Below are 56412 nucleotides of genomic sequence, written 5' to 3'. Positions count from 1 at the left end.
GAGCAGAACTATCTGGTTGCCACTTTACTGTAAATAAACCTTCCACAGTAAGGGCATTTGGTTTTTCCGGGTTCAAGGTTTTTGAGGAGCTCCTTAAACTCGGCCGGCGAGAATGTCATTCCGCACCCTTCACAGGCTCCAGAGGAGATGTCGGCAAACACAAGGCCGTTGAACTTCTCTTTCAGCTCCTCAAATCGGCGGAGCTCCTCTTCAGGTATTCCTTCTTTAAGGTCTTCAATATCTCTGCTCACTTTTTCTATCTTCTTCTCAAGCTTTTCAACTTCTGCTTCCAGGTCTTCAATCTCGCTCCTTACAGACTCAACCTGGGGTGCAAGCTCTTCTTTCAGTTTCCTGTAGGCGTCTGCAAGGGTTTCCACTTCAGCTTCAACTTTTGTTATCTCTTGTTTTGTCTTTATTATGTCGTCTTCGTTTTTGGCGATCTGCCGAAGTATCTGTTTAAACTCGCTTCTGCTTTTAACTCTCTCCTTCTGGGCTTTCAGCTCCTCTATTCTCTCCTGCTTGTAGAGGATAAAGTCTTTCAGATCTTTAAGTTCCTTTTTCTTCTCCTCAAGTTTCCTGTGTGCCGACTCAAGTTTTGTCTCAAGTTCCTTCAGGAGTTTCTCTTTGGTCTCCTTTTCCTTAAGGAGCTCCTTCAGTTTCGTTTTGAGCCTTAAGAGCTCAATCTCTCTATTCTGAACTTCTAACAGTTTCTCGTTCAACATGTCAGGCCACCTCAAAGGGGGAGTTTTCAGACAGGAGAATAAAATCTACCTGCGGGAAAGCACTTTCAAGTAGTTTTTTAAGCTTCTTGTAGAAAATTCTCTCAGTTCCAAAGTGTCCCATGTCAAAAACTGTAAGGCCAAGGTCTTTTGCCTTCATTGCGTCGTGGTACTTAACATCTCCAGTGATGTAAAGGTCAGCTCTGTCAGCGACCAAGTCTATGAAAGAGGCTCCGCTGCCGGAACAGATGGCTACACGCTCAACTAAAGACTCTGGAGAGTAATTGACAGCCCTGAAAACATCTTTCGGTAAGAACTCTTTGAGTTTTGAGAGGAGCTCCCTCTGCGAACACTTTTCCGGCAGAACTCCTACGGCACCGTAAGGAGGCTTCACAGTAATAGGTTCAACGCTCTGAAGGTTTAGAAATTCACAGATTAAGGCAGTTGGTCCAAAAGGCGAAACGTCAAGGTTTGTGTGGAGTGCGTAGAGGGAAATGGAGTTCTTTACCAGCTCTAAGAGGAGGTTCTGAGGGTAGCGGTCTGGAGAAAAAACTTTCAGACCGGAAATTGTTAGGGGATGGTGGGTTATCAGGAGGTCAATTCCTCTCTTCTTAGCTTCAACTACAACTTCACGGGAAACAGATAGAGCAAAGCCAACCCTACCAACTTCCTGTTCACTCCAGCCTAACTGAAGGCCTGAGTTATCCCAGCTATCCTGCTGTTCAGGTGGGATCAGGGATTCAAGGAAAGCCGTTATTTCACTTAGCTTAGCCATATCTTCTCTCCTTAAGGTGGTAGAATTCTACAAAATTGAAAGGAGAAGTAAATAATGGCCTATAAAGATTTAAGAGAGTTTATCCAGAAACTGAAACAGGAAGGGGAACTTAAAGAGATTGACTACCCCGTAAGCTCTTACCTTGAGATCACAGAGATTGCAGATAGAACGGTTAAAGCCGGAGGACCAGCCCTTCTGTTTAAGAACGTTGACGGCAGGGAAATTCCGGTTGCAATAAACCTATTTGCCAGTTATAAAAGGATGGTTCTTGCCCTTGAAGACGACCCTGACTCAATAGGGAAAAGGGCAGCAAAACTCTTAAAGCCTGAAAAGCCGTCGGGTTTTATTGATAAGCTGAAAAAGCTGGTTGAGCTGAAAAAGATTGCAGATATTTTCCCCAGAGAGGTAAAGAGAGAAAAAGCTCCCTGCAAAGAAGTAATAGTGAAAGAGCCAGACCTCTCAAAGTTTCCAATACTCTTTTGCTGGCCTAAAGACGGCGGGAGGTTCATAACCCTGCCGCTGGTTTTCACCAAAGACCCGGAAACCGGCGAGAGAAACTGCGGAATGTACAGGCTCCACGTCTACTCAAAGAACACAACGGGAATGCACTGGCACTGGCACAAGGTTGGAGCAAAACACTTCTGGAAAGCAAAGAGAATGGGAATAAAGAGGTTTCCCGTTGCCGTTGCCATAGGCTCCGACCCGGCAGTTATCTACTCGGCAACGGCTCCTCTTCCCGAGGACGTTGATGAGATGGTTTTTGCCGGGTTTATAAGGGGAAAGGCCGTTGAAATGGTTAAGTGCGAAACTGTTGATCTTGAGGTTCCTGCAAACGCAGAGATAGTTTTAGAAGGCTACGTTGATACAGAAGAGTTCCGTTTTGAAGGGCCCTTTGGAGACCACACAGGTTACTACTCACTGCCCGACTTCTACCCTGTTTTCCACATTACCTGCATAACTCACAGGAGAGACCCCATCTACCCGGCAACGATAGTTGGCAAACCGCCAATGGAAGACTGCTACATAGGAAAGGCAACTGAAAGGATATTCCTGCCGCTTCTCAAAACTCAGCTTCCAGAAATTGTTGATATGTGCCTTCCCATTGAAGGGGTCTTCCACAACTTTGCCTTTATCTCTATAGATAAGCGCTACCCCGGACACGCCAAAAAGGTCATTTCTGCCCTCTGGGGAATGGGTCAGATGAGCTTCACGAAGAACATTGTAATTTTTGATAAGGATACAAACGTCCACGATATAGGAGAGGTTTTGTGGAGGTGGGGAAACAACGTTGATCCTAAAAGGGATGTAATCTTTACGGAAGGTCCCGTTGACGCCCTTGACCACACTTCACCCCTGCCCTTTTACGGAAGCAAAATGGGTATTGACGCAACTAAGAAGTGGAAGAGTGAAGGTTTTACAAGGGATTGGCCGCCGGACATTGAGATGGATCCTGAGGTTAAGAAAAGGGTGGACAGGATATGGGAGAGATTGGGACTACCCTCTCCGCCGGAAAAGAAGAATCCATGGAGCTGGGGAGTTTAAATATTGACAAACTTAATAAAGTTTCCATATAATAATGGATGGCCAAGAATAATGAATAAATCTCTGACTTTATTAAAACGGGGGCGGTTGCCCCCATTTCTTAAGAGAGCTCCGAAAGGTCTATCTCATCGGAAACGCAACAGTACCTCTTTCCTCCCAATCTTCCAATCAAACCTTTCTGGGTTTTAAGGAGCTCCGGGCTGTAGTGAACAGCAACTACCTCTCCTATAAAGACATCCATAGGGGTTGCCCCTAACTGTAAATGCTCCCTGAGAACGCACTCAAGAGCTGCAGGGACGTTTTTCACCTTAGGCGGTTTTAAAAGTTTAGAAGGTTCAAGTTCAACGTTAAGCTCCTCCGCCTCGCTCACTTCCGGGGGAAAATCTTTACCGGAGAGGTGCATCTTCTCAAGGAACTCCTCTGAAACAACGTTAACCACGAACTCTTCTGTTTCAAGGATATTTCTGGCCGTATCCTTCAAGGTGCCGTCTTTCCTCTTACCAACAGAAACAAACAAAAGTGGCGGTTTTGTTGTTATAGCGTTAAAGAAAGAGAAAGGGGCAAGGTTAACCTTACCCACCTTTGAAACTGTTGTTATCCAGGCTATAGGCCTTGGAACAACTGTGTTGAATATGAGCTTACTAACAAGCTGTTGTGGAGCCTCTGAAACAACCACCGTCTCCACTAAGCAACCTCCTCTTTTTTAAGAACTTTAACCCTGAAGGTTAAAGGAACGCCGGCAAGTGGGTGGTTGTGATCTATGGTTACGGTTTCGTCGTTAAAGTCCACAACCCTAACCAAAAAGGTCTGTCCTTCTGGCGTTGTTCCCTGAAGTGTTTGGCCTCTCTGGAGCTCTATTCCCTGAAACATATGGCGGGGAAGGGTCTCAACAAGCTCTTCTCTCCTCTCTCCGTAGGCCTCTGAAGGTTGAAGTGTAAAGGTCTTCTCCTCCCCCTCTTCCATCTGAGACACTTCCTTTTCAAAGCCGGGGATAACCTCGTTCTGGCCTGTGGTGAAGGAGAAAGGCTCTCTTCCTTCTGTAGAGTCAATTACTGTTCCATCGGGAGCAGTGAGGGTGTACTCAACTGTGTAGCGATACTTTTTCATAGTCTCTCCTTTAAGCTGTTTAAAGAACCACTATACTACAGATTCGCCGAGTAGAAAACTTCCATTGCCGCTTTAACGGAGTCTCCAAATTTGAACTTGCTGTAGCCCAACTCTTTCAGTGCAAGCTCTGTAACTTCAAGGCCGGTTAGAACATCAAACTGGTCTACGTAGCCCATATGGGAGAGGCGGAAGATTTTGCCCTTCAGGTGTTCCTGACCGCCGGCTATGGTTATCCCGTACCTCTCCCTGGCTATCTTCACAACATCCTGACCGTTAATGCCTTCAGGTGCAAGGACTGCCGTTACGCCATTTGCCGGGCTGTATGAGAGGAGCTCCAACCCCATCGCCTTCACTCCAGCCCTTGTAGCCTCTGCAAGGATAGCATGACGCTTTGCAACGTTTTCAATACCTTCTTTAAGAATCATTTTTAGCGCTTCATTAAGGGCAACAACAAGGTTCGTGGCCGTTGTGTAGGCCGTTTGCCCTTTTTTCTGTTGCTTTATCTCTTTTTTCAGGTTGAAGTAGTAGGTTCTGGGTTTTTCAACAAGTCTGTTAACCGCCTTTTCGTTGAGGGTTATGACGGCAAGCCCGGGTGGGGTCATGAGGGCTTTCTGAGAACCTGTAATTGCAACGTCTATTCCCCACTCATCTGTGGGAATGTCATAGACGCCATAAGCGGTTATTCCGTCGGCCACTAAAAGAACGTCAGGGAAGTTCCTGAGAATTTTTCCTATCTCCTTAACGTCGTGAACGGTTCCCGTAGAAGTTTCGCATATCTGGATGAGAACTCCCTTAACGCCAGGGTTTTCAGAAAGAGCTCTCTCAACTTCTGCAGGGTCAACAGCCCTTCCCCATTCAACGTTTACAACTATCGGGTTTACGCCGTGGGTTCTACACAGTTCCTCCCACCTCTGACCAAACTTTCCGCCAACAACAACTACAGCGCTGTCTCCCGGGTTAAAGAGGTTAGCAACGGCAGCCTCCATTGCTCCTGTTCCAGAAGAAGTAAGTATAAGAACTTCTCCCTCTGTCCTCATGATTTTCCCAAGAAGCTTCCTGGTCTCAAGGAAAATCTCTTTAAACTCAGGAGACCTGTGGTAGAGGGTAGGACGGGAAAGGGCTTCAAGAACCCTCTCTGGAACCATCGTTGGCCCGGGGGTGAGAAGTCTTCTCTTTATAGGCTTCAAGGCAACCTCCTAACCGAGAACTTTTAGGAATTTCATAATTATCGTCTTTTCACCATAGTTGGCGAAGAAGGCGGTAACCTTTGCGCTCTCTCCAGAGCCTTCAACCCTCTTAACAACTCCTTTACCAAACTTCTTGTGAAAAACAATTTTAGGGGCTTTATCCCTTACAGGCTCTTCTGCAGGTTTTGGAGAGGAACCGTTTAACCGACCTTCCCTTTCTGAACGCCTCTCAACCTCTCTTATCAGGTGGGATGGAATCTCAGAGACAAATCTTGAAGGTTTCATGGGTCTGTAACTACCAAAGAGGCGTCGCCTCTTTGAGTAAGAGAGGAACAGCTGTTTCTTAGCTCTCGTTATAGCAACGTAGAAGAGGCGCCTTTCTTCTTCAATCTCACTGCTGGTTTCTGAGGATTTCACGTGGGGAAAAGTTCCCTCTTCAAGACCGGTTACGAAAACCACGGGGAATTCAAGGCCTTTTGAGGCATGAACGGTCATAAGGGTAACTCTGTCGCTCTCTTCAAGTTCATCCTGATCAGAAGAGAGGGTTAGAGTGGAGATAAACTCTAAGTAGAGCTCTTCTCCCTTGAGAGAACTCCTCTCTGAAAACTCCTGAAGGGTGTTGCCAAGCTCTTCCACGTTCTCAAGCCTCTGCTCGCAGTCGTCAGGAAACTCCTTTTTAATGAACTCTTTATATCCGGTTGAAACGGTTATAAACTTTACAAAGTCATAGGGTGGGAGCTCCCCCAATTTCTCCTTCAGTGTTAAAAGGGTGGTGCGGAGCTCCTCAACAGCCCTCCTCTGCTTTTCCATTCTGAGCTGCTCTTTTAACTCTAAAAGAGCCCTGTTCCAGTTTCTCTCTCTTTCCACAATTTTTCTCAACTTCTCTTCAACAGCACTGCCAAGCCCTCTCTTAGGTGTGTTTAAAATCCTGAAGAGAGAAATGACATCTGAATCTGAAACGACAAGCCTTAAGTAGGCCAGTATATCTTTTACCTCTTTTCTCTCGTAGAACTTAACACCTCCTACAATCTGGTAGGGGATACCTTCTCTTCTGAGAGCATCTTCAAAAACTCGGGAAAGGGCATTGGTTCTGTAGAAAACGGCAATATCTGAAGGTTTCAATCCTCTGTTAATAAGTTTTTTAACGGTTTTAGCAACAAAAATGGCCTCTTCAAGGTCGGTTTCTGCCCTGAAAAGACCTATGGGATGTCCGTTGGGATTGTCTGTATAGAGTCGTTTACCCTTCCTAAGTCTGTTGTTTTCAATTACAGCGTTTGCCGCCTCAAGAATGGTCTTAGAGCATCTGTAGTTCTTCTCAAGCTTTATGACTTTTGCATTTTTAAAATCCCTTTCAAAGGAAAGAATATTGTCTATGTTTGCCCCCCTCCAGGTATAAATACACTGATCTTCATCTCCTACAACACAGATGTTTCCCCTATCTTCTGTTAAAGACTTTGCAATTTCATACTGAATTCTGTTTGTGTCCTGATACTCATCTATCAAAACGTACTGGAAGAAACGGGAGTAGTAATCTTTAAGATCCTTCTGAAGAAGGAGTTCCCTTCCGTAGACCAGAAGGTCATCAAAATCAAAGGCGTTTAGTTCTTTGAGTTTTCTGTTGTAGAGGTCGTAAACCGGTTTCAGTTTCTCGTAGTAAACTTCTGCAGATTCTAAAGAGAACATACCGTTCTTTACGTTGCTTATAACCGAAGAAATCGCTGAAGGGCTGTACTGTTCCGGGTCAAGGTTTAGCTCTTTTAGAACCTCTTTTATGAGCCGTCTCTTATCTTCCGTATCAAGAATAACAAAATTGGGACTGTAGCCAATCCGCCCTGCGTGAGCCCTTAAGAGTTTAACGCAGAATGAATGGAAAGTTGAAACGGCTACAGGAACCTCTTTTCCTAAAAGGGTCTCAATCCTTTCTCTCATTTCACGAGCAGCCTTGTTTGTAAAAGTAATTGCTAAAATTCTCTCTGGAGGAAAGGAGAGCTCCTTCACCATGTAGGCTATTTTGTAGGTTATAACCCTGGTCTTTCCCGAGCCAGCACCGGCCAGTATGAGAAGGGGAGATTCAAAGTAGAGAACAGCCTCTTTCTGTTGTTCGTTGAGCTTTGAAAGGAGCTCCTTCATGGTGTCTCCTGGGGTAAAAATTTCACCCAATTATACAGTTAAAGCTTAGTGTAATAGAAAAGAAGAATTGAGGGTTAAAGTAAAAAAAATTAATCCATTAGAATAGAAGCTTTGTTAGAATAGGCAACAAATAAAAGAGCTATACAAAAACTATGAGGGGGCTTAAAATGGAAAAAGTGATAACGATCAGCATTTGTCAACAGGACACTTCCCTTAAAGAAATTATAACTCGGCTGATTAGAATAGGCGACCACAAACTCCAAACAAATTACTTCCACCTTAGCAGCAGTTTAAGTGAAAATCCCATAGTAGACGTTTATGCAGTGAGTAAACATCTTCTTCAGTCTATAGTTATAGACGGAATAAAGAGAAAACCAATATTAGTTGTAGAAGATGAGGAAAACAACCTTCAACTTGACAGAGAAAACGTATTTACAATCTGCAGAAACCAGAGATCAATTGAATCTTTCCTCAAGGCACTGGTTAAAAGCCTTGAGAATATTAAACTTTTACTTCCTAAAGGGAGAACGGTCAAACTGACATTCACACTTCCCGAATCAAAGTTAGAACTCTTTGAGGAGAACAGTATAAAAGTTAAAGAGCAGCTATCTTATAGGGGAGCTCTGGTCTTAAAGAAACTCTTCAGCAGGCCTGGAAAGGTAGTTGAGTTTAAAAACTTCCTCAACTTGGGAATAAAAGAAGAAAGCCTGCCGGTCTACATATCTACGCTCAGAAAGACATTAAAAAGGGTTAGTCCGGAACTTGAGATTAAAAGCCACAGATCAAAGGGGTATTCTTTAAACTACGGTTTATAAACGATGGTTGATATGGCGTGTTTATAGGCCAGTATGTTTCCCCGGTAATTTTTAAGTTTTAAGCAAAATCTATCAAAACCCTTTAACTTACCCTCTACTTTACTTCCATTCCTGAAGTAGACTACAATCCTCTTTCCCAGGGCGGAGCGGAGCTCCCTGCTCTGGACTCCTCTCATAGTTGAACAGGCAATAATCTTATAACCTAAGTTAACCTTCTCTTCAATTTCCCTCTGCTGTTCCTCCGTAAGGACAGGGGGCAGTAAAGAGGAGATCATAGTAGCAGGTCTAACAATAATCTCGTCACCAACTTCCTCGTAGACAACATCCCCAGAAGATTTCAGAATTTGAAGAAGAGGTTTTATCTGCTCGGATTTAACAGAGAGCTCCTCAGCAAGCTCCTCAACACTTCCTCTGAACTCTCCCTGCTCCTCAAGGAGTTCTATTAGGGCAATTTGAGCTTCTTCTAAAGTCCTGTACCTTTTCATTTCTGTTCCACGTCAAAGAGAATTGTGGCAACGGCGTGCTTATAAACCAAAGACTTTCCCTTTGGAGCAGTCATGGCCAACGTGAAGTTATCAAAATCTAAAAGTTTGCCCTCAAGTCGTGTTCCACTTATGAGGAAAACTGTTACGTCCTTTCCCAACAAAGAGGTCAGAACTGTATCCTGAAGTGATTTTTTCTTCTCCTTTTTCTCCTTCTTCTCTTCACTCTTCTGAACCTCTTTCTCTTCCCCCATTTTCTCCTCCTCAGTAGCCGGAATTTCTTTCTCTTCCGGCTTTTTCTCACAAAGCCTTATAAGGAGACCTTTACCCCTCTTTGTCTCAGACTTTAAAAAACCTTCCTCTTCAAGTTCCTTTAAAACTTTCTTTATAAGGTAAGGGGAAGCTCCGGTTAATCCGGAGAGTTCCTCTAAAGTTCCACTATACTCACCAAACTCGCTAAGGTACTCCTTTAACCAAATTTTAACTTTTTCTGTCTTTGATTGAGAAGACATCTTTCCTCCGGAATCTGTTTTAAAAGATTCACTGTTTCAGACCAGGCAGTATTTCTTCCTCAAGGGTTCTGGTATTAAACTTTCCTTCTCTAAACTGCTCAGTTTCTAAAAGCTTAAGGTGGAAAGGAATTGTCGTTTTAAGTTTCCCTTCTATAAGGAACTCTAAAAGGGCTCTTTTTCCTCTCTCTATAGCTTCTTCCCTATTCTCTCCCCAGACTATGAGCTTGCCAAGGAGAGAGTCGTAATAAACGGGAACTGAATATCCCTCGTAAATGTAAGTATCTATCCTTACTCCAAAGCCACCCGGTAGAAGGAGTTTCTCTATCTTTCCCGGAACGGGCTTAAAGTTTTCAGTGTAATCTTCACATGTTATTCTAAATTCTATGGCGTGGCCGTTCAGCTTGATTTGATCTAAGTCAAGCTTCTCTCCGGCAGCAGCTTTCAGTTGAAGAGCTATAAGGTCCTTCCCTGTAACCATTTCTGTAACGGGATGTTCAACCTGTATCCGAGTATTCATCTCAATAAAGTAAAAGTTCTTTTCTTTATCAACCAAGAACTCTACAGTTCCAGCACCCTCGTAGTTTATATATTCGGCAAGCCTTTTAGCTGCTTTAGAGAGCTCTCCTCTCAGTTTTTCATCAACAAAAGGAGAGGGGGCTTCTTCAACAACTTTCTGGTGTCTTCTCTGGAGGGAACACTCCCTCTCACCAAAGGTGTAAACGTTACCGTGGCCATCGGCAATTAACTGTATTTCAACGTGGCGAGGTTCCTCTATAAACTTTTCAACGTAAACCTCCCCGTTCCCAAAAGCTGCTTCTGCCTCAGCCATTGCAGTAGCTATGAGTGTTTCCGCCTCATTGAGAGAGGTAATGAGCCTCATCCCCCTTCCACCGCCACCGTGAGCAGCTTTTACAAGGACCGGTGGACCTATCCTTTCAACTTCCCTCAGTGCTTCCTGAACGCTACGGCAAACTCCACTTCCCGGAACAACGGGAACACCTGCCTCTTGGGCCACTTTCCTCGCCTTTGCCTTATCCCCCATTAGGATCATTGTTTCAGGAGAAGGTCCTATAAACTTTATGCCGCAGGCGTTACATATCTCTGCAAAGCCGGGGTTCTCTGAAAGAAAGCCGTAACCGGGATGGATAGCATCAGCTCCAGAAAGCTCAGCTGCGGCAATAACCGCCGGTATGTTCAAGTAACTCTGTTGAGGTTGAGGCCCACCTATACAGACAGATTCATCTGCAAGGTAAACGTGGAGCGATTCCCGGTCTGCCGTTGAATAGACAGCAACCGTTTTAATACCTAACTCCCTGCAGCTCCTTATTATCCTTACGGCTATTTCTCCTCTGTTGGCAATAAGAACTTTCCTGAACATCCAAAATCCTATTTAGGTTCTATGTAGAAGAGCGGCTGGCCATACTCAACAGGGTGGCCGTTCTCAACCAGGATTTTCCTGACAATTCCAGAAACTTCCGACTCAATCTCGTTCATCACTTTGAGGGCTTCAATTATACATAGGGTCTGACCTTTTTCAACGTAGTCTCCCTCTTTTACAAAAGGCTCTGCTCCAGGAGCAGGGGCTCTGTAGAAGGTCCCTACCATCGGGGATTCAACAACGTAATAGTTCTCCTCAGGCTGTGCTTTCTCCTCAGCAGGGGAGGGTTCAGGGGTTAAAGGACTCTCTGAGGGAATAGGAACCGAAGCTCCTTCCCTCTTAAACTTTACTTTTATTTTTAACCCTTCGGTCTCTAACTCAAGTTCTTCCACCGAGGAGTTTTCAAGGCTCTTAAGGAGCTCCCTAACCTTTTCAATATCGGCCAACTGTTCCTCCTACTTAATATTTACCCTTTCTATGTACTCTCCGGTTTCTGGGTTCACTCTAACCATATCTCCAATGTTTATGAACATAGGAACCTGAACAACCGCTCCCGTCTCAAGGGTTGCGGGTTTTGTAACGTTGGAAACCGTGTCTCCCTTAAAGCCCGGTTCTGTATCTACAACCTGAAGAACGATGCTCTTCGGAAGTTTAACCGAGATTGCCTCATCCTTGTAGAACTGAACCATTACAGGAGTGTTTTCCTTTAAGAATTTTGCCCTTTCACCGAGGGCTGTAGCAGGAACTCCTACCTGTTCGTAGGTTTTTGAGTCCATAAAGTAGTAGTAGTCACCGTCGTTGTAGATATACTCCATTTCCCTCTCTTCAAAGTCGGCAAGCTGGAGCTTTTCGCCCACTTTGTAGGTCTTTTCAACAACATTTCCAGTTTTCAGGTTTTTCAGTTTTATCCTTGCAAAGGCCTGTCCTTTTCCCGGTTTAACGTGCTGGTAGTCTATGATTTCGTAGGGAGCTCCCTCTATCTCCAACTTCATCCCTTTTGCAATTTGGTTCACATCTATAGAAGCCACTTTTAGACCTCCTGGAAAGGTTTTGGGAAAATTATAACAGCAAACCAAAATTTAACCGGAGGAGTTTTGAAAAAGTTTTTTCTGATTACCCTGCCTCTCCTCTTTTCATTTTCTACCTGTGGCCACAGGGGAGCTCCGCTACCTCCACTTCCCAAAGAACCTTCAACTCCGGAAATTACCACCCTCTTTCAGGATTTTAACAGACCTATCATCAGCTGGAAAAGAGTAAAAACCTATAGAGATGGAAGAAAACTACCCAACCCGAAACGGGTTAGATACCTTGTTAACGTAAACTTCGGTAAAGAAAAAGTTAAAACGGAGAAAAATTACTTTCTTGACAAACCGATAAAAGCGGGAGAAAAAAGGTGTTATTCCGTTTCAGCCATTTACGAGGGAAGGGGGAGCTCCCCTTCAGAACCGGTCTGTATAGTAGGGAAACAACCGCTCCACAAAGTTCCCAAAGTTCAAGTTAAAGGTGCAGACAGTAGGGTTATAATCAAAGTTTCAAATCCCGAATTTACAGTTGAAGTATTCAGAAACCAGAAATTCCCGTTCTTAAAACCCTACGCAGAATTCAAAGGAAAAAAGTTTATAGATAACAGAGTAAATAATGGAAAGACTTACGTTTACCGGTTCCGCTTTTCAAAGGGTAAACTGAAAGGGAAGTTAACAGAACCGATACCGGCTACACCAGAGGATAGAGTTCCACCTCTCCCGCCTTTCCACGCCTATCTAATAGAAGGAAAAATCTGCACTGCCGTTTGGGACCCATCACCTTCTAAAGACGTTATCTACTACGTCGTAAAAGCAGGAAACAGAACTTTCATGACTTCTGGAATATACTTAACACTGCCAGAATGCCCCAAAAAGGTGGAAATAAGGGCTGTTGACAAAAGCGGAAACAGATCAAAACCGGTGGAAGCGGAGGTGGTAAAGTGAAGAAAGTTGCCGTAATTATGGGAAGCAGATCCGACATGCCGGTAATGGAAAACTGCACAAAAACCTTAGAAGAATTTGGAATCCCTTACGACGTTAAAGTCCTTTCTGCCCACAGAACAATTGATGAAGTTATCTCTTTCTGTGAAAGAGCAGAAGAAGAGTACGACGTGATCATCGCTGCCGCAGGATACGCCGCTCACCTTGGTGGAGTTATAGCAGCAAAAACTACCCTTCCTGTAATTGGAGTTCCTCTTGACGCTTCCCCTTTAAAAGGCATTGACTCTCTTCTCTCAATAGTCCAAATGCCCGGAGGAGTCCCCGTTGCAACTGTAACAATCGGAAAGGCAGGAGCAAAGAACGCAGCCGTTCTGGCAGCAGAGATAATGGCGATTAAGTACACAGAGTTGCGCCAAAAACTAAAAGAGTACAGAAAAGAGATGAAGAAAAAGGTTTTAGAGGGTTAACGATGAAAGTTTATCCGCTCTGCCTCCCTTGCTTCCTGAACCAAGTAAGGAAAGCTGCTGAAGTTGCAGGACTTAGCAGAGAAAAGACAATAGAAATTGAAAGAGAAGCTGCAAAGTTCATATACAAAGACCTTCAGCCGGAGAAATCCCCCGGCCACAACGCGACTTACATTCACAGAATATTCAAGAAACTGTCTGGGGTAGAAGATCCATACAAAGTTCTGAAGGATAAATACAACTCAATAGCCCTTAAGCTTGAACCTCAGCTCAGGAAAGAGATTTACGAAAAAGCTGAAGATAGGCTTGCAGTTGCCATAAAACTTGCAGCTCTTGGAAACGTGATTGACTTTGCCGTTCCAAACGTTTTTGATCTTGAAGAAGAGATAAAGAACTTCTTTAAAACCCCCTTTGCCTATTTTGACGAAGCAATTTTAGAGCGGTTTTTAGTTCCCGGGAAAACGGTCCTCTACGTTGCAGACAACGCCGGGGAAATAGTTTTTGACAAGTTCTTAATAAGAGAGCTAAAAGAGAGAGGAATGAAAGTTATTCTGGCCGTTAGAGGAGGTCCTATTCTCAACGATGCAACCGTTGAGGACGCAGTAAAAACTGGAGCAAACGAGATTGCAGACGAACTGATAACAACAGGAAAGGACTACATAGGTGTTGACTTTGAGTTTGCATCGGATGAGTTTAAAAAAGCCTGGGAAAGGGCATTTTTCGTTATATCAAAAGGTCAGGCAAACTTTGAAACGTTAGACGGAGTAGACGATAAGGACATCTTTTTTATACTGAAAGCAAAGTGTGAACCTGTTGCAAGGGAGCTCCACTGCAACGTCGGAGATCTAATCTTCCTCTACAACAAGCACCTCCTTGAGATAAAAGAGGAAGATGGAGAGGATTAAGAAAGAACTGTCTAACGCCCCATTGGTGGCAGAGTTTATAAAGGAAGAAAAGCTTGTCTGTTCTCCTACAGATACCCTTTACGGGCTTATTGGGAGCTCCCTCTCCAAGGCCGTTTTTACAGAAATCTACAGGCTTAAAAGGAGAAATCCTGAAAAGCCGCTGATAGTTATCTTTAACTCACTTGATAGGGCAGAGGAGTTAGGAGTTCTTTTTCCTGAAGGAACAAAAGAAAAACTCAACAGAATTTTCCCGGAAAGGTTGACAGTTGTGCTTCCCCTGAAAGAGAACTCTCCACTAAAGGAGATAACGGGAAGAGGGAATATTGCCATAAGAGTTCCAAAAGATGAATTCTTATTAAAGGTTATAGAACTCTCCCATCCACTCTTTGCTCCCAGCGCAAACCCTGAGGGTGGAAAACCGGCAGAGAACTGCTCCGACTGTTACAACTACTTTAAAAACAGGGTATCCCTCTGTGTAGAGGGAAAAACCTACGGTAGACCTTCCACACTCGTCTCTCTGCTGAGGGGAAAACCGGAACTCTTAAGGAAAGGGGCTTTTCCCTTTGAAAAACTGTTGGAGGTATTCAGTGAAAAAGATTAAGGTCGTTTTTATGGGAACTCCAGAGTTCGCAGTTCCTCCACTAAAAAAACTGATTGAAGAGGGCTACGATGTAAAACTGGTTGTCACCCAGCCCGACAGACCTGCAGGCAGGGGAAAGAAATTGACACCACCCCCTGTAAAAGTAGTTGCTGAAAAGGCAGGAATTCCGGTTTACCAGCCGGAAAATGTCAAGGAGAACGAGGAGCTTAAGAGAAAACTCTCTGAAATAAACCCCGACGTAATAGTTGTTGCCGCCTACGGTAAGATCCTCCCCAAGTGGCTTTTAGACCTTCCAAAGTATGGAACCATAAACATTCATGCCTCGCTCCTACCCAAGTACAGAGGAGCTTCCCCCATCCAATGGGCACTCCTTAATGGAGAGAAAGAGACCGGCGTAACGGTAATGAAAGTAATTCCCAAGCTTGACGCCGGAGACATAATAAGCCAGAGAAAAGTGAAGATAGAGAAAGAGGACAATGCCCAAACCCTCCACGACAAACTATCAAAGGTAGGAGCGGAGCTCCTTTCTGAAACGCTCCCCCTTTATATTTCAGGAAAATTAAAGCCCGTTCCCCAGAAAGAGGAGGAAGCTACCTACTGCCCCCAGATAAGTAAAGAGATGGGGAGAATTGACTGGAACGAGAGCGCAGAAAGGATATTCAACAAAATAAGAGCCTTTACCCCATGGCCTTCCGCATATACAACGTTCAGAGGGAAAAGATTGAAGATTTTGAAGGCTGAACCTGTTAAAGGTATAGGAAAGCCGGGAGAGGTGGTAAAGGCAGATAGAGAGCTAATAGTTGCAACAGGAAGTGGAGCCCTGAAAATTGAAAGGCTCAAACCTGAAGGGAAAAAAGAAATATCGGGAGAGGAGTTCATAAGAGGCTACAGGGTAAAGGTGGGAGACTTTTTCGGATTTGAGGAATAAATTAAGCATATACAAATAGTTTGCTCTTAAAACAAGTATGCAGAGGTAAAAAATGGATCTTGAAAGGAGAGTTGAGGAATTTAAGAGAAAGGCAAGGGCTCTTGGACTTAAGGTAACTCCCCAAAGGCTTGCCGTTTATAAGGCCATTGCCCAAAGGCACGACCACCCTTCAGCAGAAGAACTTTTTGAGGAGCTGAAGGACAAAATAGAGGGAATTTCACTCACCACAGTTTACAGAACCCTCTCAAGCCTTGAATCTGTAGGTCTCGTTCAGAGGGTTCCAACTTTGAAGGACAAGGTCAGGTACGACGCAAGGGTTGAACCCCACAGCCACTTTGTCTGTCTGAAGTGCGGAAAGATATACGACCTTGACACAATCCCTAAGGTAAATAGAAAAGAGGTAGAATCTGTAGGGGAACCTGTAAGCTGTACAGCTATCTGCTACGGAATCTGCAAAGAGTGTAAAGGTGAAGAAGTATAAACTGTTAATGGACCCTGTTTACGAAGAATTTATACTGGTAGAAAGGAGAGCTCCCGTTGACAAAGTTTTAAGGAGCTCCCCACTACAACGTCTCAGGTACATTCGTCAGTTGGGTCCCTGTTACCTGGTCTACCCCGGAGCCGAACATACCCGGTTTCAACACTCCTTAGGGGTATACTGGTTAGTTGAAAAGGCCTTTAATTACTTGAAATTAAACGGTTATACATTTACGGACGATGAAACACTACCTGTAAAGCTTGCAGCCCTGACCCACGATTTAGGCCACTCTCCCTTTTCCCACGCCCTTGAAGGTTATATCCTTCCCTTTAACCACGAGGAACTTACACAAAAAGCCCTTGACATAGTGGAAGCAGAAACGGGAATTGACAGAGAGCTGATTTCAGAGACAAAGAAAATTTTGAGGAAAGAGACTGAACAGCCCTTTAAGTACCAGTTAGTCTCAAGCCAGTTAGACTGTGACAGGTTAGACTACCTGAAAAGAGACGCCTTCTACACGGGAGTCTCTTTTGGAAGGATAGATACGAATCGGATCCTCATTTCCGCCCAAGTTGAAAGCGGAGAGCTGGTATGGAGCTCCAAAGGTTTTAATGCCCTTGAATCCTATGTAATGTCAAGGTATCAGATGTACTGGACGGTCTACTTCCACAAGGTAAATCTCTCCGCTCAAGTTCTTCTCCAAAAAATTGTAAAAAGAATGAGGGAGCTCCTCTTAAACGGAGAAGAACTGCCGATAGATCCGAGCCTGAAAAACTGCCTTAAGAATAACAGCATAGAGGAATTTTTCAGACTTACAGACGGCCATATCATCTGTTCCATATACAACCTACAGAACGCTAAAGACAGAGTAATTTCCGACCTTTCAAAACGGTTTGTCAGAAGAGAACTGTTCCGAACGGTTGAAGTCAAACCCTCTGACCTTTTAGAGCTCAAAGAAAAAGTTGAAAAAGCAGGATTTCCTACAGAGTTCTACTTTGAGGTTGTAGAACCCTCAAAGGTTGCATACTCTTACTACTCTCCACACGGAGATGAAGTAATAAAAGTAAAAGTTGGAGAAAAAATAGAGGAGCTCTCCAACGTTGCTCCAACAGATGCAATAAAATCCCTTTCAAGGGAAGTTTCAAAAACTTATGCAGTCGTTCCTCCTGAAGTTTTACAGTAAAAAATCCAGAATCAAAAAGTTCCTCAAGAATTAGAATATTTTAAGGTAACCTCCCCTACATTTCCCTGCAGTTGTATGACATTAGATTCTTTTTTTTGTGAAGATTTAGCAGATTGATGAAAAGAAATCAGGAAAAATGCAGATAATATGGAATTAAGATGTGCAAGAAAGGCCCAAACATATTCTCCTTTAAGTTCCTCTAAGCTCCTTCTATACTCCTGCCAGTAAAAATACGGTGTTAAAAGTTCTTTAAATTCTTCCTTTACTCCCTGCGGCGGTTCTATGCTTTTTAAAGCTCTATCAATTTCATCAAGTTTTATATGCTTAAGCGTATCTATGACTGCTCTAAAGTATTCAGGGCGGGGAATCTCATTAAATAACTCAATACCAGCATTTTTAACAGCTATGGAAAGGATGAACATCCCTACAAGTTTCCCTTCAGGAGCCTGATTTTCCTTTATCAGCCTGTATCCGAGAACGTTATAGTTGTTCACATGGCACTCTACTATTCTTGAAAATCTGTACGGGTCTGTATGCATAAGACAAAAAAGCCCCTTTCCAAATTCAGGGTCTTTGTAATCTTCATCTTCAATAAGTAAAGCATCTGGGAAAAATACAGCTATCTGTTTTAAATCCGGTTCAATATTGCTCAGCTTTACCATTTCAACAAAGGCTTTAGTATCCTCAAAAGGATTTATCTTATCCATAACTCAGCCACTCCGTTGAGCCCAAAAAACATCACGTCATTCATTCCAGAACGCCCAAGTATCTGGTCAATCTCTTTATCTAACCTGTCTATTGCCTGCTTTATCCTGTCCCACTTGAGCTGAGTGCAGTAGTCTTCAGTTACTGCCCCCTTCCTGTCAATCTCGGCCGCCCTCACGCACTCCCTGTACGCCTCAAGGAGCTCTGGAGCTCCAAGCCTGTAAAGAGCAGTCTGTATCCTGTCCTCTTCAGGAACGTAAGGATTGAGCCCAAAAACCTTTTTAACCATCAAAGCAAGCTCTTCATACTCCTTCGCCTTCTGCCTTGCTGCGCTGTAATACCTGTCAAAATTTAACTCTACCTCACGCTTCGCCCCCGCTATCTTCGCATCTGTATCCGTAAACGTCGTCCACTTGTTGGGAGCTGCGGTCTTTTTGGTCGTATCGGAAGTTTTAGAAGCCTCCGTGTTCTGTTGAGTGGGGTGGGGGTCTTGCTCTTTTTGTTTATCAATAAGAGGCATAATTAATCCTCCTTTCTTTTAAAGAAAATTCTATGCTTTTATTTTCCTATGGCATATTCTTAATAGGAAATTTATATTCCGTAAGAATAACTTACTTTCGGTTGATGTTGATACATATAGTCCCAAGTTACATGACTTGTTCCATTGAAGTATTCTGAGGGAGCTATATGTTGATTAGGTTCCCAGAGATAATCAAGTGCCCAATGGAGTTCTTTAAAAAGTTCATCGTAGTTGTTTTTTGTTGTTACATTATATTTAATCAAATCTTCTGCCAGCTCTCTAAAAAAATTATTTTTTACTATGTAATAAGTTTTTCCCTGAAGTCCATCCCAGAGATTTCCAAATAAACCAAGCCTTGCATGAGTCATTTTGTCCTTTGGGTCATATTTATTTAACCACTTGATATAGATTCTTTTAAGTTCCGTATACAACTCATCACTTTTTGGTAATTCTTCTTCCACAATTTTCCTAAACTCTTCATAATCTAATAACTCTGGATGTTTTTCCGACATATTCTTGAGAGCTTCCATCCAACTATTATCAATTCCTATTCCTGTTAAAATCCCTCTTACTAACACGAAAAACGCATTAGGCCCGTACTTCACGAACGTGTTAGCAACGGTATCTGCGCACCACTGAGCCAATCTCTCAAGGAGAGTAGGGTTTGCGTAGTTCCTGTCGTCAAACTGAGGATAGACTTTCTCAATAGGCTCCTTGTATGCTCTCCAGAACTTTAGGAACCAGTCATACATCTCTTCTCTTATCTTTTTAACATCGTAGGCTATCTCAAGGGCTCGTTTAGCATAGTCAAGTTTCAGGTAAAAGTCCTGCCTTACTTCGTAGTCAAGCTTGACTCCTTCTCTGTTTTCCCACGCCCCTGCTGGCCACCTTCCTTCTTCAAAGTATTCTGCAAGAGCTTCAGGGTTTTTTACGAACTCGTTCCACATCCACACCTGCGGCCCTGACCAGATGTGCCTGAAGTTCGTGTAAGGATTGTGGTAAACCTTTCCGTTTATCTCAACTCCGCTGAGGCTGTATTCGTTCACGTCGGCCATTTCCCTATCCTCCTGCCTTGAAAAGTCGGCTCTATTTAAATTCTATATCCGTTTTTGAGAAAATTGCAAGTTTTTTGAGAAAATTTTTGTTCCTAAAAGGAAAGTTATGGTGAAAGAGAACGATTTTCAGAGTTGTTTTCAAGGCTATCAAGTTTTTCAAAAAAGTAGTCCAACAGGAGTTTCTTGAAGTATTCCTTAATTTCTTCCCATCTTTCTTCAACTTCGGGATAAGAGTTTGACTTTTCTGCTTCTTCAAAGTAAACAAGCCTTTTTATGAAAGAGAAAGGAACAAAAATACGGTCGTATTTCTTTCGGCACAGAGAGATTACGTTTTCAAGGTTCCATCTTTTTCTTTGAAGCAGGAATTGGAAGTCGTAAAAATCTTCCTTTTTCCCTCCTTGAAGTATGGCTACTGCTTTCATAGCCATTATGTCCTCATCAGAAGCAAGGAGTAATGGAGAAAATCTTTTATCAAGGGGTCTGATGAGGCTGTAGGGGTAGTAAGAAAAAGTGAACTTAACTCCGTTAATTTTAAATGAGGTCGTATCTTTCGGGTTGATAGTTTCTATGTTTACCTCAAAACCCCTCTTTTCTGCTTCTTTGAACGCTTGGTCTAATTTTCCACGGAACCCCTGCGGGATTTTAGGGGCAAAGAAGTTAAACTCTCCTGAATGCCTGTGGCTATACTTTAATGAAATTGCCGTTCCGCCGGCAAGGTAAAACCCCTCAGTAAGGCCAGATTTGACAACGAAGTCTAAAGTTTTCTTTTGCAAGTCTGTCATATTCTTCATCGCTTATTCCTAAAATCACTTTCCAGAAAGACCTGTTTACCCTATCAAGCAAATGCAAGTTTCCTCTGTAGAGCTCCCTGAGTTTTTCTTTCCCGTAATCTCTGTAAACTTCCACAGGGTCGTCCCAGTTCATCCGCCTAATTATAAGAATGTCCCTGCTCCTTTCCCCATCCCAGCTGTATTTGAGCTCTTTCTCCAGAATGCTCTGCTTTTCCATTTTTCCCTCTGTCTGAGGTTCTCCGATTTTAAATATATACACGCACGCAGATACACACTGAACACGTTGGAAACATGTTTAATAACAGAAATAGAAAAAAGTCCTTTAATTGCCGTATAGGAAAAACCAGATAGATTTTGAGAGGGGAAAATTTTTCAGGAGTGTAGAATGGACAGAAAAATGCACTACATTACAGGCCTTGAGGCTCTCAACTATCACGGAGCTGACTGGCACTCTTTTGCGTTTAACTTTAATAGGGAATATCCGTCTCTTATTCGGGATTGGTGCGGAGATTACGGGATAAAAAAAGAAAAGGATGAGGAAGTTGCCAATCCCGTAAGGGCTTTTCTTGACTACCTGCTCTATGAAATCAAGTTTGAAAAGAGGGTTCCCATCAAAAGAGTAAGTGATTTAGCCTTTTCAGACGAAGAAGAAAGAGAAATTTTGGAGCAGGTTGAGAAAAAACTTAAAAACTTCCTAAAAGGAAAAGATAGGGAAATTCTTGAGAAGTGGATTAGATACAATAGCGGAGGAGATTATGAATTTACAAATATTAGACTCCTTAAAAGAAAAGCTTGGAGAGAGAGAAGAAAAAAAACTAAATTTAATCTTAAAGATTTTAGAGAAAATGTCCGAAAAACCTTTGATCTTTAAAGGCGGAACGGCTTTAATATTGTTCTACGGCCTTGACAGAATATCTGAGGATTTGGATTTTGACTGCACGTATCCAATTAATATCAAGGGAATTGTAAAAAGCCTTGAATGTCTTGGAAGCGTTTTTGTTAAAAAGGACACTAATACTGTTAAAAGAATTGTTCTTACCGATAAATCTGGTGTAAACAAAGTTAAAATAGAAATTTCTCTGAGAAACAACTATGTGCCCAAATATCCCTTAGAGAAAGTTCAAGGTAATTTAAAGATATACAACATAAACGATTTGTTTTTACAAAAGCTTAAGGCTTTTACGGAAAGAACAACGGCAAGGGATTTATACGATATTGCTTTCATATCAAGTACTTATTATTCGCAACTGGATTATAAACTAAAACTCAAGTTATTTGAACTGCTTGAGTCAGAAGATAGAATTTATGACCTTATTCCCGAATACGAAGAAGTGTTTAAATCAAGCTCAATTTTTGATGAAGTAAGTTTGCTTACATCTGTTACAAGACTAATGGAGTTCTTTAAGAAAGTTAAAAGGGACTTTAAAGAATAATCAAGAGAGAAGTCACAGAAAGCAGAATTAAAATATTCTACTCCACTTTAAAGGAAATTATTTTTCATCACGAGTTCCATCCTCTTTTATAAGAATCTACAAGCTTTTTCACACATTCTATTTCTCTTGAGGAAATTTCTTTTAGTGAAAGTATAGAACTTAGAAAACACACTTCAAAAGCAGAGGGTTCTCCAATATGGGCAAGAACAAAAAGCCTCTTTTTATAGAAGTCTATAAAAGTTTCAAGATGATTCTTCATCTTAATCCAAAACACAGGACTTGTATTTTTAATCAGTTCCTCAATAGAAATATCTCTTAAATATGAAATAGCCTTTAGAAACAGAATAGGTGCTACCTTTTTCTTATACCAGTTAATATTTGTAAAGAACAGTAATGCAAGTTTCTGTTTGTTGGAAAGTTTGAGTTTCTCTAACGTAAAAAGCGTTGCTACAGGAGAAATTTCAAAGTTAACTCCCGCATCTCTCATAAGATCAAGAAACAGTTTGGAAAGAATATATTTATTAGAAGATATAATCCTATTGTATAGTTCTTCAATCTCCCTTAAGTGGTTGTATGGCTCTCTGAAAATTTTTAAAAAAACTTTTCTCTCATTTTCAGAAAGAATGAAGTCATCGTTCTCAAGTTTTTCAATTACTTTATCAAATAAATCTGAAACTTCTCCTTTATCTAAAGCTTCAATTTCAGCTACTAGTCGGAGAGGTTGGATTATTCTTAAAGGTATAAATTTCCTCCACCTGTAAGTTACCGCTGTTCTAATATCCTTAATTCCAAAGATCGTCTCATCTTTAAAAAAAACAATGCTTGGACTATTAATGGCTAATATAACACAATGATCTAATTTATCTTCTTTATCTTCTATGAATTTATTTCTCTCATACACCATAATATCTGTTCTAAAAGGACAATTTTCCAATACAATCTGCAACGGACTTAAAGTAACCATAACTCTTTCCTCAATTAGTTTATATTATAAATCTCCTCTTCTTCATCTTCTTACATTCAAATGAATAAAGAGGAATAGCTATCTTCATTTCTTCACTTAAGATTACAGGTATCTTCATAATTTTCCTTTTCCCTTGAAGAAACTCTACAACCATTAAGTTTCCAACTTTGAAATCCTCATAATTTGACGAAAAAAGAACGAGTTGTTTAGCTAATTTTTCTTTATCGGGGGGGAGCTCCTCCCCCCTCCTGAACGCTTCTACTAACTGTTTCATCTCTTCCGGATCAAGATCGTCAAGATCTATATCAAAGTTTTCTTCCAGCAATTCGTAGCGCTTATCCATTAATATCTCTCCTAAATCCTAAGATTTAAATTTCAAAAAGCATATCTTCAGGAAACTCATCTTCAACTATATTAACCCTCTTCAAAATCCGTTTAAGAGTCTTTTTTTCAAAATTCCTCTTTAACCATCTGCTCGTGGTTTTATCTATCGCTTTTATAACTCCCTTTTCTATTAAATACTCCAAAACTGTTTTTCCTTTTGAATCTCTCTTTCTCAGATGCGTTCCAATAACAGAATTTAAGATGTGCTCTCGTTCTAATTTACCCTCTTGTTCCCTCAACATTTTCTCATAATAAGAAACAAGTTCTTTAATCAAACTATCGTTTATATGTTCTTTTACTTTCAACTCGGATATCCTCTTAGAATTAGAGGATGAAATAGCTTCACAATTCATATTAGACCTGGTGAAGAGAATTTCTTCACAAGGCGGTTCAAAGGAAACAGCCCACCTAACAAAATTTCCATCCACAACTATCGGAAAAGAGCTGCCGCTTCTTAATTCTCTATTAATCGCTCTATTCACCTTAGAAACTATCTCCTTTAATCTCCGAGCTCCAAGATATTCCCTTCCGTTCAATTCTTCACAAATTCTGGCAATCTCTATGGCAGCGGTCGGTTCAACAACTACCAGCTTATCCTTCACTACTTCCGGAATATCAAATTTCTGAAGATTGGCAATCTTAAGATAATCTTCAAATTCAAGTTCTTTGATTCTTACTTTAACATTAAGCCTACCTTTAAGCTCAGGGATAAACTCATCGGGAGAATGTTCAGAGAAAGCCCCTGCAAGAATGAAAGTAATGTGTGAAGTGTCAATTTGAGCTCTACCATAATCACCATTTTCCGACGTCACAACAGCACCTTCAATCATAGTAAGCATAAAATTTTGAAGCGGACGGTAAAAAGAAACTCCATCATTTCTTTCTTTAATCAGTATTTTATCAATCTCATCAATAAATATTATACCAAACGGTTTTTCCCTAAACTTTTTAAAGTCAATACTATCTGGTTTTAACGTTTTAAAACTTTCCTTTATCTCATTCAAAACATAAATGGCATCTTTTATTGCATTTTTAATCTCTGCTCCCGTGCCGTATTTTGAGAATATTTCCTCTATAACTTCTTCCTGTTCAAGAAAAACTGTAGCTGATAAAAACTCCAGTGCTATTTTATATCTCAAAGGTGGAATATCTAAGGATTTTAAAACTTCAACGGTTTTTTTATGGAAAAAGAACCTGTTTCCGTATTCATTTATCCTTTTACAGTGCTCTTCTGTTAAAACCTCTTTAAAATCAACAGTTGCAATTTCTTGAGGGTCTCTTCCATGATAACCCGTCAGAGTATAATCGGCTATTGTAACTTTAACAAAAGGAACTTTTAAAACTATGCTTAATTTTCTTGACATTTCTGTTTTACCACTTCCCGTTGGCCCCATCAACAATATGTTATTAACCTTCTCCGACCTTCCAGAAGCATATGCTTCAAAGTTTTCACATACAGCCAAAATTACAGACTCAATAGCTGACTCCTGACCTATAATTAATCTGCTCAACTTTTTGGTTAAAATTTCACTCGCAAAAGCAAGCATAACCACCTCCTACTCTTAGAATTAAGCCCTTAAAGAAGAAGCATTTAAATATTTCAAAAGTTTTCCTTTAAGGATTTTTCTTCCATCTACCATTAGTTTTTCTAAGTTTTCCTCTCTAAGAAACTTCCTGAAAGTTTCATCAACAACAAGTTCCCCCACAACGTTCCTCAAAATATTTATGTTTAAAGTCTTCTTAGCAGGATTGTTATTTGATGGGAAAGTTTTAAACTCCGCCATCAGCAGTTTAAAGAAGTTTTCTATCTCCTTAGCTGAAAATTCTTCTGGATTGAGACGAATTATTGCCATATCCGGCTTTGCAATGAAGATTTCCCGGTCTGTTTCAGGAGTCTTTTCACATATGAAAGCAACATTGAAGTTGGTTTTCCTCTTTATAGTAATGAGAATGTCATTTCTCCGAATGGCTGGAGAATCTAAGAGCTGTTTCTTACTTACTCCATTCCATATTAACTTTTTTTCATCTTCATCTACTACTTTATCTCCCCTCTTAAGGTCTTCTAAGGTAACATAGGAAGCTTTAAGCTGGTTCATTCCAACTTTTCTCATTGGTATATCAGGAGGAAAAACAGTTTTTGGAGGAACTTTTCTTGAAAGCGGCGAGTCTATGATCCGAAAAAGCTTTAGAGTCTCACCGGGAAATGGAAAAGTTTTAGTAAAGGTCAGCAAACCCCTATATAAATCACTTCCCCTTAAATGAAAGGATTTTAAATTTCCTGCATCAGGGTTTTTTAACAGCTTTCTAAAAATTTCTCCACTTACTAAAAGCAGATTTATTCCATTATCTAAGTAAAAAACTGTTGACGCCGCTTCTATTATTTTCAACTCTTCTATTTCAGGTGTGCACTCAGGAGATATAACCAGAATGCCAAATTGAATTTTTGTTTCTTTTAATAAAAGGATAAAAGTTTTTAAGGAAAGCAGATCTATCTTCTGTAAATCTCTTAAAAGAGATTCAGATGGATAGTTATTACTTTCTAAAAATTGGGTTAAAACTTTGCAGATAATTCCTGATGCAGCTAACGGAACAAATAGTATTTCATTTGGTTTAAATTCCAGCGATATATATTTAGACCAAAGAAGCTCTAATGCCTCCTCTATTTTAATCGCATAAGTTTCTTCGCTATCTGAATAGAGTTCAGGAAGAATTATTAGCGGATAATTATCAGATCTCCAAATAATTTTCGATAAACCTTTAATTATTGACAAAGATATTTCTTCTTGTTCTGCCGATTCTAAACAACTTTCCAAAATTTCCTTAATTTCTTCTACTGAGATATTACCAGAAATGCTTTTTAGCTTTGCTGATAAACATCCTTCTAAAACAGCTCTAACCTTTCCTTTTAAACAAACATATTTAGCTTTTTCTAATGAACATTTTTCTAAAATCTTTTCTACATCTTCCACTGAGCAGTTTTTAGAAACATCCTCAACTATTCGTGATAAGCATTCCTCAAAAATATTCTTCACTTTTTCTAATGAGCATATCTTCAAGGTATTTTTAACTTCTTCTACTGTTCGCTCATAGTCTGAAATCAGATCCTTTTTCATTTCTCCTCCTGTATTAACTTCTAACCTCATAATACACCGGATACTTTTTAAACAAAACCGTTGAAAACTCAACAGTTAACTGCTGAAAATTTAAGAACCCCCAAAGTTGTTAATTTACTTAGGACTTATAAAAACCATAAGAAAAACAACCGTTGAATTTTTAACGGTAGTTTCAGCTTAGAACCTTGATTTATTCTTTCGATACCCATCGTGCCCTCAACACTTTGCACCTTCCCCGTTCCCAGCCGTAGGGCTGGGAAATCTTTATCAAGTTTGAAATCCCCTTAGTCTATAATTCTCCTTCAGTAAAACCGTAAACTAAACAGCAATTTCTGGAGGTTTAGAAGTGTCAAAGTTTAAGGTTTTGATAACAGAACACATAGCAGATGCAGGAATAGAGCTCCTCAGGAAACAGCCGGACGTTGAGCTCACCTACGACCCAGAGCTCTTCAGGAACTTTGAGAAGATACTTGAAATTATCCCCGAGTATGACGCCCTCATCACAAGGAGCGGGACGCCGGTTACGGAGGAGCTCCTTGAGAGGGGAAAGAAGCTGAAGGTTGTTGGAAGGGCTGGTGTTGGAGTTGACAACATAGACCTTGAAGCAGCGTCCAGAAGGGGAATTTTGGTTGTTAACGCACCTACCGGGAACACCTTAGCTGCAACTGAACACACGATGGGAATGATGATAGCTGCTGCAAGGCTCATCCCCTACGCCCACAAATCCTTAAAGGAAGAGAGGAAGTGGGAGAGGAAGAAGTTTATGGGGGTTGAGCTTGCGGGGAAAACCCTCGGAATAATCGGTTTCGGCCGTATCGGTTCAAGGGTTGGAATAAGGGCTAAGGCTTTTGATATGAAAGTTATCGCCTACGACCCCTACATAAAGAGGGAAAAGGCCGAAAGGCTTGGGGTTGAGCTTGTTGATGAACTTGACGAACTCTTGAGGCGTTCAGACATCATAACTGTCCACACTCCCCTTACAGACGAGACAAGGAACATGATCACAAAAAGAGAAATTGAGAAAATGAAGGACGGCGTGATCCTTCTAAACATCGCAAGGGGAGGAATAATAAACGAAAAAGACCTATACGAAGCCCTTGTAAGCGGGAAAGTGAGAGCTGCAGCCGTTGACGTTTTCACGAAAGAACCTGCAACAGAGAACATTCTTTTAGATGCCCCAAACATCGTTGTTACTCCCCACATAGGGGCAAACACCTACGAGTCTCAGACGAACGTTGCTGTGATAATTGCCAATCAGGTTCTTGCGGCACTGAGGGGAGAGGAAGTTGAGTTTGCCGTTAACGCTCCCTTTGAAGATACGGCTGCCGCTAAAGTTTTAAAGCCATTTATGGAGCTTGCAGAAAAGCTTGGACTTTTTGCCGTTCAGGTTGCCTGCTCAAGGGCAAAAGAGCTGGTTTTAGAGTTCAGAGGAGACCTTGGAGAGGATACAAAACCTTTAACAACTGCCTTTTTAAAGGGATTCCTCCAGAAGGTTGTTGACATTCCTGTAAACCTGATAAACGCTCCGTTCCTTGCTAAAGAGAAAGGGATTTCTATAACAGAAGTTAAGAGGTCTGAAGGAGTTAACTTTAAGAAACTTATAAGGGTTGTCTGCAGAGGAAGGGACGGAGAGGAGTTTACTGTGGCCGGAACGGTTATGGACGATACCTTCCCCAAAATTGTTGAGATTAACGGGTTCCTCTTTGACCTGACCCCTGAAGGGAAACTCCTCCTCATAAGGAACTTTGACGTTCCGGGAGTTATCGGGAAGCTGGGCTCAATCTTGGGTAAGTACAGCGTGAACATTGCGGGCTTCCAGCTTGGAAGAACTGAGAAGGGGAAAGAGGCCAAGGGAGTAATCCTTGTTGACGACGACGTTCCAGAGGAAGCTCTCAAAGAGATTAACGAAATTCCAGAGATTTTAGAGGTTAAGCAGATAAACCTTTAGAGAAGAAGGGGTTGAGAGGGTTTTCCTATTGCCTCAAGGCCCCTCTCTGTTATCTTCCTTCCCCTTGGGGTTCTGACTAGAAATCCCATCTCTATCAGGTAGGGCTCGTGGACATTTTCTATGGTCTCTACGTCTTCCTTTAGAACTGTTGCAAGGGTGTTGAGGCCTACGGGGCCCCCTTTGAACTTCTCCGCAATTGTCTCAAGGATTTTCCTGTCAAGCCTGTCAAGTCCGTAGGAGTCTATTCCCAGCTCTTTCAGGACTCTCTCGGCTTTCTCTCTGTCAACGGTTTCCCAGCCGTGGACAACGGCGTAGTCCCTTACCCTTTTAAGGATCTGGATGAGGATTCTCGGGGTTCCCCTTCCGCAACGGGCAAGGAGCTCCAGCCCCTCTTCATCTATTTTCAGCTCTAATTTCCTGCTTACGGCTTCAGCAACTTTTATCAGCTCGGGAACTGAGTAGAGCTCTAACCTGCAAACCAGCCCGAAGCGGGAACGGAGCGGGGGAGTCAGAAGGTTGAGCCTCGTTGTTGCCCCTATAAGGGTGAAGGGAGGAAGTTCTATGGTTACGGCTGTTGCCCGGGAGCTCCCTGTAACAACGTCAACCTTGAAATCCTCCATTGCAGAGTAGAGGGTTTCCTCAACTGCCCTGTTGAGTCTGTGGATCTCGTCTATAAAGAGAACGTCCCCCTCGTTGAGGCTCATCAAAAGGCCCAACAGGTCTCCTTTCCTCTCAATTGTTGGAGCGGCAACAACCTTTATCTCAGCTCCCATTTCGTTTGCTATTATGTGGGAAAGGGTGGTCTTTCCAGTTCCCGGCGGGCCGTAGAAGAGGACGTGGTCTAAAGGCTCTCCCCTCTTCTTTGCAGACTCAACTGCAACCTTTAAGAGCCTTTTGACCTGCTCCTGACCTAAGAACTCATCAAAACTTTTTGGTCTCTCTATCAAAACCTGCTCCCTGAAAGGCGTTTAAGTACCAACTTCACAGCCTCGTTAATACTCAGCCCATCTAAATTTATGCCTTTCAGGGCTCTGTTTATCTCACTCTTTTTGTAGCCTAAAGAGGTTAAAACCTCGTAGAGTTCCGCTGGAACCCGCTTTATCCTCTCCTCTTCCAATTTGGGACGGAGCTCCGAAACTATCCTCTCTGAAAGTTTCTTCCCAAGCCCTGGAACTCTGGACAGGGATTCCACGTCTCCATCAGAGATCGCCCTTTTAAACTCTTCCGGTTCCATGTGAGACAGAATAGAAAGGGCTACTTTACTTCCAACCTTTGGAACCTTTACCAGTTCTCTAAAAAGATCCCTCTCCTCTTCGCTTCTGAAGCCGTAAAGAGCCGGCGCCCCTTCAGGGGGAACTATAAGCTCAGTGAAGAGCTCAACCTCATCCCCTTCTTTAACTTCATCCAAAAAAGAGACTGGAACAAAAACCCTAAACCCCACAAATCCACACAGGAGTGAAAGGGCGTTTCCGTACTTTTTAAAAACCTTACCCTTCAGGAAATCAACCATCAGTAGAACCTTAAAGAGTTAATGTTTCCCCTGACGGTGAAGTTGAATTTCTGACCGGCAAATTTTCCGCTCTTCATACTCACTGAGAAGACAAGGTTAACATAGGAGTTCATATGGTTTTGGGGATTGTAACTTATACTTCCCTTTACAGCTAATTCAGCATCTTTACCTTTAAGTTCTCCTCTAATCTTCACGTAATCTTTTGGATTAACACTATACTTAATCTTCCCATCCCCCAAGTTAAGTTCCTTAAAGGAAAAAAGGCCGAAGTTGACATCTTTCAGGTTAACGTTAGAAAGCTCAAACTCCCCTTTTCCTCCCGTCAGGTGTTTTTCATTAAAGGTTAAGTTCCCAGCACCCTCAACGGTTCCATTTAGATCTGCCTGTTCCAGATTTAAAGGGCAAAGAGAAAGCTTAAGATCCTCCAACTTAAAGGTTAAATTTTTAACAGGATAGCTAAAAACGGCGTTCAAATGGCCACCGCAGAGCTCGGAGCTAACCTTAAACTTGCTGAAAGAGACGGGTGAAATTGAAACGTTCTTCAGCGTAACGTTACCGTAGGGGAGCTCCCCTATAATAAGCTTTGGCGGAAAGTGGTGGAAAGAGACCTTTGCAGGGTGAAGCCCTTTCTCAAACAGGATTTCCTTAGCAATTCTGTCAAAAGGAAAAGTAAGGTAGAGAGAAAAGAGGAAAGAAACGAGGAAAATGAGAACGAGAAGGAGAGCTCTCTTAACTTTCACTGCTCCTCCTGTAGAAGAAGAGGGTAACTTTTCCTGAAACCAAGCCGTTTTCGTCGTAGTCTGTTACAGTTATCCCGTCAGCTTTAAAGTAGTAAGAACCCCTTTCAAGAACCGAAATGAGCCGTGCTACTCTGTTTATCTCTGCCTCTTTAAAAGTTACAGTAACAATGTCCCTTTCGTATCCGTTCTTTACCTCTCCCGGCATAACCTTAACGTTCTTTATGTTAAGCCCAACCATTCTCCCAACCGACTGGATATAGGAAGAGACGTCAAGTTTCTCTCCCCTTTTCAGTTTCTCTTCAACGGGCTCTATCTCCCTTTTCAGACAGATAAACTCCTTTATCTCAGGCTCAAGCTTTACAAACTTCTCTCTGACAATCTCTTTCTTCCTATCGTAGCTTCCCTTTAAAGTCTCCAAAGGAACGATAACTGCAAAAGTGTAGAGTATGAGAACCAAAAGGGGAATACCAATTAGAACAACCCTCTTTTCCCTTTCTGAAAGGGAAGAGAAGTAATTAAGGAATACCTCCTTAAGATTGTTTATCTCCACTTCCTACCTCTGCTCTGATTGTAAAGCTAATCCTTCCACCTGTACTTTTCGTTGAGGAGATAGCAACCTTTTTAAAATAGCGCCTGAGGTTATCAACAAACGCTTTTAGAGAGCTGTCTTTATCTGCCCTTCCCTTTACCGTAAAGGAACCTGAGGAGAGGGTTCCCTCAACGGCGAGAACTTTTACCCCCTTCACAACAGAGTTTGAGATGCCGTTTATGTAGTAAAGGAGAGGGGGCTCGTTTATCTTAAGGAAGTCGGCAAGATCCCTATAGCTGTTCAGTTTTTCTGGAATCTGTATCTCTGGAGCGATGAGCTCCCCACCAGCAATTTTTGAGAGCTCTTTTTTAAAGGCTTTCTTTTCCAAATAGTAATCTCTCTTAACAGACAGGTAGTTGAAGAAAAGTCCCCCGGTTATAGCTAAAAGGGAAAGCCCAACCGCTCCTCCTACGAAGAGAAGCCTCTTTTTCTCTTTTAAAAAGTCTTGAGAGAGGAAAGAGAAACTCTTGAAGAAGGCTTTACAGGGGCTTTTCCTGAAGTTGTAGAGACCGTAAGCGTTAAAGTAGAGGGGAGTTTCTCTACCAAAAAGTTCTAATTCGGGAACTGTAAAGGAAACTACTTTTGAGAGTTCTTTTTTAAATTCTTCAGAGAGTGCCCCTCCACCTGTAAGGAAAACCGTTCCTTGAACCACTTCCTCTATTAGGGAAAAGAGTTCACCGCTATTCAGGTGGTAAGCGTAACCTCCCCTCAGTACTTCTAATCTCTCAACTTTTCCATCTTTTACGATAGCTACTGCAACTTTTTTACTTCCCGCATCTATCAGAGTAAAGGTTTCTGAAAGGGTGAGAGCTGCTGAAATACCACCCAAAACATCAACTGTTACCTGGGATTTTGACAATATCTCTTCGGGGAGCTCCCTTAACCTCTCCCTCTTCTCAACAAAAATGAGGAAGTTGCACCCTCTTTCCAACTTCTCGGTCTGACAGAAAGCTACAGAGAGCTCCTCCGGTTCAACAGAAAGGTCTGTTGCAACGTCGTTCAGTATGAGCTTTTTCAGTTTACTCCCTGAACATATAGGATAGAAGGAACTTTTAACCAGCAGCTGGGAAGATGATATTCCGACTGTAAAACTCCTGCCTTCAGGAATTCCCGTTCCAAAGTTTTTTCCGTCAAACCACTTGACGGTGGAGCTCCCCCAGTCAACACCTATCATTCAACGACCTTCCACTCTAAAATTCTGTTCCTGGTGGTGTAAGCAACCAAACTTACCGTAGAGCTCCCGTAGGAAGCTGTTACAGTTATCCTGAAGTAGTTGCACCTGTTGGTTATAAGTGGCAGTATCTCGTAGTAGAGCTCCTGGTCTATCCCAGGGAGCTCCCTAAGTGCCTCAAGCTTCTTTATAGGTCGCGCTTCAATTATACTATTGGCAGCCTCGTCGCTCATTCTGTCTGAAAGGGCTACTAAAACCTTTTTCGGAGCAGAGTTTACGTTTACCTTCCCGTTTCCGTAAACTGTGATGTAAGGTTCAATTTTCTTAAACGTTTTCTCATCTATTCCTTTAACATAGAGAAGTTCCCCTAAACTCTTCATAGGCCTGTTTGACGGCCTGTAGCCCATAGATTCGTAGTAGTCCTTTTCAGCTCCGAAAGGAGAAGGAATATCATCACCGTCAATCCAGTCTTTTATGGCATCCACAACTTCCGGTTTTCCCAAATCCTCAAAGAGCCTTTTCCCTATTCTGTAGTATAGGGGAAGTGTCAGTTTGTTAACGTTAAACTTTCCACACTCGTCATTTATCCTTATGGAAATAAAGATTCCCCTGTAGTTGTAGGCTATAGGCTCTGCCCAGTCGTCTCCCTTACCGTCAAATCCGTTGTTGTCCTGCCTCAGGTATTTGAGGGCTATTTTCACGGCTGAAACAGCGGCATGGTAGGCTGTGGTGTAGTCTTTCAGCCCTTCCGTTTTCTGATAGGTTGTGTTTGAGAGGTAAAAAACCGAAAAGAGGAAGGCAGCAACTGCTGCCATTATGGAAAGAACTAAAAAGAGGACGATTCCCTTACGCTTTTGAGAAGAATTCAACGATGTTCTCCTCGTTTGGAGACGTTATCACTCCCTTTTCGGTGATTATTCCAGTTATGTTCTCGTGGGGTGTTACGTCAAAAGCGGGGTTTTTCACTTTTGCGCCGTAGGGAGCAATTCGGCAGTCTTTACAGTGGCAGTAGAGGACTTCCTCTGGGTTCCTCTCCTCTATCGGAATTTCAACACCGCTTGAGATGGAAAGGTCAAAGGTTGAGGTTGGAGCAGCTATATAAAAAGGAATTCCGTGCTCTTTCGCAAGAACAGAGAGGGAGTAGGTTCCTATTTTGTTTGCCGTGTCTCCGTTCCTTGCAATTCTATCTGCTCCAACGATTATGCAGGTTATTTCACCTAAAGACATGAACCAGCCGGCCATGTTGTCAGTTATCAGGTAGTAGGGAATTCCCTCCTGCTGGAGCTCCCACGCAGTAAGCCTTGCCCCCTGAAGGTAGGGGCGGGTTTCGTCAACGTAAACGGTTATCTCCTTTCCCATCTCAACGGCGGCTCTAACAACTCCTAAAGCTGTTCCATACCCTGCTGTTGCAAGGGCTCCCGTGTTGCAGTGGGTAAGAATGACCTCACGGGAGGAGAGGAGCTCCGCACCGTAAAACCCTATCTTCCTGTTGGTCTCAACGTCCTGCCTCTCTATGTTTACAGCTTCTGTCTCAAGGGCTGCAACTATGTCATCTATCGTCTGGCCGGCCTCAACTATCTTCCTCATCCTCTTTAGAGCCCAGAAGAGGTTAACTGCCGTTGGCCTTGTTGCCGCCAGCCTATTTATTATCAGCTCAAGCTTTGCCTTAAAGTCAACGTAGCTGTTTACCTTTTCCTTCAGCTCCTTTGCTCCCAGAACAACGCCGTATGCGGCAACAACGCCGATGGCGGGAGCTCCCCTAACAACCATATCCTCAATCGCCCTTGCAACGCACTCGTAGGTTCTGCACTCAACCCACTCCTCCTTTAAGGGGAGCTTTCTCTGGTCTAAAAGCAGAAGGCTCTCTCCTGTCCACTTTAAAGGCCTTATGTCCTTAATCCTTCCCATCGGCCTCCTCCACCTTCTTAACTACAAGAACGGGGCACTTTGCCTTCTTTATTACAGCTTTAGCCGTGCTTCCCATCTCAAGGATTCTCTCTAAAAGCCCCTTACCGTGGTAGCCGATTACGATAACGTTAACCTTTTCCTCTTCTGCAACTCTAACGATTTCGTCTTTTGGATCTCCAACGGTCATAATCCTCTTTACCTCAAACCCGTGGGAGCGGAGCTCTTTTTCAATTTCCTTTAACACCTTCTCGTGGTTATCAAGGATTGCCTTCTCAATTTCTGGAATGTGAGCGTAGATGGTTGCAACGTCTAAGGCGAAAGGGTCGTCAAACTGTGGAAGTGAGAACTCTAAAGGGTGAATAACGTGGAGAAGGACAACTTCCTTTGTCCCAGCTTCTTTAAGCTTTATAACGTATTTCTTTGCAATCTCTGCAAGGTCTGAAAAGTCTGTTGGGTATAGAACTTTCCTGAAAAGGGGCATTGTCTCCTCCAAAAGTTTTAGAAAATCTTATCACTACTCCCTCTCTTTGGCCTCCTGCCAGAGGGCTTCCATCTCGTCAAGGGTCATCTCCTCAAGGCTTTTTCCCATCTCTTTGGCTCTCTTCTCTATGTGGCGGAACCGCCTCTCAAACTTCTCGTTGGCCCTCCTCAGTGCAATCTCCGGGTGAATACCCAAGAAGCGGGCAAGGTTAACGGCCATAAAGAGTAAATCACCCACCTCCTCTTCAAGCTTTTCTCTATTGCCTCTTTTCAGCTCCGCTTCTATCTCGGAGAGCTCCTCAATCAGCTTCTCCTTAATTCCTTCAAAGTTTTCCCAGTCAAAACCGACCTTCGCTGCCCTCTTCTGGAGTTTATAGGCTCTCTCCAGAGCCGGCATAGACTCTGGAATCCCGTCAAGGAAAGACTCTTTCTTCTTTCCCTCTTTCTCTTTGAGCCTCTCCCACTCCCTGTTCACATCTTCAGCCGTTTTTATGTCTTCCCTGCCTCCAAAAACGTGGGGATGTCTGTGGATAAGCTTCTTAGATATTGCATCAACCACATCTTTAATATCAAAAGCTCCTCTCTCCTTTGCAATCTGGGAGTGGAAAACTACCTGAAGAAGCAAATCCCCCAGCTCCTCCTTCAGCTCTTCGTCGTTTCCTTTCTTTACTGCATCAATAACCTCGTAAGTCTCCTCTAAAAGGTAGGGAAGCAGACTCTCGTGGGTCTGTTTCCTGTCCCACGGGCAACCTTCCGGCGAGCGGAGTTTTTCCATAATCTTCACTAAATCCTCAAAACTGCACTTCTTATCGCTCAACTTTCTTCCTCCTTGTAAAGGGCTTTATATATAATCGTTGAAATTTACGCCGGAGGGCGATGATGATTTACATCACCAACACGATGAGCGGTGAAAAGGAAGAGTTCAAACCTTTAGAGAATAAAACGGTTAAAATGTACGTCTGTGGCCCAACGGTTTACGACCACGCCCACATAGGCCACGCAAGGAGCGCAGTGGTTTTTGACGTTATAAGGAAGTGGCTTGAGTACAGGGGATACAAGGTTATCTACGTTCGGAACTATACAGACGTTGACGACAAGATAATAAAGAGGGCAAAAGAGGAGGGGATAAGCTGGAAGGAGGTTGCTGAGAAGTACATCGCCTCTTACGAAGAGGATATGAGAGCCCTCAACGTTAAGGAGCCCACCTACAAGCCAAGGGTTACAGAGCACATAAGGGAAATTATTGAGATGATAGACGGCCTCATTGAAAAAGGCTACGCTTACGAGGCCGGTGGGGATGTCTATTTTTCGGTTAAGAAGTTTCCTGAGTACGGGAAGCTCTCTAAGAGGAATATTGAGGAGCTCCGCGCCGGCGCCCGCATTGAGCCGGGAGAAAACAAGAAAGATCCGCTGGACTTTGCCCTCTGGAAGAAAAGCAAGGAGGAAGAGCCGGGCTGGGAGTCTCCCTGGGGAGTTGGAAGACCGGGGTGGCACATTGAGTGTTCCGTCATGTCTATGAAGTACTTAGGTGAAACGATGGACATCCACGGGGGAGGATTAGACCTCATCTTCCCCCACCACGAGAACGAGATTGCCCAGTCTGAGAGCTATACCGGGAAAACCTTTGCTCGCTACTGGGTTCACAATGGTTTTGTTATGGTCAACAAAGAGAAGATGAGCAAATCTTTAGGTAACTTCTTCACTATAAAGGAGATACTGGAAAGGTTCTCTCCAGACGTTCTAAGGTTCTTCCTCCTCTCAACCCACTACAGGAGCCCCATTGACTTCTCCTTTGAGAGGTTGGAGGATTCAGAGAGAGCTCTCAAAAGGCTCATCAACTTCTTAGATTCCCTTAAAGCCATTGACGGAATTGAAGAATTTGAGGGAGAGGGTGAACCTATCTCCGTTGGCGAGTACAGAAAAATGTTTGAGTCTGCCATGGACGACGACTTCAACACGGCAAAGGCGCTGGGAGCTCTCTTTGAGCTCGTGAAGAGGGCAAACCTTCTAAAGGACAGAGCTTTAAAGGAAGGCAGGATAACGAAAGAGGAAAAGCTCTCCTTCAGAGAAGCTGTTGAGTTTGTTGAAAACGCCCTGAGAATATTAGGATTTAGATTGGAGAGGGAGAAGGATACCGGTTTAGAGGATAAGCTGATAGAGCTCCTTATAGAGGTGAGGGGGGAGCTCCGAAAGAAAAAGGAGTTTCAGCTTGCCGATATGATAAGGGATAGACTAAAAGAGCTTGGAATCGCCCTTGAAGACTTACCTACGGGAACAATCTATAAGAGGCTGTAATGGGAATTTACGACAGGGATTACTACAGAGAACGGAGCAAAAAGAAGGACTGGAAACGTTTCGTATTTAAGGCTACCTGGTGGCTTATCGTTCTCCTCTTTGTTGCTGCCTTTGTCGTTTACGTTCTTGCAATTCTATCTGAAAAATAAAAAGGGGGCACGGAGCCCCCTTTAAATTAGTTCTTCTTCCTTCTCCTTCCGATAAAGAGACCTGCAATACCTGAAAGCATCGTCAGGAAGCTTGCGAACCCGGAAGCTGGAGCAGTTTCAGGAGCAATAGAACATCCGCCTCCACCGCCACCACCGTTTTCTGTAGTGGTAGTGGTTTCAACTGGAGCAACAGATGTTAGAGGTTCACCTACAACAACTGTAACAGGTTCATTTGTGGTAGCCCTCGTTGTAAGGGAAACCGTTGCAGTTATCTTTCCGTTTGTTATATCACGGGAAACATTTGTAACTGTTCCCCTATCTGTTGCAACAGTTGCAGACTTAACAACGTCGGCAGAGAGTCCTGTGAAGGTTACCGTAAATGTATCAGATTCGGGAACTACAGAGATGTGGGCAATGACCTTAGCTATCTTATTCTTCTGAGCAACTTCCTTAACCGCATCTTCCGGTGCCGGTCCTTCAATGTTGGCACTCCTGGTATTAACAGTAATGGTAATTTCTTTTCCACTAAGGTTAACTTTTACTGTTCCGCTGTTACCCTGTGCGTTAACCTGCTCACTCTCTGGAAGAACAACGTTAAAGTTGTTGGCAGATGGAGCCTCTCCAGCTATAGCAAAGTAGCTCAGTTTTGTCCTTGCAAAGGTCACGTATGGGTTGTTGGGGTCAACAGTTCCGGTTGTTACAACGCTCCAGCTCTTACCGTCTTCACTTGCAAGAACAACAATCTTACCGGTTACTTTAGATGGATCGTATTTAACTGTAAAGGTCACAGGCTCGTTAAAGCTGTCTGTTTTTGTGTGAATATCGTAGATTTCCGTTGCCAAAACGGGAGTTCCAATTCCTGAAGATTTGGCAGCTGAGAGGGCAGACTCTTCAACAGAGGGCTCTTCCACTTTCTCAACTTTTATGGCCGTTGGCGTGTCAACAGTTCCAGGTTGAACGGAAACGGAGATCTCATCCCAGTTGGGACCTGTAACTGTTCCGTCTGGAGTTACCAGGAAGAATCCGGCATAATCCTTGCTTTCAACTTTAACGGATTCTACGCGGCAGAGAGCTCCCTGGGTAATGACAAACTTACCGTCCTCAACCTTCGTTCCCTTAGGCAAGAACCAGGCGTGGTTATCCTGAGACTCCTTAATGGCAAGCTCAGGGAGAGCTCTAACAGTAAGCGTAACTTCCCTACCTGCAGTCTCGTCTCCTTTCCAGACTGCAGGGCTGAGCCTGTTTTTGCTCTCATCGGGGTTGTGGCAGGCGTTACAGGAGAGTGGACCTGACCTCTGGGAACCCAATGCGTACTCTGCTGGAAGAACTCCGTGGTCAACTCCAAAGGGTGCCATAAAGGTCATAATAACAGGGTTGTGTGGATGGCCCGGGTCTTCATGGTCAAGAACCTGTTTTAGAGCAGTTTTCAGGGCTTCGTATTCAGCATCTGTGCTTATCTCGGGAACCATGTCTCCATCGTCATCGTCTATGTAGTCTGGCAGTCCACCAGGGTTGCCGTCAATGTAGTGGATTTTAAAGGCGATCTTTCCAGTTTTCGGGTCAATCGTTAAGCCTGGAACGCTCTTATCGGGATCTTCAGGGTCAATCGTTGAACGGCCTAAAGGCTTACCGTTTGAGTCGTAGGCCACGCCGTCTATTGCCATGTTCATCTCTCTTGTGAAGAGAGCTCTGCCGGTTGAAGCGTCAACCCAGGTGAAGACCTGAATCGGACTGATAAGTCCAGCCTTTAGAACAGGATTTCCTTTGTCGTCTATAGTCCAGCGTTTAATAATTGCCGGTGCCCAGCGCCACGGGAAGAGACCTGGCTTAATCTCCCACAGTCCAAACTGGCTGTTTCCGACCCTCATGAGGGCTCTGTACGGATCCATATCTATGCTTGTAATCGGCAGAACGGTATCCTTTCCGTCGTCGCTCGTTTGAGCAATAACGTAGGAGAAGTTGAGGCCGTAGGTTGGAGTTGGGCCGAAGGCTGGAATTGCCCACTCAGGCGGGAACTGGTAAACGGTTCCAGTTGACTTATCAAACTTCATCAGCCTGTCGTCAAACTGGTTGACGTATCCAAGGCTGTCGTCAAAGAACCTGAATGTCCAGTAGGTCTTATACGGAATGTGGCAGACCTGACACTCTATAGCAGAGATGTGGGCTCCCGCTGCCGGTCCGAACCATGCCTCGTGGGCTTTTGCAGCGTTAGCGTCTGTTCCCCAGTGGCAGCTCGTACAGGTTCTAACAGAGGGGTTGTAGTCAAGTGCAGGCATAACCTCGCCGGCTGAGTCGTTACCTTTGAGGAAGTTGTGTGGATTGTGATGTTCTCTTTCCTCTTCAGATAGGTTGTCCTGTCCGTGGCAGGAGAGGCAGGAGAGATTTCCACCGTCTTTGGCCATGTGGACGTCGTATCCAACGGGAAGGCCCTGAGTAACACTTTGGGCATCCTGCATGCTGTTGTATTTGGCCATTTCACCGTCTGGAGTAATTGCTATGGGAGCTACGCTGGGGTCGTTCTGCCTCTCATCTGGAGCACAGACGGCAGCCCTCTTAACAACGTCTGCTCCAAGGCCGATAATTCCACGGCGGACGTACCAGCTCGGGAACGTGTGTTTTCCGTCAACTGTCCACCTGTTCTCTGTATCTGGAACTGCAAAGTGGCACTGTGCACACATGAGAGAGAGGTCTTTGTCGCTATCTCCCCGGTGAGAAACAGAAACACCGTCAGTTTGGGTATCTGGATCGGGTTTGATTAATGTGTAGTGGCCGTCTGTTTCAAGGATGGGAAGTTTCACATTATCAAGGTCAGCATCTGCTGCATAGTAGGCAACGGCTTTAAAGGTTCCATCTTTCTGTTTCTCAAGCCTTACAAAGGCTAAAGGCTTGCTGGGGTCGTTGGGGTCTGCTATTGCCATTAGTGTTCCCGTTGCAGACCAGCCGTAGAAGTGGCCTGCCCTTGCAAGCCTCACAAAGGGAGCAGTTTTATCTGTATCTTTCATCGGGTTGTAGGAGTAGTTGTTCTGAGGAGATGCTGCCCTTACAAAGAAACCGGCTCCAACGTAGGGCTGACCCTCTGTTGTTGACTCGTAGAAGGCGTTTCTCAGGTAGTCGCGAGCTGAGAAGTTAGGAGCTCCGATGTCTAAGTAGAACTGACCGAAGAATCCTGAAAGCCTGTTGTTGAAGTCTGAGTCGTTGTAGGTGAAGTCTTTAAGGTCAACTCCTATCTTCTGTTTAAGCTGTGAGTATGGAATTGTGAATCCAGTCGTCATTCCGTGCTTCAGGTAGCCTGTAATAACGCCGATTGTGAAGCTCTGGATTGCCATCATCTGCTGCTGGTTGAGTGTGCTGGGGTCAACGTTAGAGTTCTGGAGCTCCGCTCCGATAACCTTCTGAATAACATCTCCGTAGTAAACAGCAACAAGCCTCTCAAGTGGATCTGAGTAGAACGCTGCAGAGTCTATTGTGTAACCCTTCTGGGCCTCATCCTGAGTCAGCTGAGGCGGGAATCCCATTGAGATTTCAACAACCTTTCCGGTTGGGTCTTTCTTAACAAATACAAACACCCTTGGATTTGCTGGAGTTGGGTTTGCAGCACTCCAGCCGTTTGCCGTTTTAACAACTAATTTCTCTTTCTCGGCCAGAGATCTATCAGAGTGACAGAGGAGACAGTCTGTATCAAGAACGCCGGACTTCTTCCAGTTGAACTTGTGGGGCATCCCTATGTAACCCCGGGATTCCTCATCTGGAGTGTAGGAGAAGAGATCACCATCAACTTCACTGTCTGTATATGAAGCCTTTGAGTAGAAACCTGTTCCATCTTTTGTATCGTCCCAGCTCTCAATCTCGTCGTGCCTCTTACCTGTATCCCTGTCAAAAGTCATAATTCCACCGGAGTGGCAGGAGGCACAGGTAAAGACCTTATCAGGGGTTCCCATGTCCATGTCGTAGGCTACTTTACCCCTGTAGTCAATGCCGTTGTTTATGTCTGGGGCAAGGCCTGGGTCGTCTGCGGGGTGTTTAGCCGCCAACTGGCGGTATGAAGGTGGTCACCAGGCACCGTCGTCGCCTAAAGACCTGAGGAATTTCCTCCAGTCAATCCCTTTCCTCACTCTGTCGGCACCGAAAGAGTCTGACATCTCCTCCCAGCCCCTGCCTATGTGGTAGGCAGCGTGGATAGGACCGGGGGAGTGTAACCCTGTGCTTACGTCTCCTGTAATCTCCTTGTGGCAGGCACCACAGGTAACTTCCCAGCTTACAGGGTTTCCTGCAACGTAGGTCTTTCCGCCGATGGTAATTTTGTTTGAAGTATCAAGGGTTTCAGAGATAGGTTTACCGTTGATGTCTTTGAGGGGCACCAGCGGGTGAGAAAAACCCTGAGCCGACAGCCCTAAAAGGAACAAAGTTCCGGCTGAAAGAGTAAATTTCCATCGCCTCCCTTTCATCATTTCCTCCCGTTAAAGATGCGTTTTACAGAACTTATATTATCTCTTATTTTCTAAATATCAAGATTTATCATAAATAGATAATAAATTCCGAATGGTCAGAAAATAAAAAAGTTTTTATAGAAGGCTTACGGAATATTAAAGGAAAGTGGAAAAGGCCGGCTACTGCCGGGCCTTCTGTTTGAGGTAGGCCTCTATGAACTGGTCTATCTCTCCGTCCATTACGGCGTTTACGTTTGAAGTTTCAACACCGGTTCTGTGGTCTTTAACCATCTGGTAGGGCTGGAAAACGTACGAGCGTATCTGGTTCCCCCAGGCAATACTCTTGTGTTCCCCTTTTGCCTCAGCTAATTTTTCCTCTCTCTTTCTCATCTCAAGTTCGTAGAGCCTTGCCTTTAGAATTTTCATTGCCCTCTGGCGGTTCTGTATCTGAGACCTCTCGCTCTGGCAGGTGACAACAATTCCCGTTGGAATGTGTGTAATACGAACTGCAGAGTCTGTTTTGTTAACGTGCTGACCGCCTGCACCTGAAGCCCTGTAGGTGTCTATCCTTATATCCTCATCTCTAATTTCAATTTCTACTTCGTCGTCTATTTCCGGAACGACTATCACCCCGCTGAAAGAGGTGTGGCGGCGGGCGTTGGCGTCAAAGGGAGAGATTCTTACAAGCCTGTGGGTCCCGTGTTCAGACTTTAGAAGACCATAAGCGTAAGGACCCTTTATCAGAAGTGTTGTGCTCTTTATTCCGGCCTCTTCGTTCTCCTGAAGGTCTAATATTTCAACTTCAAAACCCTTCTTCTCAGCCCACCTTAAGTACATCCTCATTAGCATCTCTGCCCAGTCGCAGGACTCTGTTCCTCCAGCCCCTGCGTGGATAGTTACTATTGCATTGTTCTTGTCGTACTCGCCAGAGAGAACTTTCTTGACTTCAAGGTCGTTGAGCTCTTTCTCCACCTCTTTGAGGTTCTCTTCGGCTTCCTTAAGGAGCTCCTCGTCTCCCTCTTCCTCAGCCATCTCTATGAGAACCTCTGAGTCCTCAATCTTCTGTTCAACGGATGAAAAGGCGTTGAGCTGAGCTTCTATCCTGTTTCTCTCCTGTGAGAGCTTCTGGGCTCTCTGTGTGTCGTTCCAGAAGTCTGGAGAGGACATCTCCTCTTCAATCTCAGAGAGCTCCCTCTTCATCCCCTCTATGTCAAAAATACCCCCTTATCTCTTGATACCTCTCTTTTAGGCGTTTAATCTCTTCAGAGAGCTCCTGAACTTTCTCAATCATCCAGATACCTCCCGATAAGTTTCATTAAGTTTCATCAGGAAATATAGGCTACTCTGTAGAGTCCAACAGTGATGCCGCCGTTAGAGAAGTAGGTGAGGAGCTCTGCCCTTTCACCAACCCTCTCTGCAAGTTTTCTGTTAGGAGATAAAAAGTAAATCTCAGCCTCCTTGAAGTGGCGGGCTGCCCAATCTCCCAGCATTGAGTAAAGGGTTTCTACCTGCCTTTTGGGAAGCCTTACGCCGTAGGGGGGATTTGTAACTATAACGGCCTTTTCGTAGTAGATTTCCGGAAATGAGAGGTTTTTAAACTGAACAACCTCTGAAACTCCAGCCTTTTCTGAATTCTTAACAGAACACTCAACGGCTTCAGGGTCTATGTCAAAACCCAAAATGGGAACGTTTACCCTTTTCCTCTTTTGGTCTGCCTCTTTGAGGAGCTCCCCCCATAGCTTTCCATCAAAGTTCCTCCACTCCATAAAGGCAAACTTCCTGTTCCTTCCCGGCGGAATGTTTAAAGCAACAAAAGAGGCCTCTATTGGAATTGTTCCGGAGCCGCAGAAAGGGTCAATTAATGGAGCTTCTCCTTTCCAGCCGGAAAACAGAACCACTGCAGCAGCGAGGTTTTCCCGAAGAGGTGCCTCAACCTCACAGACCCTGTAGCCCCGTTTGTGAAGGGGAGCTCCCGATGTGTTAACACTTATCGTGCAGATATCGTTCTCAAATCGGACGATTACGCTGGTTCCCTCGTCCTCATACTTTGCCCTCTTTGGCTCAAAGCCTAACCTCTCCTTTATTGCCCTTAAAATCCTCTCCTCTATAGCCTTTGTGTGGTAGAGTTTAGAGTGTTTAGAGGTTGCCCGAACCTTTATGGGCAGGTCTTCTGTTATATAGTTCTCCCAGCTGCACTTTGCCGCCTTTCTGACAAGCTCTGCAAAGTGTTTTGCCTTAAACCGGCAGAGCCTCAGAAGAACCCTGTTTGCACTCCTCAGCCACAAGTTCGTTAAGTAGATTTCCCTTAAACTCCCCTCAAACTCAACGCCGCCGGGAACTACTTTTCCCTCTATTCCAAGCTCCTTTAACTCTTCAGCCGTTATCTCCTCCAATCCCGGCTGCGAAACTGCAAAGAGCTCCATCAGACCTCCTCTGTTATCCTCTCAACAACCCGTTTTACGGCTCCCCCTTTCAGCTTTGACTTTACATCTTTCTGAAGGAGCTCCCTCATCCTTTCTCTATTCTTAAGGACAAGCTCAAATGTGTGCCACAGCTCTTCTCTGTTTACTCTGTTTTGAAGGAGCTCCGGCACAACTTCCTTTCCTGCAATCAGGTTCGGAAGTGAAACGTAGGGTAGTTTAACAACCCTCTTCGCAACGGCAAAAGTTAACGGGTTCAGTTTATAGACAACAGCGTGTGGAAGTCCTAAAAGAGCAGCCTCTAAAGAGGCAGTTCCGGAAGCAACAACTCCTGCTTCAGCGTAGGCCATCAAGCTGTAGCGCCTGTTTTCAGGAATTAGCTTTATGTTTTCCGATTTAAAACCTTTAAAAAGTTCCCTAACGCTCTCTGCAACGGGAATCAGCCAGTTTCCCCCAAAACTCTCTGCAAAGTCCTTTAGAGGTTCTAAAAGGTACTTAATCTCTGTTGGCCTGCTCCCTGGAAGAAGGGCGAAGAAATTGCCGTTTAAACCAAATTCCTTTAAAAACTCCTCTTTACTCACTTCAGGTTTAACGATGTCAACAAGGGGGTTCCCAACAAACTCTGCGTTTATCCCTAAACTCCTGTAAAACTCCTCCTCAAATGGAAAGATGACGAAAACTCTGTCTGTAAACTCCCTCAGCTGTTTTGCCCTCCACTTTCCCCACGCCCAGAGTTTAGGTGGGATGAAGTAGAAAACCTTTGTTCCCCTTTTCTTTGCCTCCTTTGCTATCTTCAGGTTGAAGCCGGGAAAGTCTATGAGGAGAACGGCATCGGGCTTTTCTCTTTCAAGGAAATTGGTAATAACCCTCTTTCCCTTTAGTATTTTTGGAAGTTTCCCAAGAACCTCAAAGAGGCCGAAGGCAAGGAGCTCCTTAGAGTCGTAAATCCTCTCAGCTCCAGGAATCTCTTTCAGGAAAACGCCGTAGACTTTGAAGTTTTGAGGGAGCTCCTTCACAACCTCTTCTGCGTAGAGGAAGCCGGAGAGCTCCCCCGTTACTATCAGTATCTTTTTCATATCTGATTAAGAAAATTCTCAATTATCTTTATTCCATCCTCTGTCAGGATTGACTCCGGGTGGAACTGAACACCGAAAATTGGGAACTCTCTGTGTCTTATTCCCATTATCTCCCTGTCGTCTTCACTCTCCGCCGTTATCTCAAAAACTTCCGGCAGTGTTTCCCTATCAATAACCAAAGAATGATACCTTATTGCAGAAAACGGGTTTTTCATCCCATCAAAGAGGTATTTCTCATCGTGGTGAATCAGTGAAGCCTTTCCGTGCATGAGTTTTTTAGCTCTTCTTATTTTTGCCCCAAAGGCAAAGCCTATAGACTGGTGGCCTAAACAAATTCCCAAAATGGGCAGTTTCCCTGCAAAGCGCCTTATCGCCTCAACAGAAATTCCCGCCTCTTTAGGAGTACATGGCCCCGGAGAAATCACAAGGGCTTCCGGTTTCTTTCTTTCTATCTCGTCTATTGTTATCTTGTCGTTCCTGTAAACCTCAATATCTGCACCCAGTTTTCCGAAGTATTGGACAACGTTGTAGGTAAACGAGTCATAGTTATCAATCATCAGAATCATCCCTTACTCCTTCATAACACTACAAATTTTCTCTCCCCAGTTTGAGAGAGCTATAACATAATTGTCCGTAGGTAGAGGGTTTAGAACAAGAACTTTCCCACCTATCTCTTTAGCAATCAATCTGGGAACTTTTCTGTCTGAGAATGTTTCGCCTATAACCACTTTAGCACCGGCTCTTTTTGCTTCTTCAATAACTTCCTTCAGTCTCTCTGGAGTTACCTGTTCTTCAGGAGTTCTGGCAATCTCTATAACTTTGATTCCAAAAGTTTCAAGAAGAGGTTTCCAGACCGGATGGTAAATAACTACAGCTTTCGTCTTTACTCCTTTCAAACAACTGTCAATCCTGTTTATCATCTGATCAATCATTGCAGCATAGTCTTCAGCCCTTTTCTTGTAGTAGGTTTCTCTTTTCGGATAGAACTCAACCATCCTCTCAGCAACTTCAAAGTAGACATCCTCCATAAGAACAGGGTTCATCCAAAGGTGGTATCCGGGCTGTTTAACAACAGGATACTTCTTTGCAAAGAGCTCCCCAAGGTCAAGCACCTTCTCCCTATCTACACCCTTTAAAGCCCAGTCATCAAGCCCCAATCCGTGAACAATAATTAAAGAAGCCTCTTTTTCCCTCTTTATGTCAGAAGGTTTTGGTTCATAAGTGTGAGGAGATTCTCCACCTTTAAGGATTGAGTAATAACGGAAATCTCTTCCACCTATGTATTCAGCAACACTTTTCCAGACAGGCAGAGTTGTCACTATGAGAGGCTTCTTACTGTTTTCAGAAAGGCAACTGGCAATAAAGAGGAGCGAAAAGATAACAGCTAAGAACCTGAACATATGAACCTCCGCAGGTTTTTGTTAATACCGGTAGTATATAATAAGCGCTAACTTCAGAATTTGAAAGGTTTAGCCGGGGTTAAAGATGTTAAATCGAAAAAAGGCTATACTGGCTTTAGAAGACGGCACGTACTACGAAGGTTTCAGCTTCGGGGCAGAAGGGGAAACGGCCGGAGAAGTTGTTTTTACTACATCAATGACCGGTTATCAGGAGATAATAACAGACCCGTCGTTTAAGGGACAGATAGTAACGATGACCTGCCCTTTAATAGGAAACGTTGGAGCAAACAGAGAGGACGTTGAATCTGACGGCCCTAAAGCTGAGGGTTTTATAGTTAAGGAGATATCTGAGATTTACTCTAACTGGAGAGCAGAGAAGTCGTTTGAGGACTACTTAAAAGAGTACGGGGTTGTCGGTATCTGTGAAATAGATACAAGGGAACTTACAAAGAAACTGAGAAGTGCAGGAACAATGAGAGGGGTTATTTCAACTGTTGATTTAGACGTTGACAGTCTTATTTCAAAGGCGCGCTCCATTCCCCCAATGGAAGGGTTAAACCTTGTGGACGAAGTAACCTGTAAAGAGCCCTACGAGTGGAATTTAGGAACCTGGAAGTTGGGAGAGGGATACCCTGAAAGAAGAGACTTTAAATATTCCGTTGTAGTCTTAGACTTTGGAATCAGGTACAACATCTTGAGGAACTTAATTGACGTTGGTATTAAACCGATTGTTGTTCCAGCCCACACACCGCCGGAAGACATTTTGAAAATGAACCCGGATGGAATATTCCTTTCCTGCGGTCCCGGTGACCCGGCAGCCGTAACTTATGCCATAGAAACCATTAAATACCTTATTGCAACGTACAAAAAACCCATTTTCGGCATCTGTTTGGGGCATCAGCTTACAGCCCTTGCAATGGGAGCATCTACCTATAAACTTAAGTTCGGCCACAGGGGAGCGAATCAGCCTGTTAAGAACAGGAAGACCGGCAGGGTTGAGATAACAGCCCAGAACCACGGCTTTGCTGTTGATGAGTCTACAATTCCAGACGACTTAGAAGTTACCCACCACTCTCTTAACGACGGAACGGTTGAGGGGTTGAAGCACAAAGTCAAGCCACTTTTTACTGTTCAGTACCACCCGGAGAGCTCCCCCGGACCCCACGACTCACGCTACCTGTTTAGAGAGTTTGAAAAGCTAATCGCTGATTATAAAGGCCGTTAATAACATTAGAATAAAAAGGACGGGGGAAATGGTTTACGACGTGGCAGTTGTAGGCCTGGGGCCTGCTGGTGTTTCAGCGCTTAAGGTTTTAGAGGGTTCCGGCCTTAAGGTTCTTGCTATTGAAAGTGCATCTTCTTTTCCCAGGAAAAAACCTTGTGCTGGTGGCTTGACTCCTAAAGCTTATGAAATTCTGAAGGAGTTTTTCCCTGAAGTTGACTCTGTTGTAAGAAAACGGATCAACCGGTTTATCCTGTACAACAAAGAAAGTTTAGCTGTCCTCTCTTACACTACGGTTCTTACCTACTTAACTCAGAGAGAGGAACTTGACGCATTCCTGTTTAACTCATTAAACCACTCTCATTTTGATATACACCTTGGAGAGACAGCCTTAACCGTAGAAAAAGACATTGACGGTGTTATCCTTAACACAACAAAGGACAGCTATAGAGTTAAAGTCTTACTGGTTGCAAGCGGAGTCAACAGCAGAATAGCCAGACAATTGGGAATTAAAAGGGAGATAGGTTTTACATACGAATCGTACGTTGAGAACTCCAGAGAGGAACTGATAATAGACTTTACAGGTTTTAAGTGGGGTTACTACTGGGCATTTCCAAAGGGAGATGTAGTAACAACAGGAATCGGTGAGTTTAAGTCTAAGAAAGTAACAGCATCCCTTAGGGAAATCCTTTCGCAGTTCAACAGAAAACACGGCTTAACGGGGAAAGAGACGTGGAGCTCCGGCTTCCCCATTCCGGCAGGGAAAAGCCAGAACGACGTTTACAGGCCTCACATTCTCTTCCTCGGAGACGCCGGAGGGTTAGTTGATCCGTTAACCGGGGAGGGTATCTACTACGCTGTAAAAAGTGGAACAGTTGCTGCAGGAGTTGTAAGACAGTTCTTTAAAACTGGAGAACTGAGCCGTTTGAGTAGCTATGAAACGGCAATCAACTCGCTTTTTGGAGAAGAGTTTAAATGGGCTCGTATAGTAGGAAAACTCTTTTTCTCTCTTAAAGGACTAAATTTCTTTGTATTGAAACGCTCTAAGGAAGTGGCACAGCTTACCTCGGAGCTCCTCTCAGGTAGAATTTCCTACAGAGAGAGTTTCAAAAAGTACTTAAGGATGATGCCGGGAGCTCTCCTCAGGAGGTAAGATGCTTCAAGTCTCAATTAAAAAAGGGAAAGAGAAAAGGATAAAAGGTTTCCATCCTTGGATATACAAAAATGAGATACTCTCTTACTCAAGAAGACCAAGGCCGGGAGAAATCTGTATAGTCAGAGACTACAGGGGAGCCTTTCTGGCAAAAGGATACATTAACCCCGACAGCTACATAGCAATAAGAATATTGACCTTTAAAAAAGAGGAAGAGATAGACTACGACTTCTTCGTCAGGAGGATTTCAGAAGCCTTCGCCTACAGAAAAGAGATCGTTCCGGAAAACTGCACAGCCTTCAGACTAATCCACTCAGAGGCCGACTACCTTCCCGGACTCATAGTTGACTACTACAACGGGTATTTGGTTGTTCAGGTAACAACTCTGGGAATGGAAATCCTTAAAGATACCGTTGTTAGAGCTCTCGTTGAAGTAGTTAAACCGAAAGGTATTTACGAAAAATCAACAGTTCAGACGAGAGAGCTCGAAGGGCTGCCCTTGGTTGAGCAACCGTTGTACGGCGATATTCCGGAAAGGGTGGTTATCCTTGAGAACGGCATAAAGTTCAACGTTCAGATAGTTGGTGGCCAGAAGACTGGATACTTCTTAGATCAGAGGGAAAACAAGCTCCTCTTTGCCAGAGAGTTCGTGAAAGAGGGAGATAGGGTTTTAGACGCCTTCTGCCACCTTGGAGGGTTTGGAATCCATGCTGCCGTTATAGGAAAAGCTGGAGAAGTTGTTGCCCTTGATAGCTCTCAGCTCGCTTTAGACCTTGCCAGAGAAAACGCGGAACTCAACGGCGTTGCCGACAGGTTCAAATTTGTTAAGGGAGATGCCTTTAAGCTCTTGAAATCAATGGCTGAAAGAGGAGAGAAGTTTGACTCAATAGTCATAGACCCTCCTGCCTTTGCAAAGAGCAGAAAAGTTGTTGAACAGGCAAAGAGGGGTTATAAGGAACTCTTCTTAAGAGGCCTAAAGATGCTGAAACCGGGCGGAAGTATAGTCGTTTGCTCCTGCTCTCACCACATAACACCACCGATTTTAGAGGAGATACTGACCTCCGCAGCCTTTGACACGAGAACACCTTTAAAGGTTCTATACACAACCTACCAGGCTAAAGATCACCCGTTTGTCCTCCAGATTCCCGAATCAAGGTACCTGAAATGCATCTTTGCCAGGAGGTTTCCCTGGGAAATAAAGTAATAAAAAGGGAGAGGGATAATGACTGTAAGAAAGGCTGTCATTCCAGTAGCAGGTCTTGGAACGAGGTTTCTGCCGGCAACAAAGGCACAGCCAAAAGAGATGCTTCCCTTAGTTGATAAACCGGTTATTCAGTACATAGTTGAAGAGGCTGTTGCCGCCGGGATAAAACAGATAATCTTTGTTACAGGAAGGCACAAAAGGGCAATAGAAGACCACTTTGACAGGAACTTAGAGCTTGAGAGGAACCTTGAGGAGAAGGGGAAGGAGGAGCTCCTCAAAATCGTCAGGGAAATTCCTGACATGGCAGACTTTATCTACATAAGGCAGAAAGAGCCTTTAGGCCTTGGACACGCTATCCTTACGGCAGAACCGGCTGTTGGAAACGAGCCCTTTGCCGTTCTCCTTGGTGACGACGTTATGGTTTCAGAACCCCCTGCCATAAGACAGCTGATAGAGGTTTACAACAGGTTCAGATGTTCTGTAATTGGTCTCCAGAGGGTTCCCGAAGAGGAAGTTGAGAAGTACGGAATAGTTGGCGGAAAAGAGGTTGACGAGGAAGTCCTAAAACTTGATGAGTTAGTTGAGAAGCCCCGTAGAGAAGAAGCTCCGTCAAACCTTGCAATTGCCGGAAGGTACGTTCTGACCCCCGGTATCTTTGACGCCCTCAGGAAAACACCCCCTGGAAGAGGCGGAGAGATACAGCTTACAGATGCCATTCAGCTTCTTAACAGCAGAGAGGCTATCTATGGTAGGATTTTAAAGGTTAGCCGTTACGATACAGGAGATAAGTTGGGTTTCCTTCAAGCCACTGTTGACTTTGCACTTATGAGAGAGGATTTGAGGGAACCGTTCCTCAAATTCCTGAAAAAAAGAGTTAAAAAGGAGATGAAAGATGGCGGAGATGGTTAACGATCCGATAAATCAACCACAGCTTCCAGAGGAGCTCCCCGTTTTACCCCTGCGGGACGTTGTCGTCTTCCCAATGATGATAGCTCCCCTGTTTGTTGGAAGGCCGTTCTCTTTAAACGCCGTTGAGGAGGCTTTAAGGGAGCACAAGCTCATCTTTTTAGCCACACAGAAGAACAAGGAGATAGAGGAACCTACAAGAGAAGACCTCTACGACTACGGAACCGTCGCCGTGATACTGAAGGCTATGAAGATGGGCGACGGCCGGGTAAAAATTCTGGTTCAGGGCCTTGGAAGGGCAAAGATTGAAGAACTGAGAAGGGAAGACGGTCTGTTCAAGGCAAAACTCCAGCACGTTCTTGAACCGGAATACAGACCCCAGAGCATTGAAGAGGAAGCTCTTGTAAAACTGGTAAAAGATCAGCTTGAAAGGGTTGTTGCCCTTGGGAAACAGATTCCCCCCGACATGGTTGCCATTTTAAGGTCAATTGAAGACCCTGGAAGACTTGCAGACCTCATAGCAGCCCAGTTAGACCTATCAACTGAAGAGGCCATAGACCTCCTATCAACCGTTGACCCGATAGAGAGGCTCAAGAAGGTTAGCGAGAAGTTGGAGCACGAGATAAAGGTCTTAGAAGTTCAGGAGCTAATAAGGGCAAAGGCCCGTGAGTCTATGGAGAAGGAGCAGAAGGAGTATTTCCTCAGGCAGCAGCTGAAGGCCATAAGGAAGGAGCTTGGAGAGGAAGAGGAGAGAAGCAAAGAGATAGAGGAGTACAGGGAAAAGATTAAAAAAGCAAAAATGCCCAAGGAGGTTGAAGAGGCCGTTTTAAAGGAGCTTGCCCGACTTGAGAAGATGCACCCTGAGTCTGCCGAGGCCGCCGTTTTAAGGACGTGGCTTGAGTGGATGATAGAGCTCCCCTGGTCTAAGAGAACCCGTGACAAGTTAGACATAGAGAGGGCAAGGAAGATATTAGACGAAGACCACTACGACCTTGAAAAGGTTAAAAACAGGATACTTGAGTATCTTGCCGTTAAATCCCTCATCAAAAAGAGGAAGAAGAAAGTAAAAGAGGTAAAACAGCCTACGATCTGTTTTGTAGGCCCCCCGGGTGTTGGAAAGACCTCACTTGCAAGGTCTATAGCAAGAGCTCTTGGAAGGAAGTTTGTAAGGATTTCACTGGGCGGCGTTAGGGACGAGGCTGAGATAAGAGGCCACAGGAGAACCTACGTTGGCGCAATGCCAGGGAAGATCATCCAGGCTCTCAGAAAGGCTGGAACAAAAAACCCTGTTATCCTCCTTGATGAAATAGACAAGATGGCATCTGACTTCAGGGGAGACCCGGCTGCAGCCCTCTTAGAAGTTTTAGACCCCGAACAGAACAGGGAGTTCGTTGACAACTACATAAACCACCCCTTTGACCTCTCCGAAGTCCTCTTCATCGCAACGGCAAACACTCCCCACACAATCCCGGAACCCCTCTACGACAGGTTAGAAGTCCTCAACATTCCCGGCTACACAGAGTATGAAAAGCTCCAGATAGCAAAGAGGTACATCGTTCCGAAACAGATGAAGAACCACGCACTGACGGAAAAGGACATTGAGTTTACAGACTCAGCACTTCTCCACATCATCCGCCACTACACTAGGGAGGCAGGAGTCAGGAACCTTGACAGGAGAATTGCCGCCATCTGCAGGAAGGTCGCCCTCTGGATAAGCGAAGGTAAGGAGAAGAAATACAGAATTACAAAGAAGATGGTTGAGAAGATACTGGGAGCTCCCAAGTTCATCCCGGAGCTTGAGCTCGGCGAAGACGAAGTCGGAGTTGCAACGGGCCTTGCCTGGACTCCCGTCGGTGGAGACGTTCTCTTCATTGAAGCTGTAGTAACCAAAGGCTCTGGAAGGCTCATCCTTACAGGAAGGCTGGGCGACGTTATGAAAGAATCCGCCCAGGCAGCCCTTGGGTTCATAAAGGCCAACGCAGATAAGTACAACATAAAGCAGGACTTTGGAAAGATTGACATCCACGTCCACGTTCCTGCCGGAGCCATTCCCAAAGACGGCCCATCGGCCGGAATAACAATTGCAACGGCGATGCTCTCTGCCCTTACAGGCAGGAAAGTTAAGAAGGAAGTTGCAATGACAGGAGAGATAACTCTAGGCGGAAAAGTCCTTCCCGTTGGCGGCCTTAAAGAGAAGATACTTGCAGCCCTGAGGTATGGAGCCAAAAAGGTTATCCTTCCTGAGAAGAACAGACAGGAGGTTATGGAGGAGCTCCCCGAGGAGGCTAAGAAGAAAATTGAGCTCATATTCGTTAACAGAGTTGAGCCGGTCTTTGAAATAGCCCTCTACCCAGAGGAGAAAGGCAGGAAAAAGTCAAGAGGTAAATCCAAAACTAAAGAAAAGGCCACGTCAAAATAACTTCCTTTCTGGTAGCCCTTTCGGGCTGCCTTTACTCCCGGAGCTCCCCGTTTTCCATTACAAGCCTCTTCCAGCCCAGCCTTTTCATGAGTTTTGTGTCGTGGGTTACGATAATGAGGGAGCTCCCCGTCCTCTCAAAGAACTCAACTAATTTCTCCCACTTGTTCCTGTCAAGCCCCGTTGTCGGTTCGTCTAAAAGAATCACCTCAGGATCCATAGTAACAACGCAGGCCACAGAGACAATCCTCTTCTCACCGCCAGACAGCTTATACGTGGGCTTCTCCCTCAGGTGTTCTATCTCAAACTCCTTAAGGGTTCTCTCAACAATCTCCTTAACCTGCTCCCTCTTCAATCCCTTAACAAGTGGAGCAAAGGCCAGCTCCTCTTCAACGGTTGGGGCAAAGAGCTGGTCGTCTGGGTTCTGGAAAACGTATCCCATCCTTCCCCTTAAAACGCTGAAGTCATCTTCACTCTTAAGCTCGTTTCCCTTAAATGAGATTTTTCCTTCAAACGGAACAAACCCCATGAGGGTTTCAAGGAAAGTCGTTTTCCCGGCGCCGTTTGGACCTGTTATAAAAACTTTCTCTCCATCTTTCAAGGAAAAATTGACTCTCCTTAAAACTTCCCTGTTTTCAAGTTTAACCCTTAAGTTCTCTACAGATAGAATCTCCAAACTGCAACTCCCCAGTAGATAATTGTGAAAAGCGCAAAAATGACATCAAGCTTTCCCAGTTCAAAGTGCCTGAATACGGGGAAGTATCCCTTAAATCCCCTTGAAATCAGGGCTTTATAGACGTTTTCAGACTTAAAATAGCTCTTTAACAGAAGATTTCCCATAAAGTAAGCGTATGTTTTGTAAGTTTGAATTGAAGTTTTAGGTATAAATCCCCTTGATTTTGCAGACTTCTCTGCAAGTTGAAGCTGATCTTTCACTGTAAAGAGGTATCTGTAGAAGAAGAAAGTTATCTGGAGAAGTTTATTTGGGACTTTTAGATGGTGGAGTGCGTGGAGGAGGTCAAAAACGGAAGAGGTGGTAAGTAGCAACAGGGAGAAGAGAACAATAACCGTTGATTTAAAGAAGATTAAAACTCCCTCGTAGGGAGAGCCCAAGAAGAGCTGGGTAAGAACAACAAAGAGGAGAAAAAAGTCTGCAAAGAGGAGGAGTTTCAGTATGGTTGCCGTTTTCCTGTAGGCCGTTGCGTAAAAGAGGAGGGCAAGGGGAAGAAAGGCAAAGACCTGGAGCAGGTTGCCGGCAAGGGCAACCGTCCAGGCAAGGACAAGAAAGAGAACTATTTTAACCCTCGGGTCTAAACGGCTTAACAGTCCCTCTCCGTTAAGAGGCGTCTCCACCTTCTCTCCTTCTGTAGCAGTATCCAAACATAGCAGCTCCAAATATACCCAATATCCAGCCAAGGCCTCCAATAACGTCCTTGTAGGAGATAGAGCTCTGAGCTTCCTCAATTTTGAGGAGCTCCCTGTGAATGGGGCGGAGCTCCTCCCTCAGAACTTTTCTGAACTCCTCCTCTGAAAGCGACGGAGCACTGGGTTTAGACTGTTTCTGCACAGCTGTTTTTGTTCCGGCACTCTGAGAAGTCTTACTCCTTGAAGAAGTGGCAGGAGTTCCCACTGTAAAGTTAACAACCGCCCTGTGGCCGAGTTCCGCCAGAACAACGGCCTTATACTTTCCGCTCTTCTTAATCTTGAAGTCAAATTCACCCTCTTTGTTTGTTCTTCCCGTCAGGACAACGTTTCCCTTAGAGTCGTAAACCGTTACCTTAGCGTTCTTTGCAGGAGTTCCGTCGCTGAAGTAGGAAACGAGGGAGACGTTACCGTCTTCAACGTCAACAAATGCCGATATTTTATGGGCAAAGGACTGAGCTGTTAAAACAAATAAAAAGGAGAAGACAAAAACTAAAAGCTTTTTCATAACTAAACCTCCAGGGGAATTCCGCTCTTTTTAAGGTAGAGGAAAACAAAGGAGTTTATTACCATCTCAACCGCCGCAACGGGAATGTGGGCAAGGAATGCCAGCTCTGCCGTTTTTGTGAAGGAGCTCCCTACACTCATAAGCTCTGCACTGACGAAAGTGGCCGCCAGAAACACACCTATCAGGGCCGCCAGAACCCCCGCCGCTATTAAAGAGCCTGTAGTCCCCTTCTTCAAAAGAGGTTTAACAACGTAGTAGGCAACGACGCCGGGAAAGGCCATGTTAAACGTATTTACCCCTAAAACAGTTATCCCTCCAAACTGAAAAAGGAGAGCCTGAAAGAGAAGTGCGACAAAGAGGGCCGGGAATACCGCCCAGCCCAGGAGGGCACCTGCAAGGCCATTGAGAAGTAGGTGGACACTTGTCACCCCTATAGGAACGTGAATCAGAGAAGCAACAAAGAAAACTGCAGAAAGAAGGGCTGTCCGTGGAATCTTCCTACCGTTTATAGACTTAAGGCCTACATAAAGGCCTGCAGAAGTTAAAACCCAACCGGTTATCAGACACCAACCTGGAAGAACTCCCTCTGAGATATGCATCACTTCACCCCTTCAGGTTTGGGATAGGCCTTAACCCACATAACGGCGTCAAGTTCTACCGGGTAGAGCTTTCCGTCTTTATACCTCTTCTTACCACCGTAACCGATTGCAGAGAATCCCCACCATCCTGCCCACGGAATTGTGTATTCAAAGTAGCCGTCCTTATCTGTTCTTACCACCTGAGTAACAAAGGCGTCTGCAGGAACCTTTACTCCGGTTGTGTTAAGGTATTCAATCTCAACCCTTACGTTTGCTGCAGGTTTCCCGTTAAAGTAGACCCTTCCCCTGAAAGTGTTACCTTCCCAGAGTCCAAAAGGCCTTGTCAGAGGTACAATTTCAGCCTTAAGACCTATGGGCTTGTTCCAGCCCTCTTCCATTCCAAATCCCTCAACCTCAACTTTAGTCACCTGCTGGATAAACTGCTCCTCTGCAGGTTCAAAGTAGGCACTTGGGTAGATGTAGAACTTGTAAACTCCAGGCCTTCTCAGTTTAAACTCAGCCTTATACATTGGAACAAGTTTTTTTGATCCTTTCATAGCCGGAATCATCACCTTTTTCCAGTGGAGCTTCTCTCTGTGGCCGTTAACCACTACTCCACTATCAAGGATCTTAAAGGGCATGTTGGGTCCGCCCTCCATTGGGTGGGTGAATTTGGCCTCAATCTCTATCGTTGTTGCCCTGTGGCCCTCAACAATATCGGTTGAGGGTTTAAGGAGCATGAAGTGTGCAAATGC

General features: G+C 44.1%; 60 protein-coding genes. 19 read left to right on the top strand and 41 right to left on the bottom strand.

Annotation, left to right across the window (positions count from 1 at the left end):
- Positions 1-8: 8 nt before the first annotated feature.
- Together F8H35_RS07075 and F8H35_RS07070 are read right to left on the bottom strand one after the other, a co-directional pair.
- Entirely contained in the window at positions 9-722 is a 714-nt protein-coding gene (locus F8H35_RS07075) for a zinc ribbon domain-containing protein (protein ID WP_472572844.1), read from the bottom strand.
- A gap of 1 nt (position 723) precedes the next feature.
- The gene (locus tag F8H35_RS07070; protein WP_472572843.1) at positions 724-1494 is read right to left on the bottom strand and encodes a Nif3-like dinuclear metal center hexameric protein; all 771 of its coding nucleotides are present in this window, start codon (positions 1492-1494) and stop codon (positions 724-726) included.
- Between the two features lie 54 nt (positions 1495-1548).
- Here F8H35_RS07070 and F8H35_RS07065 point away from each other — a divergent pair, with 54 nt between their 5' ends.
- On the top strand, positions 1549-3036 hold the full coding sequence (locus F8H35_RS07065; RefSeq protein WP_472572842.1) for a menaquinone biosynthesis decarboxylase: 1488 nt from the start codon (positions 1549-1551) through the stop codon (positions 3034-3036).
- A 100-nt stretch (positions 3037-3136) separates the two neighbouring features.
- Here the strand turns inward: F8H35_RS07065 and F8H35_RS07060 are convergent, their stop codons facing one another.
- From F8H35_RS07060 to F8H35_RS07045, 4 genes are read right to left on the bottom strand one after another with little or no spacing between them, the layout of a single operon-like run.
- Complete coding sequence (locus F8H35_RS07060; RefSeq protein WP_472572841.1) at positions 3137-3721, bottom strand: flavin reductase family protein; 585 nt, start codon at positions 3719-3721, stop codon at positions 3137-3139.
- Positions 3721-4143 (bottom strand): FKBP-type peptidyl-prolyl cis-trans isomerase, encoded by a 423-nt coding sequence (locus tag F8H35_RS07055; protein ID WP_472572840.1) that lies wholly within the window; start codon positions 4141-4143, stop codon positions 3721-3723. The genes F8H35_RS07060 and F8H35_RS07055 overlap by 1 nt, the downstream gene beginning before the upstream one ends.
- Positions 4144-4178: 35 nt before the next feature.
- The gene (locus F8H35_RS07050) at positions 4179-5330 is read right to left on the bottom strand and encodes a pyridoxal-phosphate-dependent aminotransferase family protein (protein WP_472572839.1); all 1152 of its coding nucleotides are present in this window, start codon (positions 5328-5330) and stop codon (positions 4179-4181) included.
- A 9-nt stretch (positions 5331-5339) separates the two neighbouring features.
- Complete coding sequence (locus F8H35_RS07045) at positions 5340-7460, bottom strand: ATP-dependent helicase (RefSeq protein ID WP_472572838.1); 2121 nt, start codon at positions 7458-7460, stop codon at positions 5340-5342.
- Between the two features lie 167 nt (positions 7461-7627).
- Here F8H35_RS07045 and F8H35_RS07040 point away from each other — a divergent pair, with 167 nt between their 5' ends.
- Complete coding sequence (locus F8H35_RS07040; RefSeq protein WP_472572837.1) at positions 7628-8275, top strand: helix-turn-helix domain-containing protein; 648 nt, start codon at positions 7628-7630, stop codon at positions 8273-8275.
- Here F8H35_RS07040 and F8H35_RS07035 read toward each other — a convergent pair.
- From F8H35_RS07035 to efp, 5 genes are read right to left on the bottom strand one after another with little or no spacing between them, the layout of a single operon-like run.
- A complete protein-coding gene (locus F8H35_RS07035) occupies positions 8263-8760 on the bottom strand; it encodes an RNA chaperone Hfq (protein WP_472572836.1) in 498 nt (165 codons plus the stop codon). The two genes, F8H35_RS07040 and F8H35_RS07035, sit on opposite strands and share 13 nt — an antisense overlap.
- Positions 8757-9269, bottom strand: coding sequence for an RNA chaperone Hfq (locus tag F8H35_RS07030; RefSeq protein WP_472572835.1), 513 nt, complete (start codon positions 9267-9269; stop codon positions 8757-8759). The genes F8H35_RS07035 and F8H35_RS07030 overlap by 4 nt, the downstream gene beginning before the upstream one ends.
- 28 nt (positions 9270-9297) lie before the next feature.
- Positions 9298-10647, bottom strand: a complete 1350-nt coding sequence (accC, locus tag F8H35_RS07025) for an acetyl-CoA carboxylase biotin carboxylase subunit (RefSeq protein WP_472572834.1) — start codon at positions 10645-10647, stop codon at positions 9298-9300.
- Between the two features lie 8 nt (positions 10648-10655).
- Entirely contained in the window at positions 10656-11093 is a 438-nt protein-coding gene (gene accB, locus F8H35_RS07020) for an acetyl-CoA carboxylase biotin carboxyl carrier protein (protein WP_472572833.1), read from the bottom strand.
- Positions 11094-11102: 9 nt separating this feature from the next.
- The gene (efp, locus tag F8H35_RS07015; protein WP_472572832.1) at positions 11103-11675 is read right to left on the bottom strand and encodes an elongation factor P; all 573 of its coding nucleotides are present in this window, start codon (positions 11673-11675) and stop codon (positions 11103-11105) included.
- Between the two features lie 66 nt (positions 11676-11741).
- Here efp and F8H35_RS07010 point away from each other — a divergent pair, with 66 nt between their 5' ends.
- The 7 genes from F8H35_RS07010 to F8H35_RS06980 are packed head-to-tail and all read left to right on the top strand — an operon-like array spanning position 11742 to position 17170.
- On the top strand, positions 11742-12614 hold the full coding sequence (locus F8H35_RS07010; protein WP_472572831.1) for a hypothetical protein: 873 nt from the start codon (positions 11742-11744) through the stop codon (positions 12612-12614).
- Positions 12611-13078 carry a 5-(carboxyamino)imidazole ribonucleotide mutase gene (gene purE / locus F8H35_RS07005; RefSeq protein WP_472572830.1) on the top strand — a complete coding sequence of 156 codons (468 nt, stop codon included), beginning with the start codon at positions 12611-12613 and terminating at the stop codon, positions 13076-13078. Before F8H35_RS07010 ends, purE begins: the two co-directional genes overlap by 4 nt.
- Positions 13079-13080: 2 nt before the next feature.
- On the top strand, positions 13081-13980 hold the full coding sequence (locus F8H35_RS07000) for a damage-control phosphatase ARMT1 family protein (protein ID WP_472572829.1): 900 nt from the start codon (positions 13081-13083) through the stop codon (positions 13978-13980).
- On the top strand, positions 13967-14581 hold the full coding sequence (locus F8H35_RS06995; RefSeq protein WP_472572828.1) for an L-threonylcarbamoyladenylate synthase: 615 nt from the start codon (positions 13967-13969) through the stop codon (positions 14579-14581). Before F8H35_RS07000 ends, F8H35_RS06995 begins: the two co-directional genes overlap by 14 nt.
- A gap of 10 nt (positions 14582-14591) precedes the next feature.
- On the top strand, positions 14592-15509 hold the full coding sequence (gene fmt, locus F8H35_RS06990; protein ID WP_472572846.1) for a methionyl-tRNA formyltransferase: 918 nt from the start codon (positions 14592-14594) through the stop codon (positions 15507-15509).
- Positions 15510-15561: 52 nt separating this feature from the next.
- A complete protein-coding gene (locus F8H35_RS06985; protein WP_472572827.1) occupies positions 15562-15990 on the top strand; it encodes a Fur family transcriptional regulator in 429 nt (142 codons plus the stop codon).
- A complete protein-coding gene (locus F8H35_RS06980) occupies positions 15977-17170 on the top strand; it encodes an HD domain-containing protein (protein WP_472572826.1) in 1194 nt (397 codons plus the stop codon). Before F8H35_RS06985 ends, F8H35_RS06980 begins: the two co-directional genes overlap by 14 nt.
- A gap of 23 nt (positions 17171-17193) precedes the next feature.
- Here F8H35_RS06980 and F8H35_RS06975 read toward each other — a convergent pair whose 3' ends face one another.
- The 5 genes from F8H35_RS06975 to F8H35_RS06955 all read right to left on the bottom strand — a co-directional run bounded on the left by F8H35_RS06975 (position 17194) and on the right by F8H35_RS06955 (position 20458).
- Positions 17194-17877 carry a hypothetical protein gene (locus F8H35_RS06975; RefSeq protein WP_472572825.1) on the bottom strand — a complete coding sequence of 228 codons (684 nt, stop codon included), beginning with the start codon at positions 17875-17877 and terminating at the stop codon, positions 17194-17196.
- Positions 17865-18395: a hypothetical protein gene (locus F8H35_RS06970; protein WP_472572824.1), complete on the bottom strand. Its 531-nt coding sequence runs from the start codon at positions 18393-18395 to the stop codon at positions 17865-17867. Before F8H35_RS06970 ends, F8H35_RS06975 begins: the two co-directional genes overlap by 13 nt.
- 71 nt (positions 18396-18466) lie before the next feature.
- Positions 18467-19450, bottom strand: a complete 984-nt coding sequence (locus F8H35_RS06965) for a hypothetical protein (protein WP_472572823.1) — start codon at positions 19448-19450, stop codon at positions 18467-18469.
- Between the two features lie 104 nt (positions 19451-19554).
- Complete coding sequence (locus F8H35_RS06960) at positions 19555-20241, bottom strand: nucleotidyl transferase AbiEii/AbiGii toxin family protein (protein ID WP_472572822.1); 687 nt, start codon at positions 20239-20241, stop codon at positions 19555-19557.
- Entirely contained in the window at positions 20177-20458 is a 282-nt protein-coding gene (locus tag F8H35_RS06955; RefSeq protein WP_472572821.1) for a hypothetical protein, read from the bottom strand. The genes F8H35_RS06960 and F8H35_RS06955 overlap by 65 nt, the downstream gene beginning before the upstream one ends.
- A gap of 168 nt (positions 20459-20626) precedes the next feature.
- On the opposite strand from F8H35_RS06955, the gene F8H35_RS06950 reads away from it, so the two are divergent.
- Both F8H35_RS06950 and F8H35_RS06945 read left to right on the top strand, forming a co-directional pair.
- Entirely contained in the window at positions 20627-21112 is a 486-nt protein-coding gene (locus tag F8H35_RS06950; RefSeq protein ID WP_472572820.1) for a hypothetical protein, read from the top strand.
- A complete protein-coding gene (locus tag F8H35_RS06945; protein WP_472572819.1) occupies positions 20997-21674 on the top strand; it encodes a nucleotidyl transferase AbiEii/AbiGii toxin family protein in 678 nt (225 codons plus the stop codon). Before F8H35_RS06950 ends, F8H35_RS06945 begins: the two co-directional genes overlap by 116 nt.
- A gap of 67 nt (positions 21675-21741) precedes the next feature.
- Here F8H35_RS06945 and F8H35_RS06940 read toward each other — a convergent pair whose 3' ends face one another.
- The 4 genes from F8H35_RS06940 to F8H35_RS06925 are packed head-to-tail and all read right to left on the bottom strand — an operon-like array spanning position 21742 to position 26135.
- Entirely contained in the window at positions 21742-22620 is an 879-nt protein-coding gene (locus F8H35_RS06940; protein ID WP_472572818.1) for a hypothetical protein, read from the bottom strand.
- Positions 22621-22657: 37 nt separating this feature from the next.
- Positions 22658-22981 carry a hypothetical protein gene (locus F8H35_RS06935; RefSeq protein ID WP_472572817.1) on the bottom strand — a complete coding sequence of 108 codons (324 nt, stop codon included), beginning with the start codon at positions 22979-22981 and terminating at the stop codon, positions 22658-22660.
- 25 nt (positions 22982-23006) lie between these two features.
- Entirely contained in the window at positions 23007-24569 is a 1563-nt protein-coding gene (locus F8H35_RS06930; RefSeq protein WP_472572816.1) for an AAA family ATPase, read from the bottom strand.
- A gap of 21 nt (positions 24570-24590) precedes the next feature.
- Positions 24591-26135, bottom strand: a complete 1545-nt coding sequence (locus tag F8H35_RS06925) for a hypothetical protein (protein WP_472572815.1) — start codon at positions 26133-26135, stop codon at positions 24591-24593.
- 346 nt (positions 26136-26481) lie between these two features.
- Between F8H35_RS06925 and serA the strand changes: the two genes are divergently transcribed.
- Positions 26482-28083: a phosphoglycerate dehydrogenase gene (gene serA, locus F8H35_RS06920; RefSeq protein ID WP_472572814.1), complete on the top strand. Its 1602-nt coding sequence runs from the start codon at positions 26482-26484 to the stop codon at positions 28081-28083.
- Here the strand turns inward: serA and ruvB are convergent.
- Genes ruvB through mazG form a run of 9 tightly spaced genes read right to left on the bottom strand, consistent with a single transcriptional unit; the run spans position 28080 to position 35298 of the window.
- Complete coding sequence (gene ruvB / locus F8H35_RS06915; protein ID WP_472572813.1) at positions 28080-29030, bottom strand: Holliday junction branch migration DNA helicase RuvB; 951 nt, start codon at positions 29028-29030, stop codon at positions 28080-28082. The genes serA and ruvB overlap by 4 nt on opposite strands.
- Entirely contained in the window at positions 29027-29593 is a 567-nt protein-coding gene (gene ruvA, locus F8H35_RS06910; RefSeq protein WP_472572812.1) for a Holliday junction branch migration protein RuvA, read from the bottom strand. Before ruvA ends, ruvB begins: the two co-directional genes overlap by 4 nt.
- Positions 29593-30333 (bottom strand): hypothetical protein, encoded by a 741-nt coding sequence (locus F8H35_RS06905; RefSeq protein WP_472572811.1) that lies wholly within the window; start codon positions 30331-30333, stop codon positions 29593-29595. Before F8H35_RS06905 ends, ruvA begins: the two co-directional genes overlap by 1 nt.
- A complete protein-coding gene (locus F8H35_RS06900; protein WP_472572810.1) occupies positions 30323-30883 on the bottom strand; it encodes a hypothetical protein in 561 nt (186 codons plus the stop codon). The genes F8H35_RS06905 and F8H35_RS06900 overlap by 11 nt, the downstream gene beginning before the upstream one ends.
- Positions 30864-32096 (bottom strand): hypothetical protein, encoded by a 1233-nt coding sequence (locus F8H35_RS06895; protein ID WP_472572809.1) that lies wholly within the window; start codon positions 32094-32096, stop codon positions 30864-30866. Before F8H35_RS06895 ends, F8H35_RS06900 begins: the two co-directional genes overlap by 20 nt.
- A complete protein-coding gene (gene gspK, locus F8H35_RS06890) occupies positions 32093-32962 on the bottom strand; it encodes a type II secretion system minor pseudopilin GspK (protein ID WP_472572808.1) in 870 nt (289 codons plus the stop codon). The genes F8H35_RS06895 and gspK overlap by 4 nt, the downstream gene beginning before the upstream one ends.
- Positions 32940-34001, bottom strand: a complete 1062-nt coding sequence (mtnA, locus tag F8H35_RS06885) for an S-methyl-5-thioribose-1-phosphate isomerase (RefSeq protein ID WP_472572807.1) — start codon at positions 33999-34001, stop codon at positions 32940-32942. The genes gspK and mtnA overlap by 23 nt, the downstream gene beginning before the upstream one ends.
- Positions 33988-34482: a universal stress protein gene (locus F8H35_RS06880; protein WP_472572806.1), complete on the bottom strand. Its 495-nt coding sequence runs from the start codon at positions 34480-34482 to the stop codon at positions 33988-33990. Before F8H35_RS06880 ends, mtnA begins: the two co-directional genes overlap by 14 nt.
- Positions 34483-34515: 33 nt before the next feature.
- Positions 34516-35298 (bottom strand): nucleoside triphosphate pyrophosphohydrolase, encoded by a 783-nt coding sequence (mazG, locus tag F8H35_RS06875; RefSeq protein WP_472572805.1) that lies wholly within the window; start codon positions 35296-35298, stop codon positions 34516-34518.
- 59 nt (positions 35299-35357) lie between these two features.
- Between mazG and cysS the strand changes: the two genes are divergently transcribed.
- Together cysS and F8H35_RS06865 are read left to right on the top strand one after the other, a co-directional pair.
- The gene (gene cysS, locus F8H35_RS06870; RefSeq protein WP_472572804.1) at positions 35358-36776 is read left to right on the top strand and encodes a cysteine--tRNA ligase; all 1419 of its coding nucleotides are present in this window, start codon (positions 35358-35360) and stop codon (positions 36774-36776) included.
- Positions 36776-36925, top strand: coding sequence for a hypothetical protein (locus tag F8H35_RS06865; RefSeq protein WP_472572803.1), 150 nt, complete (start codon positions 36776-36778; stop codon positions 36923-36925). The genes cysS and F8H35_RS06865 overlap by 1 nt, the downstream gene beginning before the upstream one ends.
- 26 nt (positions 36926-36951) lie before the next feature.
- On the opposite strand, the gene F8H35_RS06860 is transcribed toward F8H35_RS06865, so the two are convergent.
- The 7 genes from F8H35_RS06860 to F8H35_RS06830 all read right to left on the bottom strand — a co-directional run bounded on the left by F8H35_RS06860 (position 36952) and on the right by F8H35_RS06830 (position 46248).
- Positions 36952-40956: a cytochrome c3 family protein gene (locus F8H35_RS06860; RefSeq protein ID WP_472572802.1), complete on the bottom strand. Its 4005-nt coding sequence runs from the start codon at positions 40954-40956 to the stop codon at positions 36952-36954.
- A gap of 18 nt (positions 40957-40974) precedes the next feature.
- The gene (locus F8H35_RS06855; protein ID WP_472572801.1) at positions 40975-41370 is read right to left on the bottom strand and encodes a hypothetical protein; all 396 of its coding nucleotides are present in this window, start codon (positions 41368-41370) and stop codon (positions 40975-40977) included.
- A 162-nt stretch (positions 41371-41532) separates the two neighbouring features.
- A protein-coding gene (prfB, locus tag F8H35_RS06850) for a peptide chain release factor 2 (RefSeq protein ID WP_472572800.1) occupies positions 41533-42643 on the bottom strand; the annotation gives its coding sequence in 2 pieces (ribosomal slippage) (positions 41533-42567 and positions 42569-42643; 1110 coding nt in all).
- A gap of 34 nt (positions 42644-42677) precedes the next feature.
- Positions 42678-43775 (bottom strand): THUMP domain-containing class I SAM-dependent RNA methyltransferase, encoded by a 1098-nt coding sequence (locus F8H35_RS06845; RefSeq protein ID WP_472572799.1) that lies wholly within the window; start codon positions 43773-43775, stop codon positions 42678-42680.
- The gene (lpxB, locus tag F8H35_RS06840; protein ID WP_472572798.1) at positions 43775-44848 is read right to left on the bottom strand and encodes a lipid-A-disaccharide synthase; all 1074 of its coding nucleotides are present in this window, start codon (positions 44846-44848) and stop codon (positions 43775-43777) included. Before lpxB ends, F8H35_RS06845 begins: the two co-directional genes overlap by 1 nt.
- Positions 44845-45414: an anthranilate synthase component II gene (locus F8H35_RS06835; protein WP_472572797.1), complete on the bottom strand. Its 570-nt coding sequence runs from the start codon at positions 45412-45414 to the stop codon at positions 44845-44847. Before F8H35_RS06835 ends, lpxB begins: the two co-directional genes overlap by 4 nt.
- 3 nt (positions 45415-45417) lie before the next feature.
- Positions 45418-46248, bottom strand: a complete 831-nt coding sequence (locus F8H35_RS06830; protein ID WP_472572796.1) for a metal ABC transporter substrate-binding protein — start codon at positions 46246-46248, stop codon at positions 45418-45420.
- Positions 46249-46333: 85 nt separating this feature from the next.
- On the opposite strand from F8H35_RS06830, the gene carA reads away from it, so the two are divergent.
- The 5 genes from carA to lon are packed head-to-tail and all read left to right on the top strand — an operon-like array spanning position 46334 to position 53152.
- Entirely contained in the window at positions 46334-47473 is a 1140-nt protein-coding gene (carA, locus tag F8H35_RS06825; protein ID WP_472572795.1) for a glutamine-hydrolyzing carbamoyl-phosphate synthase small subunit, read from the top strand.
- Between the two features lie 28 nt (positions 47474-47501).
- Positions 47502-48623: a geranylgeranyl reductase family protein gene (locus tag F8H35_RS06820; RefSeq protein WP_472572794.1), complete on the top strand. Its 1122-nt coding sequence runs from the start codon at positions 47502-47504 to the stop codon at positions 48621-48623.
- A gap of 1 nt (position 48624) precedes the next feature.
- Positions 48625-49827 (top strand): class I SAM-dependent rRNA methyltransferase, encoded by a 1203-nt coding sequence (locus F8H35_RS06815; protein ID WP_472572793.1) that lies wholly within the window; start codon positions 48625-48627, stop codon positions 49825-49827.
- 18 nt (positions 49828-49845) lie between these two features.
- Complete coding sequence (galU, locus tag F8H35_RS06810) at positions 49846-50736, top strand: UTP--glucose-1-phosphate uridylyltransferase GalU (protein WP_472572792.1); 891 nt, start codon at positions 49846-49848, stop codon at positions 50734-50736.
- Complete coding sequence (lon, locus tag F8H35_RS06805) at positions 50729-53152, top strand: endopeptidase La (protein ID WP_472572845.1); 2424 nt, start codon at positions 50729-50731, stop codon at positions 53150-53152. The genes galU and lon overlap by 8 nt, the downstream gene beginning before the upstream one ends.
- Positions 53153-53183: 31 nt before the next feature.
- Here the strand turns inward: lon and F8H35_RS06800 are convergent, their stop codons facing one another.
- The 5 genes from F8H35_RS06800 to F8H35_RS06780 all read right to left on the bottom strand — a co-directional run.
- On the bottom strand, positions 53184-53825 hold the full coding sequence (locus F8H35_RS06800) for an energy-coupling factor ABC transporter ATP-binding protein (RefSeq protein WP_472572791.1): 642 nt from the start codon (positions 53823-53825) through the stop codon (positions 53184-53186).
- Positions 53807-54502, bottom strand: a complete 696-nt coding sequence (locus tag F8H35_RS06795; protein WP_472572790.1) for an energy-coupling factor transporter transmembrane component T family protein — start codon at positions 54500-54502, stop codon at positions 53807-53809. Before F8H35_RS06795 ends, F8H35_RS06800 begins: the two co-directional genes overlap by 19 nt.
- Positions 54486-55079: an emp24/gp25L/p24 family protein gene (locus F8H35_RS06790; protein WP_472572789.1), complete on the bottom strand. Its 594-nt coding sequence runs from the start codon at positions 55077-55079 to the stop codon at positions 54486-54488. Before F8H35_RS06790 ends, F8H35_RS06795 begins: the two co-directional genes overlap by 17 nt.
- A 2-nt stretch (positions 55080-55081) precedes the next feature.
- Positions 55082-55678, bottom strand: coding sequence for a cobalt transporter CbiM (cbiM, locus tag F8H35_RS06785; protein WP_472572788.1), 597 nt, complete (start codon positions 55676-55678; stop codon positions 55082-55084).
- Positions 55678-56412 (bottom strand): DUF4198 domain-containing protein (locus F8H35_RS06780; protein WP_472572787.1); only part of this gene is annotated, 735 nt, incomplete at its 5' end. The genes cbiM and F8H35_RS06780, both read right to left, overlap by 1 nt.

The organism is Thermovibrio sp. (genome assembly GCA_015488335.1).
Classification (GTDB): domain Bacteria; phylum Aquificota; class Aquificia; order Desulfurobacteriales; family Desulfurobacteriaceae; genus Balnearium.
This window is presented reverse-complemented; position numbering and strand designations above follow the sequence as displayed.

Coding starts and splice junctions, on each gene's coding strand:
- F8H35_RS07075 (WP_472572844.1), bottom strand. CDS start 722: ATGTTGAACGAGAAACTGTTAGAAGTTCAGAATAGAGAGATTGAGCTC.
- F8H35_RS07070 (WP_472572843.1), bottom strand. CDS start 1,494: ATGGCTAAGCTAAGTGAAATAACGGCTTTCCTTGAATCCCTGATCCCA.
- F8H35_RS07065 (WP_472572842.1), top strand. CDS start 1,549: ATGGCCTATAAAGATTTAAGAGAGTTTATCCAGAAACTGAAACAGGAA.
- F8H35_RS07055 (WP_472572840.1), bottom strand. CDS start 4,143: ATGAAAAAGTATCGCTACACAGTTGAGTACACCCTCACTGCTCCCGAT.
- F8H35_RS07045 (WP_472572838.1), bottom strand. CDS start 7,460: ATGAAGGAGCTCCTTTCAAAGCTCAACGAACAACAGAAAGAGGCTGTT.
- F8H35_RS07040 (WP_472572837.1), top strand. CDS start 7,628: ATGGAAAAAGTGATAACGATCAGCATTTGTCAACAGGACACTTCCCTT.
- F8H35_RS07035 (WP_472572836.1), bottom strand. CDS start 8,760: ATGAAAAGGTACAGGACTTTAGAAGAAGCTCAAATTGCCCTAATAGAA.
- F8H35_RS07030 (WP_472572835.1), bottom strand. CDS start 9,269: ATGTCTTCTCAATCAAAGACAGAAAAAGTTAAAATTTGGTTAAAGGAG.
- accC (WP_472572834.1), bottom strand. CDS start 10,647: ATGTTCAGGAAAGTTCTTATTGCCAACAGAGGAGAAATAGCCGTAAGG.
- F8H35_RS07000 (WP_472572829.1), top strand. CDS start 13,081: ATGAAAGTTTATCCGCTCTGCCTCCCTTGCTTCCTGAACCAAGTAAGG.
- F8H35_RS06995 (WP_472572828.1), top strand. CDS start 13,967: ATGGAGAGGATTAAGAAAGAACTGTCTAACGCCCCATTGGTGGCAGAG.
- fmt (WP_472572846.1), top strand. CDS start 14,592: ATGGGAACTCCAGAGTTCGCAGTTCCTCCACTAAAAAAACTGATTGAA.
- F8H35_RS06985 (WP_472572827.1), top strand. CDS start 15,562: ATGGATCTTGAAAGGAGAGTTGAGGAATTTAAGAGAAAGGCAAGGGCT.
- F8H35_RS06975 (WP_472572825.1), bottom strand. CDS start 17,877: ATGGATAAGATAAATCCTTTTGAGGATACTAAAGCCTTTGTTGAAATG.
- F8H35_RS06970 (WP_472572824.1), bottom strand. CDS start 18,395: ATGCCTCTTATTGATAAACAAAAAGAGCAAGACCCCCACCCCACTCAA.
- F8H35_RS06965 (WP_472572823.1), bottom strand. CDS start 19,450: ATGGCCGACGTGAACGAATACAGCCTCAGCGGAGTTGAGATAAACGGA.
- F8H35_RS06960 (WP_472572822.1), bottom strand. CDS start 20,241: ATGAAGAATATGACAGACTTGCAAAAGAAAACTTTAGACTTCGTTGTC.
- F8H35_RS06955 (WP_472572821.1), bottom strand. CDS start 20,458: ATGGAAAAGCAGAGCATTCTGGAGAAAGAGCTCAAATACAGCTGGGAT.
- F8H35_RS06950 (WP_472572820.1), top strand. CDS start 20,627: ATGGACAGAAAAATGCACTACATTACAGGCCTTGAGGCTCTCAACTAT.
- F8H35_RS06945 (WP_472572819.1), top strand. CDS start 20,997: ATGAATTTACAAATATTAGACTCCTTAAAAGAAAAGCTTGGAGAGAGA.
- F8H35_RS06935 (WP_472572817.1), bottom strand. CDS start 22,981: ATGGATAAGCGCTACGAATTGCTGGAAGAAAACTTTGATATAGATCTT.
- F8H35_RS06930 (WP_472572816.1), bottom strand. CDS start 24,569: ATGCTTGCTTTTGCGAGTGAAATTTTAACCAAAAAGTTGAGCAGATTA.
- F8H35_RS06925 (WP_472572815.1), bottom strand. CDS start 26,135: ATGAAAAAGGATCTGATTTCAGACTATGAGCGAACAGTAGAAGAAGTT.
- ruvA (WP_472572812.1), bottom strand. CDS start 29,593: ATGGTTGATTTCCTGAAGGGTAAGGTTTTTAAAAAGTACGGAAACGCC.
- F8H35_RS06895 (WP_472572809.1), bottom strand. CDS start 32,096: ATGATAGGTGTTGACTGGGGGAGCTCCACCGTCAAGTGGTTTGACGGA.
- mtnA (WP_472572807.1), bottom strand. CDS start 34,001: ATGGGAAGGATTAAGGACATAAGGCCTTTAAAGTGGACAGGAGAGAGC.
- F8H35_RS06880 (WP_472572806.1), bottom strand. CDS start 34,482: ATGCCCCTTTTCAGGAAAGTTCTATACCCAACAGACTTTTCAGACCTT.
- cysS (WP_472572804.1), top strand. CDS start 35,358: ATGATGATTTACATCACCAACACGATGAGCGGTGAAAAGGAAGAGTTC.
- F8H35_RS06865 (WP_472572803.1), top strand. CDS start 36,776: ATGGGAATTTACGACAGGGATTACTACAGAGAACGGAGCAAAAAGAAG.
- F8H35_RS06855 (WP_472572801.1), bottom strand. CDS start 41,370: ATGAAAGGGAGGCGATGGAAATTTACTCTTTCAGCCGGAACTTTGTTC.
- F8H35_RS06845 (WP_472572799.1), bottom strand. CDS start 43,775: ATGGAGCTCTTTGCAGTTTCGCAGCCGGGATTGGAGGAGATAACGGCT.
- lpxB (WP_472572798.1), bottom strand. CDS start 44,848: ATGAAAAAGATACTGATAGTAACGGGGGAGCTCTCCGGCTTCCTCTAC.
- F8H35_RS06835 (WP_472572797.1), bottom strand. CDS start 45,414: ATGATTCTGATGATTGATAACTATGACTCGTTTACCTACAACGTTGTC.
- F8H35_RS06830 (WP_472572796.1), bottom strand. CDS start 46,248: ATGTTCAGGTTCTTAGCTGTTATCTTTTCGCTCCTCTTTATTGCCAGT.
- carA (WP_472572795.1), top strand. CDS start 46,334: ATGTTAAATCGAAAAAAGGCTATACTGGCTTTAGAAGACGGCACGTAC.
- F8H35_RS06820 (WP_472572794.1), top strand. CDS start 47,502: ATGGTTTACGACGTGGCAGTTGTAGGCCTGGGGCCTGCTGGTGTTTCA.
- F8H35_RS06815 (WP_472572793.1), top strand. CDS start 48,625: ATGCTTCAAGTCTCAATTAAAAAAGGGAAAGAGAAAAGGATAAAAGGT.
- galU (WP_472572792.1), top strand. CDS start 49,846: ATGACTGTAAGAAAGGCTGTCATTCCAGTAGCAGGTCTTGGAACGAGG.
- lon (WP_472572845.1), top strand. CDS start 50,729: ATGGTTAACGATCCGATAAATCAACCACAGCTTCCAGAGGAGCTCCCC.
- F8H35_RS06790 (WP_472572789.1), bottom strand. CDS start 55,079: ATGAAAAAGCTTTTAGTTTTTGTCTTCTCCTTTTTATTTGTTTTAACA.
- cbiM (WP_472572788.1), bottom strand. CDS start 55,678: ATGCATATCTCAGAGGGAGTTCTTCCAGGTTGGTGTCTGATAACCGGT.